The 57,286-nt window shown below is 64.4% G+C and carries 50 protein-coding genes (1 of these 50 cut by a window edge); 28 read left to right on the forward strand and 22 right to left on the reverse strand.

The window, feature by feature from the left end; genetic code table 11:
• Nucleotides 1-572 precede the first annotated feature (572 nt).
• From tgt to EPB08_RS15925, 6 genes are all read left to right on the forward strand, one after another.
• Nucleotides 573-1,700: a tRNA guanosine(34) transglycosylase Tgt gene (tgt, locus tag EPB08_RS15900; protein ID WP_130620108.1), complete on the forward strand. Its 1,128-nt coding sequence runs from the start codon at nt 573-575 to the stop codon at nt 1,698-1,700.
• A 398-nt stretch (nt 1,701-2,098) separates the two neighbouring features.
• Nucleotides 2,099-2,431, forward strand: a complete 333-nt coding sequence (gene yajC / locus EPB08_RS15905; protein ID WP_130620109.1) for a preprotein translocase subunit YajC — start codon at nt 2,099-2,101, stop codon at nt 2,429-2,431.
• Nucleotides 2,432-2,523: 92 nt separating this feature from the next.
• Nucleotides 2,524-4,395, forward strand: a complete 1,872-nt coding sequence (secD, locus tag EPB08_RS15910; protein WP_130620110.1) for a protein translocase subunit SecD — start codon at nt 2,524-2,526, stop codon at nt 4,393-4,395.
• A 16-nt stretch (nt 4,396-4,411) separates the two neighbouring features.
• Entirely contained in the window at nt 4,412-5,368 is a 957-nt protein-coding gene (secF, locus tag EPB08_RS15915) for a protein translocase subunit SecF (protein ID WP_130620111.1), read from the forward strand.
• Nucleotides 5,369-5,854: 486 nt separating this feature from the next.
• Nucleotides 5,855-8,893 carry a TonB-dependent receptor gene (locus EPB08_RS15920; RefSeq protein ID WP_165418541.1) on the forward strand — a complete coding sequence of 1,013 codons (3,039 nt, stop codon included), beginning with the start codon at nt 5,855-5,857 and terminating at the stop codon, nt 8,891-8,893.
• A 501-nt stretch (nt 8,894-9,394) separates the two neighbouring features.
• Nucleotides 9,395-12,424, forward strand: coding sequence for a TonB-dependent receptor (locus tag EPB08_RS15925; RefSeq protein WP_130620600.1), 3,030 nt, complete (start codon nt 9,395-9,397; stop codon nt 12,422-12,424).
• 322 nt (nt 12,425-12,746) lie between these two features.
• On the opposite strand, the gene motB is transcribed toward EPB08_RS15925, so the two are convergent.
• The 7 genes from motB to EPB08_RS15960 all read right to left on the reverse strand — a co-directional run bounded on the left by motB (nt 12,747) and on the right by EPB08_RS15960 (nt 19,897).
• Nucleotides 12,747-13,781 carry a flagellar motor protein MotB gene (gene motB / locus EPB08_RS15930; RefSeq protein WP_130620112.1) on the reverse strand — a complete coding sequence of 345 codons (1,035 nt, stop codon included), beginning with the start codon at nt 13,779-13,781 and terminating at the stop codon, nt 12,747-12,749.
• Nucleotides 13,778-14,647: a flagellar motor stator protein MotA gene (gene motA / locus EPB08_RS15935; protein WP_130620113.1), complete on the reverse strand. Its 870-nt coding sequence runs from the start codon at nt 14,645-14,647 to the stop codon at nt 13,778-13,780. The genes motB and motA overlap by 4 nt, the downstream gene beginning before the upstream one ends.
• A gap of 253 nt (nt 14,648-14,900) precedes the next feature.
• The gene (locus tag EPB08_RS15940; RefSeq protein WP_130620114.1) at nt 14,901-16,016 is read right to left on the reverse strand and encodes a sterol desaturase family protein; all 1,116 of its coding nucleotides are present in this window, start codon (nt 16,014-16,016) and stop codon (nt 14,901-14,903) included.
• 143 nt (nt 16,017-16,159) lie between these two features.
• Nucleotides 16,160-16,831 (reverse strand): N-acetylmuramate alpha-1-phosphate uridylyltransferase MurU, encoded by a 672-nt coding sequence (murU, locus tag EPB08_RS15945; protein ID WP_130620115.1) that lies wholly within the window; start codon nt 16,829-16,831, stop codon nt 16,160-16,162.
• A gap of 196 nt (nt 16,832-17,027) precedes the next feature.
• Nucleotides 17,028-18,041, reverse strand: coding sequence for an aminoglycoside phosphotransferase family protein (locus tag EPB08_RS15950; RefSeq protein ID WP_130620116.1), 1,014 nt, complete (start codon nt 18,039-18,041; stop codon nt 17,028-17,030).
• Between the two features lie 190 nt (nt 18,042-18,231).
• A complete protein-coding gene (locus EPB08_RS15955) occupies nt 18,232-19,569 on the reverse strand; it encodes an ammonium transporter (RefSeq protein WP_205746374.1) in 1,338 nt (445 codons plus the stop codon).
• Nucleotides 19,559-19,897 (reverse strand): P-II family nitrogen regulator, encoded by a 339-nt coding sequence (locus EPB08_RS15960; RefSeq protein ID WP_130620117.1) that lies wholly within the window; start codon nt 19,895-19,897, stop codon nt 19,559-19,561. Before EPB08_RS15960 ends, EPB08_RS15955 begins: the two co-directional genes overlap by 11 nt.
• Before the next feature lie 332 nt (nt 19,898-20,229).
• Between EPB08_RS15960 and EPB08_RS15965 the strand changes: the two genes are divergently transcribed.
• The 6 genes from EPB08_RS15965 to EPB08_RS15990 are packed head-to-tail and all read left to right on the forward strand — an operon-like array spanning nt 20,230 to nt 26,205.
• The gene (locus EPB08_RS15965) at nt 20,230-20,664 is read left to right on the forward strand and encodes an SUF system Fe-S cluster assembly regulator (RefSeq protein ID WP_130620118.1); all 435 of its coding nucleotides are present in this window, start codon (nt 20,230-20,232) and stop codon (nt 20,662-20,664) included.
• 44 nt (nt 20,665-20,708) lie between these two features.
• Nucleotides 20,709-22,187: a Fe-S cluster assembly protein SufB gene (gene sufB / locus EPB08_RS15970; RefSeq protein WP_130620119.1), complete on the forward strand. Its 1,479-nt coding sequence runs from the start codon at nt 20,709-20,711 to the stop codon at nt 22,185-22,187.
• Nucleotides 22,184-22,819 carry a class I SAM-dependent methyltransferase gene (locus EPB08_RS15975; RefSeq protein ID WP_205746375.1) on the forward strand — a complete coding sequence of 212 codons (636 nt, stop codon included), beginning with the start codon at nt 22,184-22,186 and terminating at the stop codon, nt 22,817-22,819. Before sufB ends, EPB08_RS15975 begins: the two co-directional genes overlap by 4 nt.
• Nucleotides 22,820-22,837: 18 nt before the next feature.
• The gene (sufC, locus tag EPB08_RS15980; RefSeq protein WP_130620120.1) at nt 22,838-23,608 is read left to right on the forward strand and encodes a Fe-S cluster assembly ATPase SufC; all 771 of its coding nucleotides are present in this window, start codon (nt 22,838-22,840) and stop codon (nt 23,606-23,608) included.
• Nucleotides 23,605-24,924, forward strand: coding sequence for a Fe-S cluster assembly protein SufD (gene sufD / locus EPB08_RS15985; RefSeq protein WP_130620121.1), 1,320 nt, complete (start codon nt 23,605-23,607; stop codon nt 24,922-24,924). Before sufC ends, sufD begins: the two co-directional genes overlap by 4 nt.
• A gap of 33 nt (nt 24,925-24,957) precedes the next feature.
• On the forward strand, nt 24,958-26,205 hold the full coding sequence (locus EPB08_RS15990; RefSeq protein ID WP_130620122.1) for a cysteine desulfurase: 1,248 nt from the start codon (nt 24,958-24,960) through the stop codon (nt 26,203-26,205).
• Between the two features lie 30 nt (nt 26,206-26,235).
• On the opposite strand, the gene EPB08_RS15995 is transcribed toward EPB08_RS15990, so the two are convergent.
• Both EPB08_RS15995 and EPB08_RS16000 read right to left on the reverse strand, forming a co-directional pair.
• Nucleotides 26,236-27,048: a tetratricopeptide repeat protein gene (locus EPB08_RS15995; RefSeq protein WP_130620123.1), complete on the reverse strand. Its 813-nt coding sequence runs from the start codon at nt 27,046-27,048 to the stop codon at nt 26,236-26,238.
• 119 nt (nt 27,049-27,167) lie between these two features.
• The gene (locus tag EPB08_RS16000) at nt 27,168-29,204 is read right to left on the reverse strand and encodes a M13 family metallopeptidase (RefSeq protein WP_130620124.1); all 2,037 of its coding nucleotides are present in this window, start codon (nt 29,202-29,204) and stop codon (nt 27,168-27,170) included.
• Between the two features lie 165 nt (nt 29,205-29,369).
• Between EPB08_RS16000 and EPB08_RS16005 the strand changes: the two genes are divergently transcribed.
• Nucleotides 29,370-29,918 (forward strand): GNAT family N-acetyltransferase, encoded by a 549-nt coding sequence (locus tag EPB08_RS16005; protein WP_130620125.1) that lies wholly within the window; start codon nt 29,370-29,372, stop codon nt 29,916-29,918.
• Nucleotides 29,915-30,235, forward strand: a complete 321-nt coding sequence (locus tag EPB08_RS16010) for a non-heme iron oxygenase ferredoxin subunit (RefSeq protein WP_130620126.1) — start codon at nt 29,915-29,917, stop codon at nt 30,233-30,235. Before EPB08_RS16005 ends, EPB08_RS16010 begins: the two co-directional genes overlap by 4 nt.
• A 79-nt stretch (nt 30,236-30,314) precedes the next feature.
• Here EPB08_RS16010 and EPB08_RS16015 read toward each other — a convergent pair whose 3' ends face one another.
• The 5 genes from EPB08_RS16015 to EPB08_RS16035 are packed head-to-tail and all read right to left on the reverse strand — an operon-like array spanning nt 30,315 to nt 35,355.
• Complete coding sequence (locus EPB08_RS16015) at nt 30,315-31,112, reverse strand: MipA/OmpV family protein (RefSeq protein ID WP_130620127.1); 798 nt, start codon at nt 31,110-31,112, stop codon at nt 30,315-30,317.
• A 10-nt stretch (nt 31,113-31,122) separates the two neighbouring features.
• A complete protein-coding gene (locus tag EPB08_RS16020; protein WP_130620128.1) occupies nt 31,123-32,070 on the reverse strand; it encodes an efflux RND transporter periplasmic adaptor subunit in 948 nt (315 codons plus the stop codon).
• The gene (locus EPB08_RS16025) at nt 32,067-32,801 is read right to left on the reverse strand and encodes an ABC transporter ATP-binding protein (protein WP_130620129.1); all 735 of its coding nucleotides are present in this window, start codon (nt 32,799-32,801) and stop codon (nt 32,067-32,069) included. The genes EPB08_RS16020 and EPB08_RS16025 overlap by 4 nt, the downstream gene beginning before the upstream one ends.
• Nucleotides 32,802-32,812: 11 nt before the next feature.
• Nucleotides 32,813-33,946 (reverse strand): ABC transporter permease, encoded by a 1,134-nt coding sequence (locus EPB08_RS16030; RefSeq protein ID WP_130620130.1) that lies wholly within the window; start codon nt 33,944-33,946, stop codon nt 32,813-32,815.
• Entirely contained in the window at nt 33,946-35,355 is a 1,410-nt protein-coding gene (locus tag EPB08_RS16035; RefSeq protein WP_130620131.1) for a TolC family protein, read from the reverse strand. The genes EPB08_RS16030 and EPB08_RS16035 overlap by 1 nt, the downstream gene beginning before the upstream one ends.
• Before the next feature lie 244 nt (nt 35,356-35,599).
• On the opposite strand from EPB08_RS16035, the gene EPB08_RS16040 reads away from it, so the two are divergent.
• Both EPB08_RS16040 and EPB08_RS16045 read left to right on the forward strand, forming a co-directional pair.
• Nucleotides 35,600-36,304 (forward strand): MtnX-like HAD-IB family phosphatase, encoded by a 705-nt coding sequence (locus tag EPB08_RS16040; RefSeq protein WP_130620132.1) that lies wholly within the window; start codon nt 35,600-35,602, stop codon nt 36,302-36,304.
• 36 nt (nt 36,305-36,340) lie between these two features.
• Nucleotides 36,341-37,747 carry an aspartate aminotransferase family protein gene (locus tag EPB08_RS16045; protein WP_130620133.1) on the forward strand — a complete coding sequence of 469 codons (1,407 nt, stop codon included), beginning with the start codon at nt 36,341-36,343 and terminating at the stop codon, nt 37,745-37,747.
• Nucleotides 37,748-37,990: 243 nt separating this feature from the next.
• Here EPB08_RS16045 and EPB08_RS16050 read toward each other — a convergent pair whose 3' ends face one another.
• Nucleotides 37,991-39,448, reverse strand: coding sequence for a sensor histidine kinase (locus EPB08_RS16050; protein ID WP_130620134.1), 1,458 nt, complete (start codon nt 39,446-39,448; stop codon nt 37,991-37,993).
• Entirely contained in the window at nt 39,445-40,134 is a 690-nt protein-coding gene (locus EPB08_RS16055; protein ID WP_130620135.1) for a response regulator, read from the reverse strand. Before EPB08_RS16055 ends, EPB08_RS16050 begins: the two co-directional genes overlap by 4 nt.
• 229 nt (nt 40,135-40,363) lie before the next feature.
• Here EPB08_RS16055 and EPB08_RS16060 point away from each other — a divergent pair, with 229 nt between their 5' ends.
• From EPB08_RS16060 to EPB08_RS16090, 7 genes are all read left to right on the forward strand, one after another.
• Nucleotides 40,364-41,005 carry a PepSY-associated TM helix domain-containing protein gene (locus EPB08_RS16060; protein WP_130620136.1) on the forward strand — a complete coding sequence of 214 codons (642 nt, stop codon included), beginning with the start codon at nt 40,364-40,366 and terminating at the stop codon, nt 41,003-41,005.
• 12 nt (nt 41,006-41,017) lie between these two features.
• A complete protein-coding gene (locus EPB08_RS16065) occupies nt 41,018-41,533 on the forward strand; it encodes a DUF2271 domain-containing protein (protein WP_130620137.1) in 516 nt (171 codons plus the stop codon).
• A gap of 18 nt (nt 41,534-41,551) precedes the next feature.
• A complete protein-coding gene (locus EPB08_RS16070; RefSeq protein ID WP_130620138.1) occupies nt 41,552-42,364 on the forward strand; it encodes a DUF4198 domain-containing protein in 813 nt (270 codons plus the stop codon).
• Between the two features lie 58 nt (nt 42,365-42,422).
• On the forward strand, nt 42,423-43,379 hold the full coding sequence (locus tag EPB08_RS16075) for an FAD:protein FMN transferase (protein ID WP_229238377.1): 957 nt from the start codon (nt 42,423-42,425) through the stop codon (nt 43,377-43,379).
• Nucleotides 43,376-45,010, forward strand: a complete 1,635-nt coding sequence (locus EPB08_RS16080; RefSeq protein WP_130620140.1) for a sulfite reductase subunit alpha — start codon at nt 43,376-43,378, stop codon at nt 45,008-45,010. Before EPB08_RS16075 ends, EPB08_RS16080 begins: the two co-directional genes overlap by 4 nt.
• 130 nt (nt 45,011-45,140) lie before the next feature.
• Nucleotides 45,141-47,357 carry a M1 family metallopeptidase gene (locus EPB08_RS16085; protein WP_229238378.1) on the forward strand — a complete coding sequence of 739 codons (2,217 nt, stop codon included), beginning with the start codon at nt 45,141-45,143 and terminating at the stop codon, nt 47,355-47,357.
• Nucleotides 47,357-48,262, forward strand: a complete 906-nt coding sequence (locus EPB08_RS16090; protein ID WP_324615316.1) for a hypothetical protein — start codon at nt 47,357-47,359, stop codon at nt 48,260-48,262. Before EPB08_RS16085 ends, EPB08_RS16090 begins: the two co-directional genes overlap by 1 nt.
• Before the next feature lie 34 nt (nt 48,263-48,296).
• Here EPB08_RS16090 and EPB08_RS16095 read toward each other — a convergent pair whose 3' ends face one another.
• The 4 genes from EPB08_RS16095 to EPB08_RS16110 form a co-directional block, all read right to left on the reverse strand.
• The gene (locus tag EPB08_RS16095) at nt 48,297-48,866 is read right to left on the reverse strand and encodes a HutD family protein (RefSeq protein WP_130620142.1); all 570 of its coding nucleotides are present in this window, start codon (nt 48,864-48,866) and stop codon (nt 48,297-48,299) included.
• Entirely contained in the window at nt 48,863-49,402 is a 540-nt protein-coding gene (locus EPB08_RS16100; RefSeq protein WP_130620143.1) for a GNAT family N-acetyltransferase, read from the reverse strand. Before EPB08_RS16100 ends, EPB08_RS16095 begins: the two co-directional genes overlap by 4 nt.
• A gap of 5 nt (nt 49,403-49,407) precedes the next feature.
• Nucleotides 49,408-49,887 (reverse strand): SET domain-containing protein-lysine N-methyltransferase, encoded by a 480-nt coding sequence (locus EPB08_RS16105; protein WP_130620144.1) that lies wholly within the window; start codon nt 49,885-49,887, stop codon nt 49,408-49,410.
• A 105-nt stretch (nt 49,888-49,992) separates the two neighbouring features.
• Complete coding sequence (locus EPB08_RS16110; protein ID WP_130620145.1) at nt 49,993-50,331, reverse strand: ComEA family DNA-binding protein; 339 nt, start codon at nt 50,329-50,331, stop codon at nt 49,993-49,995.
• Between the two features lie 213 nt (nt 50,332-50,544).
• Here EPB08_RS16110 and EPB08_RS16115 point away from each other — a divergent pair, with 213 nt between their 5' ends.
• The 3 genes from EPB08_RS16115 to EPB08_RS16125 all read left to right on the forward strand — a co-directional run bounded on the left by EPB08_RS16115 (nt 50,545) and on the right by EPB08_RS16125 (nt 53,745).
• A complete protein-coding gene (locus EPB08_RS16115; protein WP_130620146.1) occupies nt 50,545-51,969 on the forward strand; it encodes a M20 family metallopeptidase in 1,425 nt (474 codons plus the stop codon).
• A gap of 93 nt (nt 51,970-52,062) precedes the next feature.
• Entirely contained in the window at nt 52,063-52,779 is a 717-nt protein-coding gene (locus tag EPB08_RS16120) for a YggS family pyridoxal phosphate-dependent enzyme (protein WP_130620147.1), read from the forward strand.
• Nucleotides 52,780-53,028: 249 nt separating this feature from the next.
• On the forward strand, nt 53,029-53,745 hold the full coding sequence (locus EPB08_RS16125; RefSeq protein WP_130620148.1) for a C40 family peptidase: 717 nt from the start codon (nt 53,029-53,031) through the stop codon (nt 53,743-53,745).
• 63 nt (nt 53,746-53,808) lie between these two features.
• On the opposite strand, the gene EPB08_RS16130 is transcribed toward EPB08_RS16125, so the two are convergent.
• Both EPB08_RS16130 and EPB08_RS16135 read right to left on the reverse strand, forming a co-directional pair.
• Nucleotides 53,809-54,450, reverse strand: coding sequence for a Rossmann-fold NAD(P)-binding domain-containing protein (locus EPB08_RS16130; RefSeq protein ID WP_130620149.1), 642 nt, complete (start codon nt 54,448-54,450; stop codon nt 53,809-53,811).
• A gap of 49 nt (nt 54,451-54,499) precedes the next feature.
• On the reverse strand, nt 54,500-56,131 hold the full coding sequence (locus EPB08_RS16135) for a M28 family peptidase (protein ID WP_130620150.1): 1,632 nt from the start codon (nt 56,129-56,131) through the stop codon (nt 54,500-54,502).
• A gap of 457 nt (nt 56,132-56,588) precedes the next feature.
• Between EPB08_RS16135 and EPB08_RS16140 the strand changes: the two genes are divergently transcribed.
• Both EPB08_RS16140 and EPB08_RS16145 read left to right on the forward strand, forming a co-directional pair.
• On the forward strand, nt 56,589-57,239 hold the full coding sequence (locus tag EPB08_RS16140) for a rhomboid family intramembrane serine protease (protein ID WP_130620151.1): 651 nt from the start codon (nt 56,589-56,591) through the stop codon (nt 57,237-57,239).
• Nucleotides 57,240-57,267: 28 nt separating this feature from the next.
• Nucleotides 57,268-57,286, forward strand: the start of a protein-coding gene (locus EPB08_RS16145) for an amino acid permease (protein WP_130620152.1). The gene runs 1,349 nt beyond the window's last position; 19 of the gene's 1,368 nt are visible here — the first part of the coding sequence; it begins with the start codon at nt 57,268-57,270; its stop codon lies beyond the right edge, outside the window.

The raw sequence follows: 57,286 nt of genomic DNA on the forward strand, positions 1-57,286 counted from the left end.
AGGGGAGGACGATCAGGCCCCGCAGGGGTGCCCGACAAGGATGTCGGGCACTTTTCGTCCGGGCAGGAGCCCGGTCGAAAAGCCCGGTCGCCCCTCACGGACTGGCTGGGCGCAGCCCAGACAGCGCCACGCGGGGTGCTCTTTCTTTTGGTTACTTTTCTTGACTCCGGGCATCCTGCCCTCCGCCCTTCGGGCCGGCTTCGCCGTTCGCATGCGCTCCTGCGCATGCGTGAGCAAGCAAAGAAAAGTGACCCGGGCCGCGGCAGCGGTCCGGAAGCCCGCGGCAGGCGAGCAAGCTGGCGGGAAAGTTAGATCAGAAGCGACAGTCGCTGGATTCCTGCTTCCGCAGGAATGACGAGGAAAACTGAGGCGAACGGCGATCGCGCACTGGGTGCGCTCCTACAAGGAAACGGAGCGCAGCAATGGGTCGTGAGGCAAGATTGACCCCTCACCCCAACCCTCTCTCCCGCAGGGACTACCTTCGGGTCGCCCGAAGGGGAGAGGGAGCATAGGGAGCGCGCCCCGCGCAGCCTCCAAAAACATCAAACCCCAGAAAACGCGATAATCCCCCGATGACTTCCCTGACTTTCGAGCTCCAGGCCACCGACGGCGCGGCCCGTCGCGGCCGCCTCACGTTTGACCGTGGCACCGTGGAAACCCCGGCCTTCATGCCCGTGGGCACCTATGGCTCGGTCAAGGCGATGACCCCGCGTGACATTCGCGATATCGGCGCCGAGATCATCCTGGGCAACACCTTCCATCTGTTCCTGCGTCCCGGCCTGGAGGTCGTGGAGCAGTTCGGCGGACTGCACAAGTTCATCGGCTGGGACAAGCCGATCCTCACCGATTCGGGCGGCTTCCAGGTGTTCTCGCTGGCGCACAAGCGCAAGATCACCGAAGAAGGCGTGGCGTTCGCGTCGCCGGTGGATGGTTCCAAGGTGTTCCTGTCGCCGGAAGAGTCGATGCGCATCCAGAAGGTGCTCGACTCGGACATCGCGATGATCTTCGACGAGTGCACGCCGTACCCGGCCACCGAGAAGGTCGCCTCCACCTCGATGGAATTGAGCCTGCGCTGGGCCGAGCGCTCGCGTCGTGCGTTCGACGACCTGAAGAATCCCAACGCGCTGTTTGGCATCGTGCAGGGCAGCGTGTACGAGAACCTGCGCCGTCGTTCGGCGGAAGGCCTGATCAATATCGGCTTCGACGGCTATGCCGTGGGCGGCCTCGCCGTGGGCGAGCCGGAGGCGGAGCGCAATCACGCACTGGATTTCACCGTGCCGCTGCTGCCGCAGGACAAGCCGCGCTACCTGATGGGCGTGGGTCGTCCCGAGGACATCGTGGAAGCCGTGCGCCGCGGCATCGACATGTTCGACTGCGTGATGCCCACCCGCAACGCGCGCAACGGCTTCCTGTTCACGGCCGAGGGCACGCTGCGCATCCGCAATGCCAAGTACACCCTGGATACCCGTGTGATCGAGGAAGGCTGTGACTGCTATGCCTGCAGCAACGGCTTCAGTCGCGCCTACCTGCGCCACCTTGATCGCTGCAACGAGATCCTGGGCAGCCAGCTCGCCACCATGCACAACCTGCGGCACTACCAGCGCCTGATGGCCGGCCTGCGCGAGGCCATTGCCGCTGGCAAGCTGGACGACTTCGTGGCTGAGTTCTATGCCCGCCGGCAGGGTGGGATCGCGGCCTGAAGGTGCTTTGGCTGCCGGATAGGCCAGTTTTGCAACGTGCCACCCTCTCCCGGCCGCGACCCGAAGGTAGTCCCTGTGGGAGAGAGGGGTAGGGGAGAGGGTGCGGGGCTTGCGTAGCCTTTCACCTTTCGCTCTGCCCGCACCCTCATCCGCCTGCCGGCACCTTCTCCGGAGGGGAGAAGGATGGCTTTCATGGAGTCTGTCGGGCAGGTGAGCTCAGGAACCAACGCAATCCCGCGCCGGTCTTGCCCTTGGAATCCGCCCCGCCCGCCGCCAGAACCCACGACGGGCGGGCCTTGTGACGCATGCAGGGCCCGGGGGCGCGTGGCATAATCCACGATCTTTTATCAGGTTCCAGCGGAAATCCCTGTTGGAACCATAACTTGCGAGACAAGCTGATGACTTTTCCGACGTCCTTCGTGATCGCCCAGGCCGCTCCGGCCGCTGGCGCACCGAACCCGATCATGACGTTCCTGCCGCTGATCCTGCTGTTCGTGGTCTTCTATTTCCTGATGATCCGCCCGCAGATGAAGCGTCAGAAGGAACACCGCAACATGGTTTCCGCGCTGTCCAAGGGCGACGAAGTGGTCACCAACGGTGGCATCGCCGGCAAGGTGGATGAAGTGGGTGAGAGCTTCATCACGGTCGAGATCGCACCGAACGTGAAGATCAAGCTGCAGAAGGGCGCCGTGCAGCAGGTGCTGCCCAAGGGCACGCTGAAGTCGTCCTGATGACGACCTGCCGGAGTGGAGGGGCTCCGGCTTTAACGACGCATTGCTTGCCGCGGCCTGCCTCGCGCCGCGGCTTTTGACGGATTCAAGGCATGAGTGATTTTCCACGCTGGAAATATGCGCTGGTCGCCATCGTATTGGTGCTCGGCATTGTCTATGCGCTGCCCAATGCGTTCCTGCCGGTGCCTGCCGTGCAGATCACGGCAAACCGCAATAATACGGTCGACGACGCGCTTGAGCAGAAGGTGTCCGATGCCCTGAAGAAGGCGAACGTCGCCAGCACCGGCATCGAGATCAAGGGCGACCACCTGCTCGCCAGCTTCGCCAATGCCGACGTGCAGAAGAGCGCTTCGGACGCGATCAAGGCCGTGCTGGGCGACGACTACACGGTCGCGTTCAACCTCAAGTCCACCGTGCCGAACTGGCTCACCGCGATCGGCGCCAAGTCGATGCCGCTGGGCCTGGACCTGCAGGGCGGCGTGCACTTCCTGATGCAGGTCGATCAGAACGACGTGATCGACAAGCAGGAAACGCGCTATGCGGACGATATCCGCAGCCTGCTGCGCGAAAAGAACATCCGTTACGAGTCGGTGACGCGCAACAGCCAGCGCGGCCAGGGTGTGCTGGTGGTGCTGAAGTCCAATGAGGACCGTACCGCGGCGGCCACCATCATCGGCACCGAGTACCCCGATCTCATCGTGCAGGACGGCAGCGCCACGGGCGATCGCTATCCGCTCAATGCGGCCGTGCGTCCGGACAAGCTGCGTGAGCTTTCGCTCAACACCATTCGCCAGAACCTCGGCACGCTGCGCAACCGTATCAACGCGCTGGGTGTGTCCGAGCCGATCATCCAGCAGCAGGGTGACAGCCGCATCGTGGTCGAGCTGGCCGGCGTGCAGGACACCGCGGAAGCCAAGAAGCTGATCGGCGCCACCGCGACGCTGGAATACCGCGCGGGCTACGGCACGCCGCAGCAGGCCATCGATGCACAGCGTTCCGGCATCGTTCCGCCGGACGCACGCCTGTACAAGGGTCGCGAGGGCCAGCCGTACCTGCTGAGCAAGAACATCATCGTCACCGGCGACCAGCTGGTCGATGCTTCTTCCACCTTCGACCAGCAGAGCGGTTCGCCTGCCGTGTCGGTGACGCTCAACGCGGCCGGCGCGAAGAAGATGCTGGACTTCACCACCGGTAGCGTCGGCAAGCCGATGGGCGTGGTGTACGTGGAGCGCGTGGTCGAGACCAAGATCGTCGACGGCAAGGAAGTGCGCACGCCGAAGATCACCGAAGAGGTGATCAACTACGCCACCATCAACGGCGTGTTCGGCAAGAACTTCCAGACCACCGGCCTGCGCAGTCCGAAGGAAGCCTCCGAGCTGGCGCTGCTGCTGAAGGGCGGTTCGCTGGCTGCGCCGATCGACATCGTCGAAGAGCGCGTGATCGGTCCCAGCCTCGGCCAGGAAAACATCGAGAAGGGCCTGCGCGCCGTGATGATCGGCCTGGCGCTGGTGCTGCTCGCCGCGGCCCTCTACTACAAGCTCTTCGGCCTGGTGGCCGACGTGGCGCTGTTCTTCAACCTGGTGATCCTGGTGGCGGTGATGTCGGCTGTCGGCGTCACGCTGACCATGCCGGGCATCGCGGGTATCGTGCTGACGCTCGGTATGGCCATCGACGCCAACGTGCTCATCTGCGAACGCGTGCGTGAGGAATTGCGCAACGGCTCCACGCCGCTGGCGGCCATCCGTGCCGGTTACGACAAGGCATGGGCGACCATTCTCGACGCCAACGTCACCCACCTGATCGCCGCGCTGGCGCTGACCACGATGGGCTCGGGCCCGATCAAGGGCTTCGGTATCACGCTGCTGATCGGCATCCTCACCTCGATGTTCACCTCGGTCACCGTGACGCATGCGATCACCGCGCTGATTCACGGTCATCGCAAGCTCAAGACGCTGTCGGTCTGAAGAGGAACAGGCAACCATGGAAATCTTCAACCACAACGCAAACGTGAACTTCCTCGGCATGAGGAAGTTCAGTGTCGGCATCGCCATCCTGCTGATGGTGCTGTCCATCGGGATCATCGCCGTCAAAGGCCTGAACTATGGCCTGGACTTCACCGGCGGCGTGTCGCTGGTGGTGGACTACGAGAATCCGGTGACCACGGCCGAAGTGCAGGACGCGCTGGAGAAGGGCGGCATCGAGCATTCGCTGGTCGCCAGCCTCGGTGGCACCCGCGAAGTCTCGGTGCGCTTCCAGCCCACCGCCGGGATGAAGGACGAGGCGGGCAAGATCAATCTCGACAAGGTGTCCGCCGTGACGACCGGCGTGCTCAAGGCGAGCCGCCCGGACGTCAGCATCAAGAGCCGCGATTACGTGAGCTCGACCGTGGGTGACGAGCTGCGCAGTGACGGCATTCTCGCCGCACTGGTGGTGATGCTCGGCATCGGCCTGTACCTGGGCATCCGCTTCGAATGGCGTTTCGCCGTAGCGGCGATCGTCACCGAGCTGCACGACGCGCTGATCACCGTGGGTGTGTTCGCGCTGGTGCAGCGCGAGTTCGACATGACCGTGCTGGCCTCGGTGCTCGCCGTGATCGGTTACTCGATCAACGACAAGGTGGTGGTGTTCGACCGCGTGCGCGAGCTGTTCCGCCTGGCCCGCAAGGCCGAGCCGGAGGAGATCCTCAACCGCTCGATCAACAACACGCTGTCGCGAACCATCATCACCGCGCTGTTCACCGCGATCACCATGGCCGCGCTGTACTTCTTCGGTGGCCCGGTGGTGCACGGCTTCGCCATCACCATGCTGATCGGCATCCTGGTGGGTACGCTGTCCTCGATCTTCGTGGCGAGCCCCATCCTGCTGTGGCTGGGCGTGTCCAAGCAGGACCTGATGCCCAAGTCCAAGGAAAACCCGGAGCTGGCGCGCCGGCCCTGAGCACGGAACAGCCCCGATGGCACCTAATTACGGCCCGGCTATCCGGGCCGTAATTATTTGTGCTCGCCGCAGGGCAGAAAGACCCGGTAAAAGCGTTGTCCCTGCCTGTACCCAGCTGGCGTCCATCTCGCGCCCGGCACGACACGCTCTCCATATCCGTTTGTTTGGATTGGATATTCTTGTCTGCATAAACCCCTTCGTGACGTGAAAATGCAGCCTGCGAGCCATTCGCTTGCACAAGGCTGACGATGTGAATTTTTTGTTGACACGTCGTAAGAAATAACTCATGGTCGCAGTTACTTCCTGTTTCAATCGTGAAACACTGCGATGACAGGGAGCTGAGCCACGCGCTCGAGCGGGAAGGGGTCTGCTGGGGGAGCCTTCAGATTCAAGCCTGACGTCTTTGGTTGACCCGCCTGTCGCGGCGTCGGCCCGGTTTTCTTTTGCCCAAATTTTGGGCCGCTTGGGGAGATACATCCAATGAATTTGAGTTCGTTCAATCGCAGCATGGTGCTGCGCCGCTCGACGCTGGCGGTTGCCCTCACCATGGGTCTGGCTGGCGTCGCCCTGGCCCAGTCCACCACCGGTACCATCTTCGGCCAGGCGGAAGCCGGCGAGACGGTGACGGTTGCCGGCAGCACCGGTATCACCCGCTCGACCACCGTTGACCAGTCGGGCCGCTATCGCATCAGCAACCTGCCCCTGGGCAGCTATTCGGTCACGCTGCAGAAGGACGGCGCCGCCGTCGACACGCGCAAGGACGTCGCCATCACGGTGAACGCCGGTACCGAAGTGTCGTTCGTCTCGGCCGCCAATGCCCAGGCTCTTTCCTCGGTGACGGTGACGGCCAATGCGCTGCCCGCCATCGACGTGTCGTCGGTGGATTCGCGCACGGTGATCACTTCGCAGGACCTCGAGCGCCTGCCGCTCGGCCGTAGCGCCGAATCGATCGCGCTGCTCGCTCCGGGTGTGGTGCAGGGCAGCGGCTACTTCACCGGCCAGTCTGCCGGCTCGTCGACGGTGTCGTTCGGCGGTTCCTCGGTCAGCGAGAACGCCTATTACATCAACGGCTATAACACCACCGATCCGCTGAAGAACCTGGGCGGCATCGGCCTGCCTTATGGCGCGATCGACCAGCAGGAAGTCTATACCGGCGGCTATAGCGCCATGTACGGTCGCTCGGACGGCGGCGTGATCAGCCAGGTCGGCAAGCGCGGTACCAACGACTGGCACTTCGGTGGTCAGGTGCTGTGGTCGCCGAAGTTCCTGGCGGAAGATCCCAAGAGCGTCTATTACCCGAACAACACGCTTCCGAACGGCGACGGCTACGCCAACAAGAACCTGCCGGGTACGATCTACCGCACCCGTAAGGACAACGTGAAGTGGAACAACACCTATAGCGCCTATATCGGTGGTCCGCTGATCCAGGACAAGCTGTACCTGTTCGCATCTGCTGAAGCGGAGAAGCAGGAAGGCAAGTCGACGTCTTCCGCTGCCGCCTCGGTGCCGGCCAACACGTATTACACGTACAAGATCCCCAAGTACTACGTCAAACTCGACTGGAACATCAACGACAGCAACATCCTCGAGCTGACCGGTATCTCGAACAAGACCGAGTACAGCGGTGACCTGTACAAGTATAACTACGCCACCGGCGTCGAAGGTGCCTTTGCCGGTCACGATACGTCGACCAAGACGGGCTCGGACATCTACGTCGGCAAGTACACGAGCTATATCACCGACGACCTGACCTTCTCGGCGACGTACGGCCAGAACCGCGCCATCGACTACTCGAATACGCCCGGCCTGACCACCACGCAGTCTTACCTGAGTGGCGTGACCAACCAGGATCCCCTGATCACCGGGGGCACGCCGATCCGCAACACCAACACCACGCTGTATGTGAAGAACCCGAACGCAAACAACAAGACCCATGGTCTGCGTCTCGATCTCGAATACAAGCTGGGTAGCCACCTGTTGTCGGCCGGTATCGACAACATGCACTACCAGGCGACGGACGAAGGCCAGCAGGTGAGCGGCCCGGGTTACGCCTGGATCTTCTACAAGGCTGCTGCGGGCAAGGAAAACGTGCCAGTTCAGCCGGTCTTCGGCGTTGGCGCACCGGGCGGCCGCGGCTATTACACGGCTCGCTACATCCTGACCACGACCACCAGCATGGCTGTGGACCAGAAGGCGCAGTACATCGAGGACACCTGGCAGGTCAACGACCGCTGGATGGTGAAGCTGGGTCTGCGTGACGACCAGTTCACCAACTACAACAGCGCCGGCGAGGAGTATGTGAAGCAGCGTAACCAGTGGGCGCCGCGTTTGGGCTTCAGCTGGGACGTGCTGGGTGACTCCACCTTCAAGGTGTTCGGCAACCTCGGCCGCTACTACCTTGCGCTGCCGAACAGCGTGGCGATCCGCGGTGCCTCGGCATCGACCTTCACCTACGAGTACTTCACCTACAGCGGCATCGACGCCAACGGCAACCCGACGGGCCTCAAGCCCATGGGCCCGGGCCCGGTGTCCACCAATGGCGAGTACGGCCAGGCTCCGGATCCGAAGTCGGTCGCGGCATCGAACCTCAAGTCGCAGTATCAGGACGAAGCGATCCTGGGCTTCAACAAGATGCTCAACAGCGACTGGCTGTATGGCGCCAAGGTCACCCTGCGCCAGCTGCAGACCGCGATTGACGACGTCTGTGAGCCGGATGCAGTGGCTGCCAAGGTCAAGGCCCTGGGGATCGACCCGAAGAGCGTCACGCTGCCCGAGGGCTGCCTGATCTTCAATCCGGGCGAGACCAACGAGTTCATGTTGAAGAACGCGAACGGCAGCGGCTACACCAAGGTGAGCATGTCCACCAAGGATTGGGGCTTCAGCACCGGTGCCAAGCGTAAGTACTACGCGCTCGACCTGTTCCTGGAACATCCGTTCAACGGCACCTGGATGGGCCGAGTCGACTACACCTTCTCGCGTAGCTACGGCAACACGGAAGGTCAGGTCCTTTCCACCATCGGCCAGGACGACGTCTCCAAGACGCAGGACTGGGATACGCCGGCACTGATGGAAAACAGCAATGGCGTGCTGTCGAACGACCGCACCCATCAGCTGAAGGCCTATGGCGCGTATCAGATTGCGTCGGAGTGGATGGTTTCTGGCGCGCTGCGCGTGATGTCGGGTTCCCCGAAGGCTTGCCTTGGTTACTACGGCCCGAACGAAACCGATCCGTCGGGCTACAAGTCCAAGTACCGCTGGTGCGGTGGCGAACCGACCCCGCTGGGCAGCCTCGGCCGCCTGCCGTGGACCAAGATCCTGGATCTGGGCGTCAGCTACCGTCCGCAGTTCGCCGATCAGAAGCTGGCATTCAACTTCAACATCTTCAACGTGTTGAACGAGCGCAAGGCGACGGGTCTGGACGCGACGTACGAGACCGGCCGCTATACGGTGTCCAACACCTACGGCGCCATGCTCTACCAGACCACGCCGCGTTACGGTCGTTTCTCGGTCACGTACGACTTCTAAGGCAGTACCCAGCCTGGCCACGCGGTTGCCTCACCGCACCGCGTGGCGACCGAGACACAAGTAGTCACAACGAATGCTTCTTCCTGGGCCGCCAGCAACCGCTGGCGGCTTTTTTTTGCCTCGGTTTCGGAGGCCTCGACGTCCTTTACGCACTCGCCATTTCTTCCGTGGGAATAGATAGTTACGCGTGAAATCATGCTTCATGAAATTACGAAATAGGCAAGATTTCGTTAACGCTTACTTACAGGAAGTTGACATTCCGCAAGAAAACGCTCTACCTTCGGCTTTCAAGCTCTGTTGGCGACAGCTTTGCGACAGCTCGAATTGACAGTCGCAAACAATTACGTGTCGCGTCAGGGGGGAAGGGTGGTCTCTGCAGGGGGAGCCTGACAGGACCGCACCAGACGGCAACTCACACCGATCGTCCCAAGGACGACCGGCAGGCTTCTTTTTGCCCTTTTTCAGGGCTGTTACGGGGAGATCCACTAGATGAGCTTTCGTATGTTGAATCGCGCCGTGCTGCTGCGTCGGACGACGCTTGCCGCTGCGCTGACCATGGGCTTGACCGGCGTTGTCTTCGCCCAGTCGACCACCGGTACCATTTTTGGCCAGGCGGAAGCCGGCGAAACCGTCACGGTCACCGGCTCCACCGGCATCAGCCGTTCGGCGACCGTGGATGACTCAGGTCGTTACCGCATCAGCAACCTGCCGCTGGGCACCTATTCGGTGGTCCTGCAGAAGGGTGGCTCCACGGTCGACAGCCGCAAGGATGTCTCCATCACGGTGAACGCGGGTACCGAAGTGAGCTTTGTCGCCGCGGCAAACGCTCAGGCACTGGCCTCCGTTACGGTTACGGCGAATGCGCTGCCGGCTATCGACGTGTCGTCGGTGGATTCGCGCACCGTCATTACCTCGCAGGATCTCGATCGCTTGCCGCTCGGCCGCAGCGCCGAAGCCATCGCTTTGCTTGCGCCGGGCGTGGTCCAGGGCAGCAGCTACTTCGCAGGCCAGAAGGCCGGTTCGAGCGTCATTTCGTTCGGCGGTTCGTCGGTGACCGAGAACGCGTATTACATCAATGGTTACAACACCACTGATCCGCTTAGCAACCTGGGTGGTATCGGCCTGCCGTATGGCGCGATCGACCAGCAGGAAATCTATACCGGTGGCTACAGCGCCATGTACGGTCGCTCCGACGGTGGCGTGATCAGCCAGGTGGGCAAGCGCGGTACCAATGAATGGCACTTCGGTGGCCAGGTGCTGTGGTCGCCCAAGTTCCTCGCGGAAGATCCCCGCAGCATCCTCTACCCGAACAACCAGCTGCCGGACGGTTACGGCTATGCGAGCAAGACCCTGCCGGGCACGCCGTATCGCAACCGCAAGGACAACGTGAAGTGGAACACCACCTATGACTTGTATGCCGGTGGCCCGCTGATCAAGGACAAGCTGTTCTTCTTCATCGCAGCCGAGGCTGAAAAGGAAGAAGGCAAGAGCACCACGGCTTCCTCGTCGGGTCAGCCTACCAATACCTATTACAAGTACGACGTTCCCAAGTACTACGCCAAGCTCGACTGGAACATCAACGACAGCAATATCCTGGAGCTGACGGGGATCTCCAACAAGACCGAGTACAGCGGCACGCAGTACAAGTACGACTACAAGACCGCGACGGAAGGCGCGCTCAACGGCTACGACACGTCGACCAAGACGGGTTCCGATATCTATATCGGCAAGTTCACCAGCTACATCACGGATGACCTGACGTTCACGGCCACCTATGGCCAGAACCGCGCCATCGACTACTCGAACACCCCGGGCCTGAGTCCGGATCGCCCGTACCTGTACACGCCGGTCTACCAGGATCCGAGCATTACGGGCGGCACGCCGATCCGCAACGGCAATACCGTCCTGTACGTGAAGGATCCGGGTGCGAAGAACAAGACCCATGGTCTTCGCCTCGACCTGGAATACAAGCTCGGCGACCACACGTTGGCGGCCGGTATCGACAACATGCACTTCAACGCCACCAACGAAGGCCAGCAGATCAGCGGTCCGGGTTATGCGTGGATCTGGGGTGCCGTCGATGATCCGAATGAAGCTCTCTCGCCGGAGCAGGGCGTGGGCGCACCGGGTGGTGATGGCTACTACGTCGACAAGTACGTGTTCACCACGACCACCAGCATGTCGGTGAGTCAGAAGGCGCAGTACATCGAAGACCGCTGGCAGATCAACGACAAGTTCCTGCTGAGCCTGGGCCTGCGCAACGACCAGTTCACCAACTACAACGCCACCGGCCAAGCCTACGTCCACCAGACCAACCAGTGGGCGCCGCGCATTGGCTTCAGCTGGGACGTGTTCGGTGATTCCTCGTTCAAGGTGTTCGGCAACCTGGGTCGTTACTACCTCGCGCTGCCCAACAGCGTGGCGATTCGCGGCGCTTCGCCGTCGACCTTCACCGATGAATACTTCTCCTACACCGGCATCGACGCCAACGGCAATCCGACGGGCCTGACCCCGCTTGGACCTGGCCCGGTGTCCACCAACGGTGAGTACGGCGAAACGCCGGATCCGAAGACGGTGGCTGCCTCCAACCTCAAGTCGCAGTATCAGGACGAAGCCATCCTCGGCTTCTCCAAGATGCTGGGTAGCAGCTGGGTGTTCGGTGCCAAGGGCACGTTGCGCAAGCTGCAGACCGCGATCGACGACGTTTGCGACATGGACCCGCTGATCGCGAAGGCGGCCGCGCAGGGTATCGATCCTGACTCGGTCAACCTGCCGAACAGCTGCCTGATCTTCAATCCGGGCAAGACCAACACCTTCCTGCTCGCGAATGCCGACGGCAACGGCTATCAGAAGGTCAGCATGTCGACCAGCGACTGGGGCTTCACCTCGGGCGCCAAGCGCAAGTACTACGCCCTGGATCTGTTCCTGGAGCATCCGTTCGACGGCAAGTGGCAGGCTCGCGTGGACTACACGTTCTCGCGCAGCTATGGCAACACGGAAGGCCAGGTGCTTTCGACCGTGGGCCAGGATGACGTCTCCAAGACGCAGGACTGGGATGCCGCTTCGCTCATGGTCAACAGCAACGGCGTGCTTTCCAACGACCGTACGCACCAGCTGAAGGCCTATGGCTCCTACCAGATCGCTCCGGAATGGATGGTCTCCGGTGCGTTGCGTGTGATGTCGGGTGCACCCAAGGCTTGCCTTGGCTACTACGGAGAGGACAACACCGATCCGGCCGGTGGCTATCGCTCGGCCTATCGCTGGTGCGCAGGCAAGCCGTCGAACCTGGGTTCCATGGGTCATCTGCCGTGGCAGGAGATCTTCGATCTGGGCGTGACCTATCGTCCGGCGTTTGCAGACAACAAGCTGGCCTTCAGCTTCAATGTCTTCAACGTGTTCAACCAGCGTAAGCCGACCGTGCTCGATGCCACCTACGAGAAGGCTCCGTTCACGGTGTCCAACACCTACGGCATGACGCTGTACCAGACCACGCCGCGTTACGCCCGCTTCGGTGTGTCGTACGACTTCTGATCCGCTCGCGTCGGTCGCAAGACCGACCCACCACACGGTGCCACGCCCTCCCGGTGCCGTGTGGTGATTTCAAGGCAAAGGACGCTTCACCCTTATCTTTGCAGCCACCGGTCCCCGCCGGTGGCTTTTTTATGCGCGTGATTCTTCACGAAGCGTCGTGTAGCTCGTGGCTTGCGGTGCTATGGAGCCCATCGCCTGAGGATGTCGCGACGGCCGGCATCGGCCGCGTGAGGATGTGGCACGCGGCTGCACGAGTTCATCAGCCGCGCTCGCGCCCGCTGCGATGCTGGGTGTGTGGAATCGAGCGAAGCGGCGTAGCGCCTCAGGGGGAGCGAGGGCTGACCGACGCAGCATCGGTGCCCGGCTTGTCGCTGGCCGCTTGCGCCTTGGATACCTCGATGGCGGGCGGTGCGGCCGGAGCGATGGGCGCCACCGTGGGGAGCAGCGCAGCCGTCGCCTTGTCGTCGATGGGGCCGGTTTCCTGCGACAGCGAGGATGCCTCGGCCTGCTTGTTCATCACGATGATGCTGATGCGACGATTGATCGGATCGCCCGGGTTGGCGCGATCGAACGGCACCGACGCGGCCAGTCCCACGACGCGCGCAATCTTGTCTTCGGGCAGGCCGCCGGAGAGCAGGGCGCGTCGCGCGGCATTCGCGCGGTCGGCGGAAAGCTCCCAGTTGCTGTACTGGTGATCGGTGCTGTAGGGCGCATCGTCGGTGTGGCCGGAGAGGCTGATGCGATTGGGTACGCGGTCGATGAAGCCGGCTAGTTCCACGAGGATCTTCGTGGTGTACGGGCGCAACTGCGCGCTACCCGTGTCGAACATCGGTCGGTTCTGCTTGTCGACGATCTGGATGCGCAGGCCTTCGGGCGTGATGTCCAGCAGCAGCTGATCCTTGAACGGTTCGAGCGCCTGGCTGCTCTGGATGGCGGCCTTCAACTGCTGCATCAGTTCTTCGAGACGCGCGCGTTCCTGCTTGCGCGCTTCCTTCTCGATGTCCTTCGGATCGACGCTGGTGGCGGAAGCGTTCTGCTTGTCGTGGCCCGGACCATGCGGAAGATCCATCGCACCGCCCAGCTTGATCATGCTGGTGCTGGCACCGCCCGGGCCGTTCTGGCCCGAAGGCGCCATGGTCGCCGTGCCCTGCGTCATGCTCGGATTCTTGAAGTATTCCGAGATGGCTGCGCGCTGCTGCTTGGTGCCTGCACCGATCAGCCACATCACGAGGAAGAAGGCCATCATCGCGGTGACAAAGTCCGCGTACGCGACCTTCCAGGCACCGCCGTGGTGGCCGTGACCTTTTTTCTTTACGCGCCGAATGATGATGGGTGCGGGGGCGCCCTGTTCGCTCACGTCGCAGCCTTCGCGCGCGGCGCCTTGAGGTGTTCTTCAAGATCCTGGAAGCCAGGCCGCGCGTTGGCGGAAAGCGACTTGCGGGCGAATTCCACTGCCACCTTGGGGTTGTAGCCGCGCAGGTTCGCCAGCAGCGCGACCTTCACGCACTCGAAGGCTTTGCCGTCTTCCTGCACGCGGTTCTCCATCGCCGCACCCAGCGGGCCGAGGAAGCCGTAGCAGAGCAGGATGCCGAGGAAGGTGCCGACCAGCGCACCGGCGATGTGTTCGCCGATGGCAGAGGTGTCGCCGTCGAGCTGCCCCATGGTGGTGACGATGCCGAGTACCGCCGCCACGATGCCGAAGCCGGGCAGCGCGTCGGCCATCTTCGCCACGGCCAGCGCAGGCGCCACGGCTTCGTGATGATGCGTTTCCAGCTCCACTTCCAGCAGCTGCTCCAGCTCGTGCGGGTTCATGCTGCCACCCACCATCAGCCGCAGGCAGTCGGTGGTGAATTCGATCAGGTGATGTTCGCGCAACAGGCGCGGGTAGGCGGAGAACAGCGAGCTGGACTGCGGGTCTTCGATGTGTTCCTCCACGCCGAGCAGGCCTTCCTTGCGGATCAGGCTGAACAGGTCATAGAGCATCGACAGCAGGTCGACATAATCCTGCTTCTTGTACTTGGGTCCCTTGAGCAGGCCGGCGGCGTCACGCAACGCCCCCTTGACCACGTTGACCGGGTTGGCCGAGAGAAAGGCGCCCACGGCGCCGCCACCGATGATCAGCAGTTCATAGGGTTGCCACAGCGCAAGGATATGGCCGTGCGACAGCACGAAACCGCCGAACACGCACGCAAGGACCACCAGGGCGCCGACCAGGACCAACATATTCGCTCCGAGATACGGAGCCGATGTCTCCGTGCTCTGGCCTTATCGGCGCAGACGCAAGAAAGTTGAGAAAACGTTTAGGCGGTTGGCGTGGGATTTTTCGAGGTCGTTTGCGGCTGAGAAAACGGGCCGCTTCCGTCAGTTACAGGAAAGTAGGCCGTGCGGACACGAGGGCCTTGGATTCGGGCACGAGCGATAGCGCTTTGAGATTGCAGGCGCGTCGTTGCCCTCCGAAACCAGCCCAGGCGACGCGTTACGCCGTGGTGGCGCTTTCCGGTTCGACGGCATCCGGCAACGGCTGCGAGGCATGGGAAGAAGCGGGCTGCATGACGTGGTGTCCCAGCGCATGCAGATCCAGCTGGTCGACGGGAATGGGCTCGTAGTTGGACCCGAATGCCACTTCGCCGAACTTCCATCCGGCCGGCCGCCGCACCGCACCCCAGAAACGCTTGGCGGCGTTCCAGTGCAGGCCGACCAGGCCATGGTTGTTGTCGTCATCCACCATCGGATCGCCCACGCCGGTGGGGCGCAGCGGCTCGCCGTACAGCGCCGTGCCGAACACTACGTCCCAGATAGAGAGCACCTGGCCGAAATTGCAGTTGTGCAGGTTGGGCCGAGTGGGGTCCACCAGCATGTGATGCAGGCGATGGAACTTCGGCGCCACCAGCACGCGGTTGAACACCGGCCCGAAGCCGATACGTACGTTGGCGTGCGAGAAGTTCTGCACCAGTTCGCCGATCAGCACCAGCCAGGCGAACTGGTCGGGCTCCACGCCCATCACGATGCCGACGGTGGCCAGGATCATCGACTGGATGAAGCCGTCGATGAGGCTGCCGCGGTCGTTCGTCCAGCAGCTCATCTGGCGCGTGCTGTGATGCATGCTGTGCAGCGCCCACCACCACGGCAACGCATGCTGCAGGCGATGCATCCAGTAATAGGTGAAGTCGTAGACGAGGTAATAGCAGCCGAACAGTATCCACGGATGCTCTTTCAGCGCGGGAAACCAGTGCGTGATGGCCAGCGGTGATGCGCTCGCGTCGCTGGGACCCACGTCGGGGCCGCCGAAATAATTGGCGATCGGCGTGAGCACCAGGTAGCTGAAGATCGGGAAGATACCGACCAGCATCAACAGGGTGTACTGGAAGTCCACCTTGGTGAGCTTGCGATCGGTCCACTTCTCAGCGGGCACGATGCTTTCCAGCGGACGGAAGATGAAACCGATGATGCAAAGCTGCAGCGTGGCGATCAGCAGCGACTCGGCGATGTCATTCGGATCGCCCGCGAGGCCCTGCAAGTGCAGGAACTGCAGCAGCGGCTGCACGCCGTGGCTGCTGAACCAGTTGACCAGGTGGGACCACAGTTCGGACATCGTCGTTACCTTGCACAAAAGCAGAAGCAGTCCTGCAGGCGACGGGTCCAGGTATGGCGCGCTCTACAGAGCTGGGCGGTTTAGGATACTGCCGCATCCCGGCCGCATCCACCCGGCATGATTTTGCGCCGGCAAGCTTTCGCTCAGCTACCGCGCAGGTGTGCGTCCAGTTCATTCAGCTGAGCGGGGTTGCCCAGGTTGCGCCAGAAACCATCGTAGCGCTCGCCGCCGAGCTGCCTGGCGCGCATCGTCTGCTGGTACAGCGGCAACAGCTTGAAGCGGCCCGGTGCCTGACCTTGCATGAATTCGGGCCGATACACACCGATATTGCCGAAGGTGAGTCGCTGGCCTTCGCCGTCTTCACTCAGCTGACTGTCGTTCAGCACGAAATCGCCGGCGGCGTGCCAATCGGGATTGGGCACCATGACGAGATGCGCGAGACCTGCGGGCTGCAGTGGCAACGCGGCATAGTCGTAATCGCTGTAGATATCCGCGCTGACGGCAATGAAGGGCTCCGGTCCCAGCAGCGGCAGCGCATTCAACATGCCGCCGCCGGTTTCCAGCGGCGTGGGGCCTTCGTAGGCATAGCGGATGCGCAGCCCCCAGCGCGAACCATCGCCGAGTGCGTCGGGAAACTGATCGGCGAGGTGCGAGGTGTTGATGACCACGTAGCGCACATCGATGGCCGCGAGCTTTTCCAGATGCCACTCGATCAGCGGCTTGCCACCCACCGGAAGCAGCGGTTTGGGCGTGCGGTCGGTAAGCGGCCGCATGCGTTCGCCGAGGCCTGCTGCAAAGATCAGTGCGTGTCGCATGGGATTCCTGCAGTAGCCAATGTCCTCTTCGTCATCCCGGCAAAAGCCGGGATCCAGCGACTGAAGCTTCGAATGGGGGAAAGACACTGGATAACTCGCTTCGCTCGCCCCTTTGGGGCCGTCCTGCGGACGTTCTTCGCACTTCGCGCTCGTCCGGCTTTCGCCGGAATGACAGAGTCAGACCATGTTGTTCGCATCATGCAGCCGCTACCTGGCTGAGATCGCGGCCTTCCGCGTGACGCTCCAGCAGAGCGACGAAGTCGGCCAGTTCCGGATAGTTGCGCGCCACGGACACCACGTACTGATAGACCGTCGTCACGTTGGCGAGATAGCCGGGCTTTCCGTCGCGATACCACAGGCGATAGAACTGGCCGAGTACGCGCACGTGGCGATGCATGCCGGTGAGATCGACCCAGCGCAGGAAACGCGCTGGCGTCACGCTCTCATCGATCATGCCGGCGCCGAGCAGGCGCTGGCGATACGACTCGATCCAGCCTTCCACGCGTTCGCGTGGCCACACGATGTAGGCGTCGCGCAGCAGCGAAGCGAGGTCGTAGGTGATGGGGCCGGATAGTGCGCCCTGGAAATCGATGACGCCGGGATTGTTGTCGTCGACGACGAGCAGGTTGCGGCTGTGGTAATCGCGATGCACGAAGCAGCGTGGCTGTTCCTGCGCATGGCGGATGATCACGTCGAACGCAGCTTCCAGCATATCCCACTCACCGCAACTCGGCGTGTGGCCGAGATGGCGACCGAGGAACCATTCCGGCATCACTTCCAACCCCGTCACCAGCACCTGGTGACTGAACGGTGGCAGGTCGCGATGGTCCATGCGCGTCTGCATCAGCAGCAACGCATCCATGGCATCGCTGTACAGCGCATCCGCCGTCTGTTCGTTCAGCTCGGACAGATAGAGACGGTTGCCGAGATCCTCGATCAACAGGAAGCCTTGCTCCAGATCCTTCGCGTACACCGCAGGCACATGCAGGCCGGCGGTGGCCAGTCGTTCGCCCATGGCCAGCCACGGGCGCGGATCTTCCTTATCCGGCGGCGAATCCATCACGATCCAGCTGCGGCCGTCATGGTGCGTGCGCCAGTAGCTGCGAAAGCTGGCGTCGGACGAGGCGGATTCCAGGTTGAGCGTGGCGTCGCCGAGGGCAGAGCGGGTCCAGGCCAGGCGGGCGGCGGCGCGGTCGGGGGCGATGGTCATGGCGTGCTGCGTGGGGTGATGCATGCAGCTTAGCGGGTGAAGCCCTTCAACTGTAGGAGCGCACCCAGTGCGCGACCGCGGAGCATTGGTGTACCGCGATCGCGCACTGGGTGCGCTCCTACAATAAAAAGGAGTTATCGCAAGATTGGCCCCTCACCCCACCCTCTCCCCAAAGGGGAGAGGGCTTTAATCAAGACAGGTTGTAGGCCTTCTCTTCGTGCAGCGCGATGTCGAGGCCGATCATTTCCTGTTCGTCATCCACGCGCAGGCCCAGCGTCCAGTCGATCAGCTTCAGGATGACCAGGCTCAGCACGGCGCTCCAGATCACCGTGAAGCCCACACCCTTCGCCTGGATCCAGAGTTGTCCCCACAGCGATTCCACCGCGCCGAATCCGCCCAGCTTGGGTGAGGCCAGCGGACCAGTGAGCAGCGCGCCGACGATGCCCGCAATCGCATGCACGCCGAACACGTCGAGCGAATCGTCGTAGCCCAGTTTGTGCTTGAGTCGCGTGGCGCTGAAGAAGCAGACCACGCCGGCGATAAGGCCGAGCACCAATGCGCCGCCCGGACCGGCCGTGCCGGCAGCGGGCGTCACGGCGACGAGTCCGGCGACGGCACCGGAGACGATGCCGAGCACGCTCGGACGTCCATGCACGATCCACTCTGCGGCGAGCCAGCCCAGGGCGGCGGCAGCGGTGGCGATCTGTGTCACCAGCATGGCCATGCCGGCGCTGCCGTTGGCGGCCACGGCCGAGCCGGCGTTGAAACCGAACCAGCCCAGCCATAGCAGGCTCGCGCCCACCACCGTGTAGCCGAGGTTGTGCGGTGGCATGGGCACGTTGGGATAGCCGCGACGCTTGCCGATCACCAGGCAGGCGATAAGGCCGGCGATGCCCGCGTTGATGTGGACCACGGTGCCGCCGGCGAAATCGATCACGCCCAGGTCGCCGAGGAACGAGCCGGGGCCGCTCCACACCATATGCGCCACCGGCAGGTAGACGATGGTGAGCCACAGTCCGCTGAACCACAGGAGCGCGCTGAACTTCATGCGCTCGGCAAAGGCACCGATGATCAGCGCCGGCGTGATGATCGCGAAGGTCAGCTGGAACATCACGAAGACGCTTTCCGGCACCGTCTGATAGCGCGAGTCGGGTTTCAGGCCCGCGAGCAGCACGCGATCCAGTCCGCCGATGAAGGAGTGCAGGTTGGTCACGCCCGCGTGCATGCCCTCGGTGCTGAACGCCAGCGAGAAGCCGTAGAGCAGCCACAGCACGGTGACCAACGCGGTGATGGCGAAGCACTGCATCAGCACCGACAGCAGGTTCTTCGCGCGCACCATGCCGCCGTAGAACAGCGCCAGGCCAGGGAGGGTCATCAGCAGCACGAAGGCCGTGGCGGTCAGCATCCAGGCCGTGTCGCCACTATCTATATGCGTCGGCGCGGCGGCCGCCTGGGCCCAGCTGGGCGCGGTGGCGAGCAGTCCGACGAGTGCAAGCAGGGGGCGGGCGGCCTTTCGGTCAAAGCGCATCGACGTCGACCTCCTGCGTGCGGATGCGGATGGCCTGCTCCAGGTCGCTCACGAAGATCTTGCCGTCGCCGATCTTGCCCGTACGCGCCGAGCCGATGATGGCCTCGATGGCCTGGTCGACCTGCTCATCGGCCACCGCGACCTCCAGCTTCAGCTTGGGCAGGAAGTCGACGACGTACTCGGCCCCGCGATACAGCTCGGTATGCCCGTGCTGGCGGCCGAAACCCTTCACCTCCGTGACGGTCATGCCCGTCACGCCCACCTCGGTCAGCGCCTGCCGGACGTCGTCCAGCGTGAACGGCTTGATGATCGCCGTGATCCATTTCATCCCCAACGCTCCCCGTGACATGGATATGTCGCGGTGCAGCAGGATGCGTGCCATGGCGGTGGACGGGCCGACTCGGTTTCAACGCCGTCATTCCTGCGAATGCAGGAATCCAGTGACTTCAAGGGGTTGCGGAAGGCGCTGGATCCCCGCGTGCGCGGGGATGACGGTGAGGAGATGGGTGTGGCGCTCGATTCTTACGTGAAATTGCCCAGTCCAGGTGCGTATCGGAGAGGGCCAATCCCGCTTTTGGTGCACCGCCACGGTTTGACCCTTTGGGCATTAATCAGTACCATTTTGGTACCGATTCCCGCAGTCCCTTCCGGCCGCTCCCCATGCTCCGTGTCAGCCGCCTCACCGACTACGCCACGGTGGTGATGACCTGCATCGCCGCCCATCCCGACGACGTGCTCAGCACGGCGCAGATCGCCGATGAGACGCATCTGGAACTGCCCACCGTGAGCAAGCTGCTCAAGTCGCTGGGCCATGCGGGGCTGGTGGAGTCCTTCCGCGGCGTCAATGGCGGCTACCGCCTTGCACGACCGGCCGGGGAGATCACCCTGGCGCAGATCGTCGAAGCGCTGGAAGGCCCCATCGGCATGACCGAATGCAGCGTCGCCGTGGGCCAGTGTGATCGCGAGTCGCAATGCGGCGTGCGATCCAACTGGCAGCGCGTGAACAGCGTGGTGGATCACGCACTGCGCGCCGTCAGCCTCTCCGACATGCTCAAACCTCCCAGTCGCCGCATCGACGCGACCCTGATCGGCTGACCGATCCCGCAGCGACCGACCACGACGACGACACGAAGATCGATATGACTACCGAAACCACCGACCGCAGCGACACCCCCGCCACGCTTCGCGACAACGCCGAAGTGGCCGCCGCGCTGGGCCGTCGCTACGAAGCGGGCTTCGTCACGGACATCGAGACCGACTATCTGCCGGCGGGCCTGTCCGAGGACATCGTGCGCCAGCTCTCCGCGCTCAAGAAGGAGCCGGAGTGGATGACCGAGTGGCGCCTCAAGGCGTATCGCCACTGGCTCACCATGCCCATGCCGGACTGGGCCAAGCTCAAGCTGGCGCCGATCGACTACCAGTCGATCAGCTACTACGCCGCACCGAAGTCCGCTCCGAAATCGCTGGACGAGGTTGATCCGAAGCTGCTGGAAACCTACGACAAGCTCGGCGTTCCGTTGCACGAGCGCGCGAAGCTCGCCGGCGTCGCGGTAGATGCGGTATTCGACTCAGTGTCCGTGGGCACTACCTTCCGCAAGGAACTGGCCGAGGCTGGCGTGATCTTCTGCTCGATGAGCGAAGCGATCCGCGAGCATCCCGAGCTGGTGCAGAAATACCTCGGTAGCGTCGTGCCGACCGGCGACAACTTCTTCGCAGCGCTCAACTCGGCGGTATTTTCCGATGGGTCGTTTGTGTTCGTGCCCAAGGGCGTACGCTGCCCGATGGAGCTTTCCACCTACTTCCGCATCAATGCCATCAACACCGGACAGTTCGAGCGCACGCTGATCGTGTGCGAAGACGACGCTTATGTGTCTTACCTCGAAGGTTGCACCGCGCCGATGCGCGACGAGAACCAGCTGCATGCCGCGGTCGTTGAGCTGGTGGCGCTGGAGCGCGCGCAGATCAAGTATTCGACGGTGCAGAACTGGTATCCGGGCGACGAGAATGGCGTCGGCGGCATCTACAACTTCGTAACCAAGCGTGGCGATTGTCGCGGCAATGATTCGAAGATCTCGTGGACGCAGGTCGAGACCGGTTCGGCCATCACCTGGAAATATCCCAGCTGCGTGCTGCGCGGCGATCGCTCGGTGGGCGAGTTCTACTCGGTGGCGCTGACGCACCATCGCCAGCAGGCCGACACCGGCACCAAGATGATCCACATCGGCAAGGGCACCAAGTCCAAGATCGTGTCGAAGGGCATCAGTGCCGGTCGCAGCAACAACAGCTACCGTGGCCTGGTGAAGGTGGAGAAGGGCGCCGAGGGTGCGCGCAACTACACGCAGTGCGATTCGCTGCTGATCGGCAAGAAGTGCGGTGCGCACACCTTCCCGTACATGGAAGTGAAGAACCCGACCGCCATCGTCGAGCACGAGGCCACCACCTCGAAGATCTCCGATGACCAGATGTTCTATTGCCGCAGCCGCGGCATCGGCGAGGAAGACGCCGTGTCGATGATCGTCGACGGCTTCTGCAAGCAGGTGTTCCGCGAGCTGCCGATGGAGTTCGCGGTGGAAGCGAAGAAGCTGCTGGAAGTCTCGCTGGAAGGTGCGGTGGGATGAGTCCTTTGCGGACCACGCATTGGGATACCGTCTATGGCGGGAAAAGCGAGGCGCAGACCAGCTGGTTCCGCCCGCATCTCGATGAGTCGCTGCGCCTGATCGACGCGCTGGATGTGCCACGCGCGCAACCGGTGATCGATGTCGGCGGCGGCCGCTCCACCCTGGTCGACGACCTGCTGGCGCGCGATTTTGATGATGTCAGCGTGCTGGATCTTTCCGCCGTCTCCATGGCCGAGGCCCAGCAGCGCCTGGGCACGCAGACCCATGCCGTGCACTGGATCGTCGGCGATGTGACGCATGCCGAACTGCCGGCCGCGCATTTCGCGCTGTGGCACGACCGCGCGGTGTTCCACTTCCTCACCGACGCCGATGAGCGTGCGCGCTATGTCGCCGCCGCCGCGGGGGCCGTGAAGATCGGTGGTCACCTGGTCATCGGGACGTTTGCCGACGATGGCCCGGAGCATTGCAGCGGACTCCCCGTTGCGCGTTATGACGCCGAAACGCTCGCCACGCTTTTTGAACCCAACTTCACCCGCGTGACCGACAGCCGTGACGTGCACCGCACGCCGTCGGGCAGCGAACAAGCCTTTACCTATGTCGTGCTTCGTCGCGGCAGCGACGACAACACCTGATTCCACCGAGTAACCACCATGCTGAAGATCGAAAACCTGCACGCCCGCGTCGAGGGCAAGGACATCCTCAAGGGCCTCACGCTCACCGTGAACCCGGGCGAGGTGCACGCGATCATGGGGCCGAACGGCGCCGGCAAGTCCACGCTGGGCAATGTGCTGTCCGGTCGTGACGGTTACGAGGTGACCGAAGGCTCGGTGACCTTCAACGGTGTCGACCTGCTGGCGCTGGAACCGGAAGAGCGTGCTGCTGCCGGCGTGTTCCTGGCCTTCCAGTACCCGGTGGAAATTCCGGGCGTGAACAACACCTACTTCCTGCGTGCCGCGCTCAATGCGCAGCGCAAGCAGCGCGGCGAGAAGGAACTGGATTCCATGCAGTTCCTGAAGCTGGTGCGCGAGAAGCTGAAGATCATGCAGATCTCCGACGAGCTGCTGCACCGCGCCGTGAACGAAGGCTTCTCGGGCGGTGAGAAGAAGCGCAACGAGATCTTCCAGATGGCCGTGCTCGAGCCGAAGCTCGCGATCCTCGACGAGACCGACTCGGGCCTGGACATCGACGCGCTCAAGCAGGTGGCCCAAGGCGTCAACGCGCTGCGTTCGACCGAGCGCGGCTTCCTGGTGATCACGCACTACCAGCGCCTGCTCGACTACATCGAGCCGGACTTCGTGCACGTGCTGGCCGATGGCCGCATCGTGGAGAGCGGCGACAAGACGCTGGCGCTCAAGCTGGAAGAACACGGCTACGCCTGGGTGGCGGACAAGGATCCGGCGCTTACCGGAGCTTCGGCATGAGCGAAGCGCAACGCACGCCATTCGTCGAGTCGCTGCTGGAGGCTGCCGCGCAGGCGCAGCTGCCGGGCAGTGGGATCGGCTGGCTGGACGCGGCACGCCGCGAAAATCTCGAGGCCTTCGCCGCGGCCGGTTTGCCGGACACGCGCATGGAGGCCTGGAAGTACACCGCGCTGCGCGCACTGGGCCAGCGCCGTTTTGAACCGGGCGATGCCCAGGCTGCCACGCGTGCGGTGGATGACGCCACCTACGCGCTGCCGGGCGTGGACGGCCCGGCGCTCGTCTTCGTGAATGGCGTGTTTCGCGCCGACCTTTCCCGCATCGACAGCTTGCCGGCGGGGCTGAGCCTGTTGCCGCTGTCGCACGCGCTCAATGGCGACGCCGAACCGCTGCGGTTCGCCTTGTCCCGTCACTACCGCGAAGGCGGCGATGCGTTTGCACGCCTCAATGCCGCGCTGGCCGGCGATGGCGTGGTGCTGCGCGTGGCTGCCGGCGCAAAAGTGGCGCAGGCGGTGCATCTGGTCATGATCGGTGCTGCCGCAGAGAGCGACCTGGCCTGGCACGTTCGCCACATCGTCGAGTTGGGTGAGGACGCCGAGCTGTCGCTGGTGGAGCACCACGTGGCCAGTGGCGAGCAGCAACACCTGGGTACGCAGGTCGCCGACGTTGTGCTGCGCAAGGGCGCTCAGCTGCGCCATGTGACGCTGCAGAACAGTTCGGCTGGCGGCACGCTGGTGCGCCACAACAGCGTCCAGCTGGATGAGGACGCGCAAGCCTCGCTCTATGTACTGGAGCTGGGCGGTGCACTGGTGCGCCACGACCTGCATGCCACGCTGGCGGGCGACCGCGCACGCATGGAGACGCGCGGCGTGTTCGTGCTCAACGGTCGCCAGCATGTCGATACGCAGATGGCGCTGCGCCACCAGGCGCTCAACACCGCCTCCGATTCGATCTGGCGTGGCGTGGCCGACCAGCGTTCGCGCGGCGTGTTCCGCGGCGCCATCGTGGTTGCGCCGGGTGCGGATGGCAGCGATGCCAGCCTAAGCAGCAAGAACCTCCTGCTGTCGGGCCAGGCCGAAATCGACACCAAACCCGAGCTGGAAATCTACGCGGACGAAGTGAAGGCCGCCCACGGCGCCACGGTCGGCCAGCTGGACGAACGTTCGCTGTTCTACCTGCGCTCGCGTGGCATTCCGTTGACCGAAGCCAGGGCCATCCTGACGGCGGCTTTCTGCCGTGCCGTGTTCGAATCGCTGGACAACGACGCATTGCGCGAGCACCTCGACCAGCAGCTCATGGCGCACCTGCCTTCCGCGTGAAGGCAGTCCACCGGCTACAAGGCGAATGATCCGATGAACGCACAGACCAAACCGAGCCCCACCGTTTTCGACGTGCAGCGCATTCGCGCCGACTTCCCCTTGCTGTCGCGCACCGTGCACGACAAGCCGCTGATCTATTTCGACAACGCCAACACCAGCCAGAAGCCGGCAAGCGTGATCGAGGCGGTGGACAATCATTACCGCCGCCACAACGCCAATGTCTCGCGCGCCGTGCACCAGCTCGGCGAGGAGGCCACGGCTGCCTACGAAGGTGCGCGCAACAAGCTGGCCCGCTTCATCAACGCCACCTCGAGCAACGAGCTGGTGCTGACCTCAGGCACCACGCAATCGATCAACCTCGTTGCCTACAGCTACGCGTTGCCGCGCCTGAAGGCGGGCGACGCCATCCTCACTACGGTGATGGAGCACCACGCCAACATCGTGCCGTGGCAGCTGATGGCAGCGCGTACGGGCGCCACCGTGAAGGCCGCACCGATCGACGAGCGCGGTGAGCTGATCGTCGAGAAGTACATCGAGATGCTGACGCCGGACGTGAAACTGGCCTGCGTCACCCATGTTTCCAACGTGCTGGGCACGGTCAATCCCGTGAAGGAGATCGCCAGGGAGTGCCGCAAGCGCGGCATCCCGCTGCTGGTGGACGGCTCGCAGGCGGTGCCGCACCGTCCGGTCGACGTACAGGCGCTGGGCTGCGACTTCTATGCACTCACCGGCCACAAGATGCTGTCGCCGACGGGCACTGGCGCGCTGTGGGCGCGCAAGGAACACCTGGAAGCGATGCCGCCGTTCTTCGGTGGTGGCGAGATGATTCGCGAAGTGCGCTTCGATGGCACCTCTTTCGCCGAGCCGCCGCACAAGTTCGAGGCGGGCACGCCGAACATCGCTGGTTTCGTGGGCCTTGGTGCCGCCATCGACTACTACCATTCGGTGGGCTTCGACGCGATCCACTCGTGGGAGCAGCAACTGCTGGCCTACGCCACCGAACGGCTGCGCGAAGTACCGGGCCTGCGCCTGTTCGGCGAGGCGCGGGAGAAGGAACCGGTCATTTCGTTCCTGATCGAAGGAGCGCAGGCCACCGACCTCGCCACCCTGCTAGATCTGCAGGGCGTCGCCGTGCGCTCGGGCCACCACTGCGCCCATCCGCTGATGCACCACTTCAAGGTGCCCGCCACGCTGCGCGCGTCGCTCGCGTTCTACAACACGCGCGAGGAAATCGACGCTTTCATCACTGCGCTGCTCAAGGTTCGCAAACTGCTGATGTAAGCCGCTTGCGGGGCGGTTGGTGGCCGGCGTTCACTGCTTGCTGCGAATGCCCTTGATGTATTCCAGCTCCGCAAGGGACTTGGGTTCATCGTGGATGATGGCAAGGCAGCCCTTGTAGGCGGACTCGGCCTCGTCCAGCTTGTGAAGTTCGACGAGTGCGTAACCCTTGCCGCGCAGCGATACGCATTTGTAGCGATCCACCAGCTGCGGGGAGGACGCGAATGTCGCGTTCGCTTCGGCGGTGTCGTACAGCTCCAACGCCTTGACGAAGTCGCGTTTCTGTCCGTACGCGTAGCCAAGTTCGTTGTTGTACTGCGGGTCCATGGGCGCGAGCGCCAGCGCCTTGTCGAGCTCTTCGATCTCCTGGTCGAGTTGGTTCATTTCGCCGTAGATGTAGCCTCGCATCCAGTAGGCCATGGCCCAGGCGCGGCCGAATACGATGGTTTCCCTGGCCTTGCCGCTGACGTTGTTGAGCATGGCATAGACGAGTGCATCGCTTTCGCCGTGCGCGCTATAGACGGCTATATCGTCACGGCGGTAACGTGACTCGTAGTGCTCGATGACTTCATCGAGCGGCGCCATGGCGTCCTTGAGCTTGCCGTCCTGGAGCAACTTGAACGCGCCGTCGACCTTGTCGGCATCCGTGTCGACGCGCACCTTGCCTTCAGGCACGGTGTTGACCGTTATGTTGTTGCCCTTGGCCGAGATCAGCACGACGTCGGAGCCGGTGCTCAGGGAAGGCTGGCTGGCGGTTGTGCTGCTCGCGGACGGCGCTGCGAATGACACCTGCGCACCCGCACACAGCAGGGCGGCCAGGCCCATGGCCAGCATGGCTTTGAACATCGTCGTACCCCCGTTGGAATCCCCAATCCAGCCTAGTGGGTCTGCGCGCGAGTTTCCACGGACTAAAAAATGACGCCGCGGCAAGCCGCGGCGTCAGAGGGGCTACGGTAGTAAGTCGCTTACCAGATCTTCACCTGCTTCTCGCCGTCGCGAACCATCTTGTCACCCGACTTGCACTGGAACGCCTGGGCGAACGCGGGCATGTTGGACGGGGCGCCGATGGCGCGGAACTGCGCCGGGGCGTGCGGGTCGGTGTTGAGCAGGGTGAGTTGCGCTTCCGGACGGATGCTGCCGCGCCACACGCGACCCCAGTTGAGGAAGAAGCGCTGGTCCTGGGTGTAGCCACCGATCTTGCTGTTGGCTTCCTTCGGGTTCTTCGCCAGCGCCATCTGCAGCGCATCGTACGCGGCATTGAGGCCACCGAGGTCGCCGATGTTCTCGCCCATGGTCAGCTTGCCGTTGACGAACTTGCCAGGCAGCGCTTCGTAGTGGTTGAACTGGTCGGCGAGCTTGTCGGTGCGGGCCTCGAAGGCCTTGCGGTCTTCGTCGGTCCACCAGTTGGCGTTGTTGCCCTGGGCGTCGAACTTGCTGCCCTGGTCGTCGTAGCCGTGACCCATCTCGTGGCCGATCACGGCGCCGATGCCGCCGTAGTTGAGCGCGTCATCCGCCTTGGCGTCGAAGAACGGCGCCTGCAGGATCGCGGCCGGGAACACGATCTCGTTCTTCTGCGGGCTGTAGTAGGCGTTGACCGTCTGCGGGGTCATGCCCCACTCGGTGCGGTCGACCGGCTTGCCGATCTTGCCGACCATGTAGTCGTAGTTGAACTTGGTGGCCGACTCCACGTTGGAGAAGTAGTTGCCCTGGTGGACCTGCAGGCCCGTCCAGTCACGCCAGTTGTCCGGATAGCCGATCTTCGGCGTGAAGCTGGCCCATTTTTCGAGTGCCTTCTGCTTGGTGGCTTCGCTCATCCACGGCAGGTTTTCGATGCGGTTCTTGTAGGCCGCACGCAGGTTGGTCACCAGTTCCTGGGCGCGCGCCTTGGATTCGGGCGAGAAGGTCTGCGCCACGTACAGCTGGCCCAGCGCCATGCCCATACCGCCTTCGACGGCGTCGAGCGTGCGCTTCCAGCGGGACTTCATTTCCTTCTGGCCATTGAGTGTCTGCGCGTTGAAGGCGAAGTCTTCCTTCTGGAACGCCGTGGACAGGTACGGGGCCGCTTCATCGATAGCGTGGAAGCGCAGGTAGGCCTGCCAGTCGGACACCGGCACGTCGGCCAGCATCTTGTCGAATTCCGCGAAGAACTTCGGCTGCGACAGCGAGAAGCCTTCCTGTACGTCGGCGCCTTGTGCCTTGAAGAAGGTCGCCCAGTCGAAGTGCGGCGTCACCTTGTCGGCATCGGCGACGCTGACGTAGTGGTAGCGGTTTTCCGGCTGGCGCAGTTCAGTCGGCACCAGCGAGGCGGACGCCAGGCGGGTTTCAAAGGCCATCACGGCCTTGGCCTGCGTCTGCGCGTCGGCTTCGCTCACGCCCACCAGCTGCAGCGTGCGCGCGATGTGCGCCACGTAGGCGGTGCGGATCTTCTCGAAGTCCGGCTTGCTGTAGTAGTCGGCGGTGGGCAGTCCCAGGCCGCCCTGGCTCGCATAGGCGATCTGGTTACTGGAGTTCTTGAAGTCGGGGCTGCCATAGAAGCGGAAGCCCACCGGATTGCCGTGCGCGTAGCTGTCGGTGATGTAGGCGGCGATGTCGCTGCTGTTCTTCAGTGCGCCGATCCGGGCCAGCTCCGGCTTGATCGGATCGTAGCCAGCTTTCTCGATCGCAGCCTCGTCCATGCCCGAGGCGTAGAAGTAGCCGATCTTCTGTTCGATCGAACCCGGCTTGGCGTGAGCTGCGCCCTTGGCAGCCTTGTCGACGATGGCGTGCTGCACGTTGAGGCTGCCTTCGCGCAGGGCATCGAACGAGCCCCAGCGCGTGCGGTCGTCAGGAATCGGGTTGGCGGCAATCCACTTGGCATTGACGAAGCCGTTGAAGTCGTTGCACACGTCCTTGCTGGTGTCCAACTCCTTGATGTCGAACGCGCCGCCGGGGGCAGCCAGCGCGCCCGTGCACATGGCCAGACCGACGGCCAGTGCGAGCGGTTTCACAATGCGGTTTTTCATGGATTCTCCCTTGGTGGAATGCGTCAGGCGCACCCGGACTGCCGATAGTGCGTTGGCGGGCCAATGCGGCCCCGCCGCACAGGCTAGGCAGCGATCCCGAAAGGCGCACAGTGTCGAAGGTCATTGTGCAGTGCGGTCGGGAAGTCGCGGGCTTATCATGGGCGGATGCCTACTTCATTCCAGCCTGTTTATCGCGCGGCCACAGCCGCCGACGTCCCTGCCATCGTGGCGCTGGTCGAATCCGCCTATCGCGGTGAATCCGGCCAGCGTGGCTGGACCACCGAGACTCATCTGATCGATGGCCATCGCACCGACGTCGCGAACGTCGAAGAGCTGATCGCGCGCGCAGGGAGCCTGGTGCTGCTGGCCGAGCAAGATGGCGCCCTGGTGGCCTGCTGCCACGTTGAACAGCAGGGCAGCCTTGGCTATTTCGGCATGTTCGCGGTCACCCCCGGATTGCAGATGGCCGGCCTGGGTCGTGCGCTGCTGGCGGAGGCCGAACGCATCGCCCGCGACCAGTGGCAGTCGATAGCGATGCGCATGTCCGTGATCGAGCAACGTGCCGAGCTGATCGCCTGGTACGAACGGCGCGGCTATCGGCTCACCGGCGAGACGGGGCCGTTTCCCTACGGCCAGCCGAGGTTCGGTATTCCCCGCCGTGATGACCTGCGTTTCGTCTACATGAGTAAGCCGCTACAGGAGGTGGCCGCATGAACCTCGCCGACTGGATCTTCGTGGGCACCCGCAGCGAATTGCTGCCAGGCGAGTTCAAGGTCGCATGGGACGGCGACACGGCCATCGCCGTCTACAACATCGATGGCGACCTCTACGCCATCGAGGACGTGTGCAGCCACGACGGTGGTGAACTCGCCGGCGGTGACCTGCATGGATTCGAAGTGGAGTGCCCTCGCCATGGCGCGCGTTTCGACGTGCGCACGGGTGCCGTTACTTGTCCGCCGGCCTATGAGCCGATCGCCAGCTTTCCGGTGCACGAGGTGGACGGACAGATCTGGACGCGGGACGACCGCTGAAGCCAGCGGTGAGTGAAGCGCAGTGAGTGGTGGAGGTGAGCTTTTCTCTCGCTGCTCGCCTTCCTTCACTCCCTCACGCTCATAGCCTGTAGACGAATGCCAGCGTGGTGGTGAGCTGGTTGGGCGTGCCGAAGCTTTTCACCAAGGGGCTGTGGGCGGCATCGCCAAGCAGGCGAGCGTAATTGATGGCCAGTGCAAAGCCGGTGTGCAGACTGGTAGGCACATACGCATCGTATTCGAGGGAAACCTGCTGGCTTCCTGCTCCAGGCGACCACGGCATGACCCCCAGCTTGGCTGCTTGCTCCGGCGTGACGCCAAAGAAGCGCCGCATCGCCGGACCATTCATCCCCTGCCACTGCAGCTGCACGCTGTGCTCGACGTAGCCGAGGGCCGGCAGGTCGTAATCGGCGTACACGTTGAGATACGCGCCAGCGCCATCGGTGTCATGACTCAACGTGGTGCCCAGGTTGAGCTGCACCGTGGCCTGGTATTCGAGGTAGCCACCTGCGTTGAGGCGGGGCGACAGCGAGTCGATCACGCCGGCCAGCGGTGCGCCGAGTTCGTCGTGATCGCGGCCCCACTGGTAGTTGCCATAAAAGCCGCCGCGCCATTGCTTTCCATGGATCAGGTCGACCGTCAGGCCGTCGAGCGTGGACAGCGTGATGTGCCAGGGCAGCTCGGCCTGGATGTAAGGCACGGCCTGATTGCGATGATCACTCGAGCCTATCCACGCGGGCATGCGTTCGACGCCACCGCCCAGCAGGATGTTGGGGCCGTCAGTGACGTTGTCCGCCTTCGCAGGGAAAGCGGCCATGAGGCACCACAGTGCTGCAGCAGCGACCAGCGTGAGCGCGAACGGGGAACTACGCCGAGACATGCCGCGGATGTCAGGAGCCAGGCTTTGCCGGCGCACCGGCCTGCGTATGGGCGTTGGTGCCGAACTGCACGATGACGCGCTGGCCGATGCGCAGCGATGCCGGCGGTGGCTGATCGAATGCGAGCACGCACTCCACCGTGCGGGTGTTGGCGCGGATCATCGGGTCTTCTTCCAGCGCACTGGGTCCGAACACCGTACCAATGCGCTGCACATGGGCGCTGAGCGAAGGAGCACCGCTCCCGCTGTCGTCGATCACCGTGGCCTGCATACCGTCGTGCACCGTGCTCACGAACGATTCGTTGAGCTCGGCTCGCACGATGCGTGCACCTTCCGGCAGCAGCACGAAGGCCGGGCCGCCCTGCGGCGACACCGCGGCACCGGGCTGGATGTCGCGTTCCACGATCTGCGCATCGACCGGGGCAACGAGGCTGCGCTGGGCCAGCTCGTAGCGGGCGGCGTCCAGTTTCTGCACGGCCATGGCTTCGGCAGCGTGCGCATTGTCGAGCTCACCCTGCAACTGCTGGGCGGCGTCGCGAGCGTCGTCGGCGCTCTGCCCATCGCCGGCACCGGCCGCGGCAGCCTGGGCGAGGCGGCCGGCACGCTGCTGCGCCGCCTTCAGGCGAACATCGAGCAGCCAGCCTTGTGCCTGCGCCTGCTTCTGTTCGGCCTCGGCGGCGTTCACCGCGAGCTGGGCGGGCTTGGTGTCGAGCATGGCCAGCACCTGGCCCTTATGTACATGCTCGCCCTCATGCACCTTGATGTCGGCCACGACGCCTTCGCGCGGCATGCTCAGCTTGAGCAGGCCGCCTTCGACGTCCACGCGTCCACGCGCGACCGCCGTATAGGCGGTGGTCGCTGCCGCCGGTGCGCTGCCCTTGTCCGCGTCGTCGTGCGAGCAGGCGGCCAGCAGCGAGGTGACGAGAGCCAGGGAAAGCGGGAAGAGCGGGCGCAGGGTCATGCAGAAGGTTCCTCGAGGCCCGACGTCGGCGTCGATGTGGGGGACGGCACACGGTCGCTAAGGATACGTCCATCCTCCATGGCGAGCACGCGATCCGCATGGCCGACCAGGCGCGGGTCGTGGCTGACGCACAGCACGGTGGTGCCGTGGGTGCGGGCAATGCGATGCAGGATGTCGATGATGATCTGGCCATTGGCCGCATCCAGCGCGCTGGTGGGCTCGTCGGCGAACAGCAGGCCGGGTTCCTTGGCCAGCGCGCGGGCGATCGCCACACGCTGCTTCTCGCCGCCGGAAAGCTCGGAGGGGCGCAGGCCCATGCGGGGCCCAAGGCCCACTTCCTCCAGCGAGGCCATGGCGCGGCGCCGCGCTTCGCCGGGGGCAAGCCCCAGGTAGCTGAGCGGCAGCTCCACCTGTTCCAGGGCGTTGAGCGCGGGAAACAGGTTGAAGCCCTGGAACACGAAGCCGGTGTGCTGCAGGCGGAAGCGTTCCAGCGCGTGCGAGTTGAGCTCGCCCAGGTCCTGGCCCAGTGCGAATACCTGGCCGGCATCGGGTCGCTGCAGCCCGCTGAGGATGGCGAGCAAGGTGCTCTTGCCACAGCCGGACGGGCCGGAGATCAGCGTCAGCTCGCCCGCATGCATATCCAGCGTGAGGTTGTGCAGCACGGTGTTGTGGATGGGGCCGGACGTGAACGACTTGGTCACGTTGCGGGCCTGCAACGAAATGGAAGACATGGCGCTGGCCCTCACCTCAACAACGTTGCCGGATCGGCACGGCGCAGGCTGCGCATCGCCGCCAGCCCGGACACGATGGCCAGGCCCATGCACAGCGCGAGGCACGCCAGCGTGGTCCACGGCCCGAGTGCCACCGGCACGTTGCGGCTACGCGCCAGCACCAGGGCGAGCGCGCCCAGTACCGTGCTGCCGAGCAAGCCCAGTGCGCCTACCCAGAACGCCTGCTCCATGACCACTTTGCGCAAGGCGCCTACGCCGACGCCCAGCGCATTGAGCGTGGCGTACTCGCGCACCGAGCCGATCACCGCGGCGACCAGCGTCTGGCTGGTGATCACGGCGCCGACCAGGAATACGATGCCAGCCAGGAACAGCACGCCGGCGCCGGCGCCCGTGTCGAACATCCAGTAGAGCTGCGAGCGGCGGGCGAAGCTTTCGGCCGTCCATACGTCGTAGTTGCCGAATGCGCGATTGCCGCGCAGGCGTGCGGCGATTTCGTCGGCATCCGCGGGGTCGCGCAGCTTGGCCACGAAGTAGGTCATGCGATTGGCGTTGGTCGGATCGGTGTCCAGCTCGGACGCGGTGGCGAGCGAGGCGACCACGTTCACGCCGCCCAGGGCGCGCAAGCCGTTGCTCACGCCGACGACGCGCACGCGATGACCGTTGATCACCGCGCTGTCGCCGACGCCCACGCCCAGGCTGTCCAGGTCGGCGCGATCGACGATCACGGCGTCGGGTTCGTTGAGCCTGGCGCGCAGGGCAGGGGACAGCGCATGCGCGAACATCATGCCGTCGGGCCGTGCGTTGATGCCGGAAACGAAGACCGACACGCCGCCGGTGTCGTTGGGGCCGCGCCAGTCGGCATCCACCCAGTGGAACGGCTCGACTGCCGTGACGGCGGGATCCATGCGCAGGCGCATTTCCACGCCCGAGTCGATCGAACGGCCAAGGTTCACGCTCTGCGTACCCGGATAGCCGGCCCACAGGTCGGCCGACGAGCCGGTGATGTAGACGCTGGCGCTGCCGAAGATGCCCAGCACCAGCGCGGCCTGCAGCAGCTGCAGCAGGCCGGCGAAACCCACGGCGAGAATGGCGGGCAGGAAGCGGCGCCACTCATAAATGAGGGTCTTGCGTGCCAGCGCCACCATTACTTGGTGCTCCCCGGCGGCGCATTCGCCGGAACGGGCGCGCCGCCCAACGCCTTGTACAGCGATACGTAGGCCAGGTCGCGCGCGGCCACGGCGCTGATGACTTCGAGCTGCGCGCGGTGGTTCTCGATCAGCCCGTCCTGGACGTCCAGATGGCTGCTGAGGTTGAGCGACGCGCGCTTGTTCAGCGCATCCACCGTCGTCTGCACCGCCTGCGCGGCCTGCACGGTGGCCTCTTCGCGGCCACGCAGCTGTTCCAGGTCGCCCATGGCGATCTCCGCTTCGGCAACGCCCTGCAGCACGGCCTGGCGGTAGGCATACACGGCGGCCTTCAGTTCGTGGTCCTTCGCATGTGCCGCGGCGACGCGCTGGCCCCAGTCGAACAAAGGGATGTCGATCAGCGGGCCGTACGAAAAAATCGCTTCGCCGGTGTGCACGCGATGGTTGCTCGCGATGTTGGCGGACCACTGCAGCGACGCACCGAGCCCGATGTGCGGCCAGATGTCCGCGCGGCTCATGCCGAGCTCGCCTGCGGCGCGCAGCACGTCGGCCTCGGCGCTGGCGATTTCCGGTCGCGCACGCAGCATGTCCGCCGGGGCGGTGGTCAGCTGCCAGCTGCCCAGCTTCGGTTGCGGGCCGGGCTGCAGCCAGGTGGGATCGGGTTCGCTCTGTCCCAGCAGGACGGCCAGCTGCTGGGCGCTGCTGTTGATGGTCTGGCGAGGTTCGGCGAGAGCAGCCTCGGCACGTGCCAGGTCGGCCTGTGCCTTTGCCACCTCCAGCGGTGGCGCGAGCTTCAGTCCAGTGCGCACCTGCACCAGTCGTACCTTCTCCTGCAGCGCATCGCGGATGCCGGTGAGCATCAGCTCCTGCTGCTGGGCGGAGCGAAGTTCGACCCAGCGCCGCGTCACTTCCGCGACCAGCGTGACCTGCGCGCCGCGCAGGGCCGCATTGGCCCCGTTGAGCTGGCCCTGGGCTTCGCGTGCGCTGCTCTGCCATGCGCCGAACAGCGGCAGCTCCCACACCGCATCGAATCCGGCGACGAAGTACGAGGCCGTGGTATCCGGGTCGATCTGGTCGTTGGTACGGCCGTGCAGCGAGGGCAGGTAAGGATCGTGCGCGTGGCGGCTTAGCAGGCGCGCAGCGCGTACGCGCTCGGCGGCCTGGGCCACGTCGAGGTTGCCCTGCAATGCCTGTTCAACCAGCGCGTCGAGCGCCGGATCGCCCAGAGCCTGCCACCAGCCGTGCAGGTCGGCGGTGGGCGGGGCCACGCCGGCAGGCGCGTTGCGCCAGGCATCCGGCACCGGTGGCTTGAGTTCGGGCAGGGGCGCGACCGAGCAACCAGCCAGTGCCGCCAGTCCGCATCCCAGCAACAGGCTGGCGAGCAGGGGGCGACGGGGCCGAGCATCCATGACCGACAGACCCGGTTTGGTTCGACTCTGGAACACGAAAATCCTGAATGTTCAGGTGGGGAATGGTGTTTCGCTTGACCCGCGAGACGCCAATAGGTGCCCAAGCATACCGGAGGCGCCCTTCAACTAGCTTATACGGCCGTTCATGGAACGGGCGGGCAGCTGGCGTTTCGGCGCAAGAAAGGAGCCCGAAAGGGGCAGGAACCTAAGGTGTCACCATCACGCGATGTGGAGTTGTACCTAAGTGAGCGGCTGGACCATTCTCTGTGACTTCGACGGCACCATCTCCGTTGAAGACGTTATCGACTCTTTGCTTGACCGTTTTGGCCGCCCTGGCTGGGAAACGCTTGAGCAGGATTGGCGCGCCGGTCGCATCGGTTCGCGCGAGTGCATGACGGGCCAGGTCGGCCTGCTCGACATGAACCATGAGGAGCTGGACAAGCATCTTTCCTCGCTGTGGATCGACCACGCCTTCCCGGCGTTCGTGAAGCAGGTGCGCGCGTCCAACACGCCGATTCGCATCGTCAGCGACGGCCTGGACTACGCCATCAAGAAGATCCTGGCCCGCTATGGCCTGGATGATCTGCCGTTGGCCGCCAACCACCTCGCGCCGGCCACGCCGCCGCAGAAGTGGCAGCTGACCTCGCCGTTCCAGGCCGATGGCTGCCGCAGCGGCACCTGCAAGTGCGCCGTGGCCGCCCAGGCCAGCCGCAACGGTGCCAAGACCCTGCTCATCGGCGATGGCGCGTCCGATTTCTGCGCCGCCGATCGTGTCGACTTCGTATTTGCCAAGCACCGCCTGATCGAGCACTGCCGCGCCGCCGGCATTCCGTATGTGCCGATCACCGGTTTCGAAGACGCGCTGGAACTGCTCCCGCGTCTGCTCGACGGCAGCCTGCTCGCCGAGCATGAGAAGACCGCCATCCCCGCGGATCGGGTTGTTGCCTGATCGCTTTCCCCTTCTGAACGTTTCCGGATTTTCCTGATGAATGCTTACGAGAAGAACGCGGGCGTCGTGATTCCCGACGCCGAGCTGCTGGCCGATGAGGCCGAGTGGAGCTCGTTCGGTGACACCGTGCACTACGTCGACCCGCCGAAGATCTTCCGCCACGGCGAAGGCAGCTGGATGTACGACACGGCCGAAACGCCGTTCCTCGACCTGCAGATGTGGTATTCGGCGGTCAACTTCGGCTACGGCAACAAGCGCCTGAACGACACGCTGAAGCGCCAGATCGACGTGCTGCCGCAGGTGGCCAGCCAGTACCTGCACCAGACCCGCATCGAGCTGGCCAAGACCATCGCGGTCGACGCGCAGCAGAAGTTCGGCGTGAAGGGCCGCGTGCACTTCAACGTCGGCGGCGCGCAGGCAGTGGAAGACTCGCTGAAGCTCGTGCGCAACTTCAAGAACGGCAAGAGCCTGATGTTCGCGTTCGAAGGCGGCTACCACGGCCGTACGCTGGGCGCTTCGTCGATCACCTCGAGCTACCGCTACCGTCGTCGCTTCGGCCACTTTGGCGAGCGCGCGATGTTCGTGCCGTTCCCGTACCCGTTCCGTCGCCCGAAGGGCATGACGCCGGAAGAGTATTCGGATGCGTGCGTGCGCCAGTTCGCGCGTCTGTTCGAAACCGAATACAACGGCGTGTGGGATCCCAAGGTCAACCAGGCCGAATACGCCGCCTTCTACGTCGAGCCGATCCAGGGCACCGGTGGCTACGTCATTCCGCCGATGAACTTCTTCAAGGACCTGAAGAAGGTGCTGGACCAGTACGGCATCCTGATGGTCGTCGACGAAATCCAGATGGGTTTCTGGCGCACCGGCAAGCTGTGGTCGATCGAGCACTTTGGCGTGACGCCGGACATCATCGTGTTTGGCAAGGCGCTGACCAACGGCCTGAATCCGCTGTCCGGCCTGTGGGCGCGCGAAGAGATGATCAACCCGACCATCTTCCCGCCGGGCTCCACCCACTCGACCTTCAACTCCAACCCGCTGGGTACCTCGCTGGGTCTGGAAGTGATCAAGATGGGCTACGAGCTGGACTACGAGACCAACGTCGCAAAGAAGGGTGCGCACTTCCTCGACGGTCTCAAGGACCTGCAGAAGCGCCACAAGGAAATCGGCGACGTCGACGGCCTCGGCCTCGCGCTGCGCGCCGAAATCTGCACTGACGATGGCTTCACGCCGAACAAGGCACTGTTGGACAAGATGGTGGACATCGGTCTGGCAGGCGATCTCGAGCACAACGGCAAGAAGATCGGCCTCGTGCTCGATGTGGGCGGCTGGTACAAGAACGTGATCACGTTCGCGCCTTCGCTGGACATCACCCACGAGGAAATCGACTTGGCCATCGCGCTGCTCGACCAGTTGCTGACCAAGGCGAAGAAGGCCATGTAATGCGACGCCGCGGGAGTGCATCCCGCGGCGTTCTGCTAAAAGTTTGTCTCAAGTAGTTCCCATGCAGGGGATGTGTGACAGCGGCGACACGGGTGTGTCGCCGTTTTTTTTGCGCCAATCAAAACGTACCTCGCGTGTAGGAGCGCACCCAGTGCGCGAAAAGCCTACGAAGCGCAGACGCCGCCAGCGCGCTAGTCCGTCGAACAGCGGTAACCCCGAACACCAGGCGCACTGGGTGCGCTCCTACTGACGAGGCGCGGGTGCCTTCGAGGTACGGGCTGGCGGAAACACGATCTCCACCCGCAGTCCGCCGGTGCCGCCGTTGAGGTAGCGGACCACGGCGCGATGCCGCTCGACGATGCGTTGCACGATCGCCAGGCCCAGGCCCGTACCTTCTTCGACCACGCCGGGCACGCGGAAGAAGCGCTCGCCCAATCGTTCCAGGAAAGACGGAGGAACGCCGGGGCCATTGTCTTCCACGCTCAGGCAGGCGCCGTCAGGCATGACGGATACACCCACCGTGACGATGCTGTGGCGTCCGGCGTAGCGCAGGCTGTTGTCGATGAGGTTGTCGAGCATTTCCTGCAGCGAGATGCGATCACCATCGATCCACACGGGGCCGGCGGGCCCTTCGTAGCCAAGGTCCACGCCTGCCGCAATGGCATCGTGCACGCGCACGCTGAGCATTTCGGGCACGAGCTGTGCGAGGTCGAGCAGGCACAGCGGGCCGGTTTCAGTGGGGTCGGTTGATTGCACGCGGGTAAGGGCGAGCAACTGGCTGGAAGCGCGACTGGCGCGCTGGGTGAGACGCAGGATGTGTTGTAGCGCGTCGTGGACGGTTTCCTTGCTCGGGTCGGCCTGTGCGCGCTCCACGTGCACGCGCAGCCCAGCGAGCGGCGTCTTTAGCTGGTGCGCCGCATCGGCGATAAAGCGCTCCTGCAACGCGAGCATGCCACGCTGGCGCGCGAAGAGCCCGTCGATGGTGCGGGTGAGCGGCAGGATTTCCACGGGCACGTCCGCATCGCCGATGGGGGCGAGATCGTGTTCGCGCGATGCGAGCCGTGCAGTGAGCGGATCGAGCTGGCGCAGGCCTACGCGCACGCCGTAAAGCACGAGGACGAACACGCTGGCGATCAACAGCGCCTGCGCGGGAATGCTCAAGAGCAGGATCTCCCGCGCACGCTGGTGGCGGTCGCGAAGGGTCTCGGCCATGGTGACCGTGAGCTGGTCGCTGGGGTCGTGCAGGTTGGGGATACGCACCGTTGCCGCACGCAGCTCGCGGCGCCCGATCATGGTCGTGTAGAGCGTCGGCTCACCGTCCTGCGCGGCGGCCTTGAGCGGTGCGGGACGAAGCCCTGGTGCACCTGCGAGCAGCCCGTGATTGAGACTGCTGACGTTGAAGTAGTTGTGCCCTTCCGGCGCGTATTCGAGCAGGAAGCGGGCCTGCGGCGAAACTTTGCCGCCCAGGTCCTCCTGGCTCAGCATTTGCGCCAGCGTCATCGCGTCGTCGGCAAGGTCGCGGTCGTGCACGTGGTTGGAATAGATCAACGCGCCACCGTAGGTGACGAGGCTTTCCAACACCAACAGCAGCATCAGCGGCACCAGCAGCGACGAGAGCAGGTAGCGCCGCAGGCTGGGCCGGCCGTCCGGCTCGGTGAGCCGGTTCAGCCAGGAACGTTCCGGCCGCGGCGCCTCGCTCATGCGCTGGTTTCCTTGTCTTCCTTCAATTCCTCGAGCAGGTAGCCCAATCCGCGAATGGTGCGCACTTGCGTGCCGGAATCGGCGAGCTTGCGGCGCAGGCGATAGATGGCGATATCCAGGCCGTTGTCGGTGAGTTCCTCGTCCCAGCTGCACAGCGCTTCGACCAGTTGTGCGCGGCTGGTGACCCGGTCGGGTCGTGCGGCCAGTGCTTCGAGCAGGCCGAACTCGCGAGCGGTCAGTTCCAGCGGCGAGTCTCCGATCCATGCGCGGTGGCCGGGCAGGTCCAGGCGCAGCTTGCCCAGCGTCATTTCCGGCGCACCCTGCGAGGTGTAGCGGCGCAGCAGCGCACGCACGCGCGCCTCGAACTCGGCCAGCGCGAACGGCTTCACCAGATAGTCGTCGGCACCCAGATCGAGCACCCGCACCCGTTCGCGCAGGCCCTCGCGTGCCGTGATGACCAGAACCGGCAGACCGGTGCCGCGCTTGCGCAGGCGCTGCAGCACGTCGGCGCCATCGAGGTTGGGCAGGCCGAGGTCGAGAATGAGCAGGTCATAGGGCGTGTCGCGCAGCGCCGCATCGGCCTTGGCGCCGTCGGTCACGCAATCGACGGCATGCCCGCCTTGTCGCAGCGAGGCGCTGACGCCCGCGGCAATGGAAGGATCATCCTCGGCGATCAAGATGCGCATGTCGTGTTCCAGATAGGGTGGGCGGCTGGACGGTGCGGTGGGGTCTGCGCAAGCCGACTGAATTGCGAGTGATTCTCATTTGTGGCAAGATCCCGGCTCGTTGTCAGGGAAGGGCTGCCCGATGAAAGGAGCTTAGCGCCCTGGCGCCGCAATGAGACAGCTGACGCGCGACTCGGTTGCATGGCCCGTCATGTATGTGGGCGCGGAAACGACAGGCAAGAAGGCGGGCATGGAACCAGCGGCACGGCTGCACAACAAGGTTGGATCGAGCCGCGCGTTCTGGCTCAAGCAACTGCATCAATGGCACTGGATCAGCGCGGCGCTTTGCCTGGTCGGGATGCTGCTGTTCGCCTTTACCGGCTTCACGCTCAACCACGCGGGTCAGATCGAGGCGAAGGCGCAGACCGTGCATCGCCAGGCGCAATTGCCCGCACAGCTGCTCAAGGCCGTCGCCGGCGAAGACGAGCGCAAAGGCGTGGCCGTGCCCGCCGTGGTGGCCGACTGGGTGGCTGCCAACCTCGACATCGATGTAGCCGGGCGCACGGCCGACTGGACGTCCGACGAAATCTACATCTCGATGCCGCGTCCCGGCGGCGACGCCTGGGTGAGCATCGATCGCGAGAGCGGCAAGGTGGAAGCCGAACGCAGCTCGCGCGGCGCCGTCGCGTATCTCAACGACTTGCACAAGGGCCGCCACGCGGGAGCCGCGTGGGGCTGGTTCATCGATGTGTTCGCGCTGGCCTGCGTGATCTTTTCAGTCACCGGCCTGCTGCTTCTCAAAATGCACGCTGCGCAGCGCGGCGCGACTTGGCCGCTGGTGGCCTTTGGTCTGCTGCTGCCGTTGTTGCTTGCTCTGATCTTCATTCATTGACGGGGAATACCCATGCGTCGATTGCTGTTCTCCATGCCCGCCTTGCTGCTCGCCGCGCCTGCCGTGGCAGCCGATCTCAACGTCACCGTGCAGATCCCGCAGCTGGACGTGGCGGAGTATCACCGTCCGTACACGGCCGTGTGGGTCGAGCGCGAGGACCACACCGTGGCTGCGCAGCTGGCGGTCTGGTATGCGCAGAAGGAATCCAAGGAGGGCGCCGGTACCAAGTGGCTGCCCGAGCTGCGCCAGTGGTGGCGTCGCGGCGGTCGCGACCTGCAGATGCCGGTGGACGGCGTCTCCGGCGCCACGCGTCCGGCAGGCGACCAGAAGCTCAACTTCCACGAAGGCAAGGCGCCGCTCGGCCAGTTGCCGCCGGGCAAGTACGAACTGGTGGTGGAAGCGGCACGCGAAGTGGGCGGCCGCGAAGTCGTGCGCGTGCCTTTCACCTGGCCAGCCAGCGCCCCGCAGCAGTTGGCGGCGAAGGGCAGCAGCGAACTCGGCGCGGTCAAGCTCGACCTCGCTCCTTAATTCGAACGGAGACACCCGATGATGATGCGATCGTTGAAGTGGAGCGCGCTGGCGCTGGCGATGACCCTGCCGCTGGCCGCACACGCGCACAAGATGTGGATGGTGCCTTCGGCCACCAATGTCTCCGGTGCCGATCCGTGGGTAACGGTGGACGCCGCTGTGTCCAACGACCTGTTCTACGCCGACCACATGCCGGTGCAGACCGATCGCGTGGTGGTCACCGCGCCGGACGGCCAGACGGCCAACGTGGAGCATGCGTTTACCGGCCAGTACCGCAGCGTGTTCGACGTGCATCTGACCAAGCCGGGTACCTACAAGATCGCCGCGGTGAATGGCGGCCTGTTCGCCAGCTACGAGGTGGATGGACAGAAGCGCCGCTGGCGCGGCGAGCCGGCCAACTTCGCCAAGGAGATTCCCGTCGGCGCGAAGAACGTGGACGTGTCCGAATCGATCAGCCGCGTGGAAACCTTCGTCACCAACGGCAAGCCCAGCGATGCGGCACTCAAGCCCGGCGGCAAGGGTCTCGAACTGGTGCCGGTGACGGCGTTCACCGATCTGGTCACGGGCGAGCCCGCCACGTTCCAGCTGCTGCTCGACGGCAAGCCGGCCGCCGGCCTGAAGGTATCGGCGATTGCCGGCGAAACGCGCTATCGCAACGCGCAGGAAGAAATCGACGTCACCACGGGCAAGGACGGCAAGTTCAGCCTGAACTGGCCGCATGCCGGCATGTACTGGGTGAACGCGAGCACGCAGGACGACAAGACCAGCCTCAAGCAGGCCAAGCAGCGCCGCCTGTCGTACTCGGCCACGCTGGAAGTGCTGCCGCAGTGATGCACGCGCCGGCTCGCGACGACCGCCACGGAGTGCCACGCCGTTGATGGATCTCGTCGTGAAATCCACGCAGGGCCAGACCATGGGCACCACCTGGTCGGTGCGCGCCGTGCTGCCCATGGAACTGTCGCTGCGGGCGTGGCACGACGGCATCCAGGCGGCGCTCGACCTGGTCGATGGGCAGATGAGCACGTACAAGCCGCAATCCGCGCTGTCGCATTTCAACAGCGCGCCTGCGGGTACCTGGCACGTGCTGCCGACGGAATGCTTCCAGGTGGTGAAGCATGCGCTGTCGGTGGCGCGGGATAGCGATGGCGCCTACGACCCGACAGTGGGCCCGCTGGTGAACCTGTGGGGTTTCGGGCCGGAGGCGTCGCGCGGCGAACCGCCTTCGGACGAAGCCATTGCGGGCGCCAGTGAACGCATCGGCTGGTGGAAGATCAAGCTCGATGACGCCACGCACAGCCTCTACCAGCCCGGCGGCATCTATCTCGATCTCTCCTCGGTGGCCAAGGGTTACGGCGTCGATCTGGTGGGGCGCTATCTGGATGGGCTGGGTATCGGCGCGTGGTTGGTGGAAGTGGGTGGCGAGCTGAAGGGCAAGGGCACCAAGCCGGACCGCTCACCCTGGCGCATCGGTATCGAGCGCCCCGGCGCCGCTGCGGATGCCGTCGAGCATGTCGACCAATTGAGTCAGGTACTCACGCTGAGCGGTCGCGCCATCGCCACCTCCGGTGACTATCGTCGGACTTTCACGACGGGTGATGTGTCCTTCTCCCATCACATCGATCCCCGCAGTGGGCGACCCGTGCCGCACGCGGTCGCTTCGGTCAGCGTGCTCGCGCACGATGCCATGCAGGCCGATCCGATCGGCACGCTGATGACGGTGCTGGGTCCCGAGCAGGGCTTGCGGTGGGCGAATGAGCGTGGCCTGGCGGTGATGTTCATCCTGCACGGCGCCAACGGGCTGGAAGAGCGTCTGTCGCCTGCATTTGCCGCCGCACTGTCGTCATGACTACGCGTGCGGCCACATCCGCCGATCGGGCGACGTGGGGCAACGTCGCCCTGTGTGTGGTGCTGGGGATGTTGGCCGCGGGTCTGCTTCGGTTGCATGCAGCCGAGTGGGAGTGGAGCGATCCTGGCGTATGGCGCTGGCTGTATGCCGCAGCGGCGCTGCTGATCTGGTGTGGATTTACCGCCTGGTTGAGTGCACGCCGGCGTGCGATGCGGGTCGATCTGGTACAGGCGCACGTGGCGCAGGCCGGCGACACCCTGGTGGTATTCGCCAGCCAGACCGGCACCGCCGAGCAGCTCGCACGGCAGACGGCAGAGACCCTGCAACAGGCGGGAAAGCGCGCACGGTTGCTGGAACTCAGTGCATTCGGTGAGGACACGCTCGCTCATGCCAGTGACGTGCTGTTCGTCGTGAGTACCACCGGTGAAGGTGATGCGCCGGACAGTGCCGCGCGTTTCGTCACGCACCGGATGCGCGCGCCGATGGCGCTGCCGCATCTGCATTACGGATTGCTGGCGCTGGGTGACAGCGACTACGACGACTTCTGCGGTTTTGGCCGCGAGCTGCAGCGTTGGCTGCAGCGCAGTGGTGCGACGTCGCTATTCGATACGGTGGAAGTGGATAACGGCGATCCCGCCGCGTTGCGCCACTGGCAGCATCATCTGGCGTTGTATTCCGGCGCGGCCGAGTTGCCGGACTGGCAGCGTCCCGACTATCAGCGCTGGCAGCTGGTGGAACGCCGTCTGCTCAACCCGGGCAGTGTCGGTGGAGCGTGTTTTCATCTGGCATTTCGACGGTTGGATGGCGATTCGACGTGGCAGGCAGGTGACCTGGTGGAAATCGGGCCGCGCCATGCCGGCAGCGCGGTGCAGCAGTGGCTGCTGGAACAGGAGCGGGACGGCGATGCTGTCGTCGCCCTCGGCGATCGTCGGGCGACGCTGCGGGACTGGTTGGCCGGTAGCCATCTGCCGTCGCATGCCGACGTCCTCGGGCAAACGCCGGAGCAGATCGTCACCGACCTGCAGCCATTGCCGCATCGCGAATATTCCATTGCGTCATTGCCCTCCGACGGCAGCCTGCAGTTGCTGGTTCGGCAAATGCAGCGGGATGACGGCACGCCGGGTATCGGGTCGGGCTGGCTCACCGAGCACGCGGCTGTCGGCGAAGCGATTGCGTTGCGCATCCGGGCCAACCCCGGCTTCCATGCGCCGACGGATGACCGTCCGCTGATCCTCATCGGCAACGGTACTGGCCTTGCCGGGTTGCGTGCCTTGCTCAAGGCGCGCATCGAACGCGGCCATGTGCGCAACTGGTTGTTGTTCGGCGAACGTCAGGAAGCGCACGACTTCTATCATCGCGACGAGCTCGAGCCGTGGCGACGGCAGGGGATGGTCGAGCGCGTCAACTTCGCATGGTCGCGTGACGGCAGCCAGCGCGTGTACGTGCAGGACGTGTTGCGCGAGGCCACCGAGGCGTTGCGCCAGTGGATAGGCGAGGGCGCAGCCATCTACGTGTGCGGCAGCCTGGCTGGCATGGCGCCAGGCGTGGATGCGGTGCTGCGCGACACGCTGGGCGACGATGCCGTGGAAAGCCTCCGCGAGCAGGGGCGCTACCGCCGCGACGTGTACTGATCACGGCGCGGAGCGGCGCCGGACGCTTCTTTCATCCCTCCGCGTTCAAACGCGACAACCATGACGTTTGGCCTATAGGAGCCTCGCGCGCCGATGCCTCACGCTGGGCGTTCCTTCGGGGGAGGGCATTATGGTGAAGTTCAAGGGAAGCAGGCCTGGCCGTTGGCTGGCCATGGCGTGGTGTTTGACGTTGCCTTGGATGGCGTATGCGCAGCAGGAAACGCCTGCGCCGGTGCAGCCGCCACCGCCCCCTCCGTTGATTCCCTTGGTCAAGGCCCACGCTGCCGCGCCGCACGAAGCCAGCGCAGACGATGCCTGGGGTGGCGTCCGCGCCGGCAACGAGGCGACGCTGTCCGATCGCGTGGTGGGTTACCGCATCGACGCGGAACTGGATGCGGCCAGGCACAGCGTCACCGGCAACGAACAGCTCACCTGGCGCAACCGCAGCAGCCAGCCGGTCAACCGCATCTACCTGCATCTGTACCTCAACGCTTTCCAGAACGAAGGCAGCACGTTCTTCACCGAACGCAACGTGCTCACCGCGCATGGACATTCCCGTGGCGCGGCTGCGTTGAAGAAGGGCGAATGGGGCTGGATCGACCTCAAGAGCGTGCATCAGGGCGGCGCCGCGCTGAAGTGGGGCTTCGTGCATCCCGACGATGGCCCGGCGACGGACCAGACCGTGGCCTGCATCGACCTGGTCGAGGCTGTGCCCGCCGGCGGCACGCTCACGCTGGACATCGATTTCGTCAGCCAGCTGCCGCGCGTGGTGGAGCGCACGGGCTGGTGGGGCAATTTCAACCTTGTCGGTCAGTGGTTCCCCAAGATCGGCGTGCTGGAGCTGCCGGGTGAGCGCGGCGCCACGCAGGCGCAGTGGAACGTGCATGAGTTCCACTTCAACAGTGAGTTCTACGCGGACTTCGGCAACTTCGACGTCCGCCTCACCGTGCCTTCCGACTACACCGTGGGCGCCGTCGGCGCGCTGCAGGGACAGCCGGAACAGGCGGGTGACAAGACGACGTATCACTTCGTGCAGGGTGACGTGCACGACTTCGCCTGGGTGGCCGCCAAGGGTTACAAGACACTGGACACGACCTGGCAGGGACCGGGTAGCCCCAAGGTCGCCGTGCGTGTGATCTACCCGCCCGAATACGTCGCCAGTGCGCAGCCCGTGCTCAAGGCGACCACCGATTCGCTCACCTATTTCTCCGATACCCTGGGAGCGTATCCCTATCGCACGGTCACGGCCGTGGTGCCGCCGTACAACGCGCAGGAAGCGGGTGGCATGGAATACCCGACGTTCTTCACCGCGGAAGGCTACAAAGAGATCGACAGCCAGACCTCGGACCAATGGGACATCGACTTCGTCACCATCCACGAGTTCGGCCATGGTTACTTCTACGGCCTGCTCGCCTCGAACGAATTCGAGGAGCCGATGCTGGACGAAGGCATGAACGAGTACTGGGACAACCGCATGTTGCGTGAGCGCAACCAGCGCATCCTCACGCCCAGTTCGTGGCTGCGCCGCGTCGGCATCACGCCGTCGATGGATGTTTTCCAGGCCGAGCGCCTCTTCGCTGGCCTGTCCAGGCCCTACGATCCGCTCGGTGAAAACAGCTGGGATCGCTACTCCAGCACCAGCTACGGCACGGTCTATTCGCGTACCGCCACGGCGATGCATGACCTGGAAGAGCGCCTGGGCAAGAGCGTGATGGAGCGCGGTTTCAAGGAGTACTACCGGCGCTGGCATTTCCGTCATCCGTCCGTGGCGGACCTGCGCCAGACGTTGATCGATGTGTCGGGCAACGCGCGTGCGGTGAACGAGGTGTTCGACCAGTTCGTCTATGGCACGGCGCACATCGACGACCGCGTCGACGCCATCGACAACCAGGAAATAACGCCGCAAGCCGGCAGCTGGATGAAGCAGGGGCAGCGCAGCGAGCTGTCGAGCGACGATCGCGATGAACAGGTCGACAAGCAGCGCGACGCCTGGAAGAAGTCGCATCCGGATGCGAAGGAAGACGGCCCGGGGCCGTTCCTTTGGCGCGGCACGGTGACGGTCGTGCGTGAAGGTGCCCAGGTGCCGCAGATACTTCGCGTGACCTTCGCCGACGGCAGTCACGAGGACGTGCACTGGGACGACGACCGTCGCTGGGCACGGTTCGTGTTCACGCGCCCCACCAAGGTGGTGTCGGCCGAGCTGGATCGCGAGCAGAAGATCATGCTCGATGCGAACAAGCTCAACGACAGCCGTACGGTGAAATCCGACGCTTCCGCCTCGCAGCGTTGGACGGCCGATGTCGCCGCCCTGCTGCAGGCCTTCTACGCATTCCTGGTGACGCTGTGATGGCCTACAAGAGTTCGCGACGAGTCGATCTGGGCGACGTATTCGGCGCACTGATTTCCGCGCTGCAGTGGCGGCTGTTGTTGTTGTGGGTGCTGATCCTGCTGCTGCCGGTGCTCATGGCTGCGTTGCCCCTGATGCAGGCGCTCGGCGATCTGCTGAACCACTCGACGCACGCAAGGGCGTGGGCACAGCAGTTCGACGCGATGATGTTCGGCGACGTGATCCAGGCGCTGGGGCATCAGCACGCCACCTTGCATGGTGCGCTTGCGGCCAGCCTGCTGCTCACCCTGCTGTTGCTGCCCTGGCTCAATGGCATGGTGCTGGCGAGCGGCCGGGCCGGGCGTGCGCTGGGCTTCGGCCAGCTGTTGCAGGGCGGCCTCATGGAGTACGGACGGATGTTCCGCCTGCTGCTGTGGTCCGTACTGCCTTATGTCGTGGCCGGCTACCTGGCGCAGCTTGGCCTGGACAAGGCGGATGACATTGCTGATGCGGCGACGCTCGAGTCGCGGGCAATGACGGCGCAGCACCTCGCATGGTGGGGCGCCGGCGTGCTGGTCGTGATCGCGCAGGCGTGGGTGGAATCGGCACGCGCGGCCTTCGTTGCCGATGTGTCGTTGCGCTCGGCCTCCGTCGCGATGCTGCGTGGCCTGATGCAGCTGCTGCGACGCCCGTTCTCCACGCTGTTTGCCTACCTGCTGGTGACGTTGATCGGCTTTGCGCTGGCGTTCGCAGCCGGGTTGGCGCGCGTGCATGCGTTGTCAGTGAGTACGCAGGGATTGCTGTTGGGATGCCTGCTCAGCGCGCTGGTGGTGATCGCGCTCGGATGGACGCGCATCGCGCGCCTGTTCGCATTGGCGGAAGTTGCCCGTTCGCTGGGTGGGACGGCGCGGCGCTCCAGCTTCTGACGACGCGCAGTGCCCACGGGCACTGCGGGCGGGCTTAGACGATCGGCAGGCGGGCGAGCACGATCTCGCCACCGCCTTCGATCCGCACCGGGTGGCCGGGGATCGGGTCGATCCACAGCATGTCGTTCTGCACCAGGTCGTGCGTGCGATGGTCGGCGACCACCTTGGCCTGGCCCGACAGCAGCAGCACGAACCAGCGCCAGCCGGAAGGAGCCAGCAACACCATCGTACCGTTCAACGGTCGGGCGATCAGCTCACCCTGGGTGTCCTTGCGCAGCTTCAGGTTGAAGCTGCGGGTGGGCGCCTCGGGGCGGCAGCCTTCCGGGTCGTTCGCATGGTCGAAGTGCGCCATGTCAAACCGGTTCAGGTGCAGCGTGCGGCCGTCCGAGAAGCTGACGGATACCGATGCGTCCAGCGGCACAAACTGCCTGCGAATGTCGGTATGTGCCGGGAATTCAACGTCGTGACCGATATCGACCATGGTCATCTGCCACAGCCAGTCCGACTCCGACGAATTGCTCGCGACCTCGGTGATCATCACGCTGCCGTCGGAGCACGGGCGCGCTTCCAGCGTTTCGAAGGGGTGGCGGTTGAGCTGGCTCATGCCCAGGCGCGACGCTTTTCGGGAAGCGGCGGATAGTAGGCAAACACGTGGTTGTGGGCACCGAAGAAATCCATGTCTTCGATGTGCTCGCCACCGAGCCGTTCGGCCACGCGATCAGAAGCTTCGTTGCCGATCTTCACCAGGCTGATCACGCGCTGAGCGTTCAGGCTGTGCCAGGCGAACTCCAGGATGGCGTTGCCGGCTTCGGTGGCGTAGCCGTGGTGGCGAAACTGCGGCTTGAGCATCCAGCCCAGTTCGAGGTCGGGCCAGCCTTCCGGGCGCATCAGGCCGGCACGGCCGATGAATTCGTCGGTTTCCTTCAGTTCCAGTGCCCACATGCCAAAGCCGCGCAGCTGCCAGTGGCCGATCAGCATGGCGAGCGAGCGCCAGGCGTTGGTGCGGTCCAGCGGCTGGCCGTCGCCGATCCAGCGGGTGCTGGCCGGGTCCGCGAGCATGCAGGCGTAATCCTCGAAATGCCGCTCGGCGAGGGCGGTGAGGCGCAGGCGCGCCGTTTCGATGACGGGTATGTCGATCATGATTTTCAACAAGCAAGTCGGGTGCCATCCAGCAGGGCGGCGAGTGCACGCGTGCTGGTGGTCAGGCTTTCGATCCAGGGCAGGCCGACTATCCTGCGTCCGGTCGCGGTATCGACAAAGGCTTCTTCTTCGCCGGGCGGTAGCAGGTGGCGGTAATCCACCGTGATCTCGGTGCCCGCCGGCAGGTCGCGCGCGGCAAACACGAAGCCGAGATGCCACAGCCCCGTGGGTTCGAAGCTGTGGTTGAGGTAGCACTCGTCGGGCCAGTCGGGAGACACCGTGTAACAGTCCTCGAACCAGCGCGCGCTGGCGTACAGCTGCGCCGAAAGCTCCGGCGAGCCGACGAGTTCCTGATAGCGGTAAGTGCGGTCAATGGCGTCCGGCGCCGTGACGATCTGTCCCGCCGCTACGTCTTCTTCCAGGAATAGCCCCTGACCCGCCCCGGCGATTTCCGACGCGGCAATGCGGTAACGCGGAAGGATCATGTCACCCCTAACCTACATCAAGGCGGCCGAGTGTAGGCCCATCCGTCCGGGTATGCCAGACCCGGGCGGATGGTTTTTCTGTACGCAAGTGGCTGATAGGTTTGATTATTCGCCCGCTGCTTTGGCGGGTGCCTTGACCTTGGCGGGCGTCACCGGCTTGGTGGCCTTGCCGTTTCCGGGCGCGTCGTCGAGCAGGATCGCGCTGCGGTTGCGCTCCAGGGTGGCCGGGCCGATGCCCTTCACCTGGCCCAGCTCGTCCGCACTCTTGAAGGGGCCGTGTTCCTCGCGCCACGCCACGATGGCTTCGGCCTTGCTGTGCCCGATGCCGTCCAGTGATTTGACCAGCGTGGCGGCGTCGGCCTTGTTGATGTTCACGGGTGTGGCGGCAAAGGCCGGCAAGGCCATGGCCAGGCTGACGAGCACGGCGGCGATCTTGTTGCGCATGTGATTCTCCCTGTCAGTGAAGCGGTCTCCATCTGGACCGCGCCACGACTCTGCCCGGCAAGGCGCGCGACGACAGTAGGCCGATGGCGTCGGCTGAGTGGGAAATCGGTTGGCACCCGTGTGCGTGCCGGAGCGGGGCCGTTGTGGGTCACGGCGGGCTTCTCGACTGCGCTGATACAATGACGACTTTCCTTACGCTGCAGGAGTCGCCTCATGGATACCGCTCGCCTCAACCGTTTCATCAGCGGACTCTGGGATGACGAGATCGTGCCGCAGCTGGTCGAGTACATCCGCATTCCCAACAAGTCGCCGATGTTCGATCCCAAGTGGGTGGAACACGGTTACATGGATGCGGCAGTGAAGCTGATGGAGACCTGGGCGCGCAGCAAGCTGTCGTCGCTGCCCGGTGCCACGCTGGAAGTAGTGCGCCTGGAAGGCCGCACGCCGCTCATCTACATCGAAGTGCCGGGTACGGGCGATGACACCGTCGTGCTCTACGGCCATCTCGACAAGCAGCCGGAAATGACCGGCTGGGCCGAAGGCCTCGGCCCGTGGACGCCGGTGCTGAAGGGCGACAAGCTCTATGGCCGTGGCGGCGCCGACGACGGCTACGCCATCTTTGGCTCGCTCGCCGCGCTGCTGGCGCTGCACGAGCAGGGCATTCCGCACGCGCGCTGCGTGGTACTGATCGAAGCCTGCGAGGAATCGGGCAGCTACGACCTGCCGTACTACGTCGATCATCTGGCCGATCGCATCGGCAATCCCTCGCTGGTGGTTTGCCTGGATTCGGGTTGCGGCAACTACGACCAGCTGTGGCTCACCACCTCGCTGCGCGGCATGACCGGCGGCGAGCTCACCGTGCAGGTGCTGGAGGAGGGCGTGCATTCCGGCGATGCGTCCGGCGTGGTGCCGTCGAGCTTCCGTATCCTGCGCGATCTGCTGAGCCGCCTGGAAGATCCGCAGACCGGCACGATCAAGCCGAAGGAACTCTACGTCGACATCCCGGCGCAGCGCGTCGAGCAGGCGAAGAAGTCGGCCGAAGTGCTCGGCACGGCGGTGTACGACAAGTTCCCGTTCGTGCAGGGCATGCACCCGGTTACCGAAGACCTCACCGAGCTGGTGCTCAACCGCACCTGGCGCCCGCAGCTGGCCGTCACCGGCGTGGATGGCATGCCGCCGCTGGAGAGCGCCGGTAACGTACTGCGTCCGAAGACCTCGGTGAAGCTCAGCCTGCGCGTGCCGCCGACGCTGTCGGGCGCCCAGGCTGGCCAGTTCGTGAAGCAGCTGCTGGAGAAGGACCCGCCGTACGGCGCCAAGGTCAGCTTCAAGCTGGAGAAGGACGGCAGTGGCTGGAACGCGCCGCAGCTCTCGTCGTGGCTGGAAGATGCCGTGGCAAATGCCTCGCAGACCTACTTCGGTGCGCCGGCTGCCTATATGGGCGAGGGCGGCAGCATCCCGTTCATGGGCATGCTGGGCGAGAAGTTCCCGAAGGCGCAGTTCCTCATCACCGGCGTGCTCGGCCCGCATTCCAATGCGCACGGCCCCAATGAGTTCCTGCACATCCCGACCGGCAAGAAGGTGTCGATGGTGGTGGCCGACGTGGTGGCTCGCCACTACGCGCAGGGCGCCAAGGGCTGATCCCCTGTCGCGGCCCCGGCGCAGGCCGGGGCCAGGATTTCTCCGCCGCGTAGTCGCTGATGCCTGCGCGGCGACCTGCCGGACCATTCCGCGATGACGAATGCTTCCAGCGACTACGCGTACCTCGCTGCCAACTGGGCGAGCGTGCGCGAGCGCGTTGATGACGCCTGCCGTGTGGCCGGGCGCGATCCCTCCGAGGTGTCGATCCTGCCGGTGAGCAAGACTTTCGGGCCGGAGGTGGTGCGCGCCGCCATGGCGTTGGGTCTGACGCGCTTTGGTGAGAACAAGGTGCAGGAAGTCCGCAGCAAGGCCGAGGCGCTGGCGGACGAAGGCATTGCTTGGGTGGTGATCGGCCATCTGCAGACCAACAAGGCCAAGGACGTCGCACGCCTTGCCAGCGAAGTGCAGTCCCTTGATCGCATCGAACTGGCCGAGGCCCTGCACAAGCGCCTGCAGATCGAAGGTCGCGCGATCGATGTGCTGATCGAGGTGAAGACGTCACCGGAAGAGAGCAAGCACGGGCTGCCTCCGGCCGAGCTGCCCGCCTTCCTGGATGCCTTGCGCGCCTACGACACCCTCCGGGTGCGCGGCCTGATGACGCTGGCGGTGCAGTCCGATGATGCGGAAACGGTGCGTGCCTGCTTCCGGCAGCTGCGCCAGCTGCGTGATGCCGCGGAGAAGCAAGGCCATGAATTGCCTAGGCTTTCCATGGGCATGAGTGGGGACTTCCCGCTGGCGATCGCCGAGGGCGCCACCGAGGTGCGGGTTGGCACTGCGATCTTCGGCCGCCGGCATGTGACCCAGGTCTAAAACATACGGAACCGAATTGAATAATTAGTTCACTAATTGATCAAAAAGTCATCACATTTGACTTGATTATCTTTGTAAAACAATGAGTTGTGTCAAATGCATAGGCCGTGCCAAGTTTTGAAACGATAGAGTTCAGTTAACCTCGATCGAACATACGATCTATATCCCTTTGCTAAGTTCACATGGCCATCACGTCGGCGGCATCTGCCAACGACATAACTCCACGAACTGCAAAGGGATTTGTCCCACATGCCAACGAAGCGATTGTTTGCTGCCGCTGCGCTTGCTGGTGCACTGCTCACGTCCCTTCCGCTCTTCGCCGAGCCGCTTAACAGTCAGGCCAACGCCCCGACTGCCGTCCTTGCTCCGAATCTGATGGGCCAGCTGGCGGTGTTCGCGCCGGCGGCCAGCCTCACCCAGGCCGCGCTTCCGGCGCAGCCGACCGTCGCGCAGACCAAGGCCAAGCCCTCCGGCTGGGCCACGGAAGAAGACGATCTGGATGCCGATGGCATGCCCAGCGACGGCGTGGACAACGTGGCCTCGCTCGCCAACGACACCTCGGATCTGCGCAAGACCCTGATCAGCCTCGCCATGAAGCTGCGTGACATCCGTTACGTGCGCGGCGGTCGTGACCCTTCCACCGGTTTCGATTGCAGCGGCTTCGTCCGCTACGTGTTCGCCCACGCCGTGGGTCTGGATCTGCCCACCAATTCCGCTTCGCAGTTTCTCGCCGGCCTCAAGGTCAACCGCGACGACATGAAGCCGGGCGACCTGGTGTTCTTCCGTACGGCGGGCAAGCGTGGCCAGGGCCGCATCTCGCACGTGGGCATCTACATCGCCAACGGTCAGTTCATTCATTCGCCCTCGCGCGGCAAGACGGTGCGCGTGGACAGCCTCGACGAATCCTATTGGGCGAAGCACTTCGCCGGCGCCAAGCGCCCGGACGGCCTGGCCCGCAGCAGCTGATAGCAACGCACCTCCTTCAATCAAAGGCCGCCTCGCAGGGCGGCCTTTTTTTGTGGCGCGGGGTCAGCGACCGATCTCTTGCAGCTCGTCCGATTCGACGATGCGCAGGCCTTCGCCCGGCGTGTTGGCGAGTCGCCACATGGCGCGTGCCACCGTTGACGCCTCAATGCCTCTCCAGCGCCCGGGCAGGATGCGGGAGAACGGGGCGGCGAAGACCTCGCCCAGGCGCGGCTTGTGCCGCGCGCCAAGCAGCAGGGAAGGGCGAACGATGGTCAGGCGAGGCCAGTCCTGCTTCTGCAGGGCCACCTCCAGCTCGCCCTTCGTGCGGTTGTAGAACAACCGCGAAGCAGGGTCGGCCCCCAGGGCACTGATCACGACGTAGTGGCGGGCGCCGAGCGCGAGTGCGTGCCTGCCCAGCACCACGGGCAAGTCGTAGTCGACCATCCGAAAAGCCTCGCGCGAGCCCGCCTGGCGAATGGTGGTGCCGAGGCAACAGAACACGGTGTCGACCGGACCCTGGAGCTGAGCGATCAGGTGGCTGACCATGCCTACCTGGTTGTCGAGCTTGGGGTGTGCCGCCAACGGGTGGCGGGCCGGGGCGACCACGCGCTCGACACCCGGATCGTCCAGCGCGAGCGCAAGCAGCTGCTGGCCCGTAAGGCCGGTGGCACCTGCAATCTGCACCTGGCGTGGCAAATCGCTCATGGGGGCATTCTACGGTGCAGGAGGTTGTGCTGCCGTTGGGCGGGTTCGTTCAGAGTCCGCGCATGCTTTGCGGGCGCTGGTAGTCGCTGCCGGGCTTCCACTGCGGGTAGCTGTCTTCCATGGACAGGCGGCTGCCCACCATGAACAGCGCGCGGACATCGTCCACGGTACCCGTGAGGTTCCAGCGCGGATTGAATCGGTCCAGCGAGGAGGGCACGCCGTAGTCGGGCGCCTCGGCGTCGGCCAGGGTCGCCGCCGAGCGGACGTACAGCACGGGCACGCCGGCGCGGGCGAAGCTGAGCTGGTCGGAGCGGAAGAACAGCCCCTTCTCGGGTGCGACATCGGGCGTGACCGCGCGCCGCTGTGCGTGCGCCGCATCCGTCAGGTAGTCATCCAGTTGCGACTGGCCAAAGCCAATGACCGCCAAGGCGCTGGCGGGACCATCGGTGGGTAGCAGATCGAGATTGATGTCGGCCACCGTGTGCGACAACGGCACCAGTGGATGGCGGACGTAGTAGCGCGCGCCGATCAGTCCGGTTTCGTCGAGCGTCGTGGCAATGAAAAGCACGGAGCGATGGGGTTTGGGTGCGCGATGTGCGAATGCCTCGGCAATCTCCAGCAGGCCGGCGAGACCGGTCGCATTGTCCGTGGTGCCATGCGGCGCTTCGCCTGCGGGCGCGATGTGGTCCCAGTGCGCGGAGTACACCACGGCCTCGTCGGCGTGCTTGCTGCCATCGAGACGCGCAACGACGTTGTGCGACTCGCCATGGCCAATGGTGCTGTCGAAGGCCACGCTGAACGTGCTGTGCAGCGGCACGGCATGGAAGCCGCGCTCTGCCGCCTGCTTCTTCAATGCATCGAAATCCACACCGGCATGCGCGAAGACCTGGCGTGCCGCCTCGGTGGTGAGCCAGCCGGCCACCGGCAGGCGCCGCGAGCCTTCTTCGGACATGGGAAGGTCGAGGCGTGCGCTGGTCCACGCGTTTTGAACGACGGCCCAGGGATATCCCGCGCCATCGGCGTCATGCACGATGAATGCGGCGGCAGCGCCTTTTCGCGCCGCTTCCTCGAATTTGTAGGTCCAGCGGCCGAAATAGGTGAACTCGTGACCCCTGAACAGCTTCGGATCCTGGTTGGCCCAGCCGGGATCGTTGACGAGGATGATGACGGTCTTGCCCTTGAGGTCGACGCCTTCGTAGTCGTTCCATTGCTCCCCCTGCGCGTCGATGCCGTAGCCGGCAAAGACCAGTGGGGATGCATCGAGGGAGGCGTGCGGCTGCTCGGCGAGCGTGCCGACCACCATGTCCTTGCCGAATCCAAGTGCGTCGGAACCGTTCTGCCCGTCGACCGTGAGCGTCACCTGCTCGGGGTGCTGCAGCGTGGTGGCGACATAGGGCACGGTTTCCAGCCAGCTGCCGGCATTGCCCGGGGTCAGTCCGATGCGGGTGAACTGCTGCACCAGATACTGCGTGGTGCGTTTCTCGGCCTCGCCGCCCACGGTGCGACCCAGCAGCTCGTCCGAAGAGAGTGCCTTCATATGCTGAGCGACGTCCTCCACCACGATGCCCGGTGAAAAATGGACATCGGAAGACGGCGCATCAGCAGTGCCGTTGTTTGTCTGATGGTGCTGGCATGCGCAGAGCGCGATGCACAGCAGCGACATCATCCATGGGCGACGCATAAACGATCCTGTGTACACGGAGCCGACAATCTAGCGCGTCATCCGCCTGGGTAAAACGCCCCTGAAGGCACATGAGCTTCTTGCGCCATGTCGCAAGATGTTGCTGGAAAAGACGGGCCTTTCGAATGCCTGACAAAACCATCGTATGGCTTTGGAAGGCACGGCGCTTCCGACGTATCGTCGAGCGCGGTGCGGATGTTCGCCTCGACCAGGCGGGCTCGTGGCAGGAGGGCTGCCGGATATTCATATGGACGTCTATATGAATGCGTTTTGACGAACGGTGTCGCGTGTCTTGCCGCACGATCGCGCCGCATTCCTTTGGACCTGATGCGCGAGACGTACGCGTACCGTGGTGCTCGGGGCAGCGGGAAGGCAGGTCGCCGGAAGCCGCGAGCGTGGCGGTAACGTCCTGCTGCGGTTAGGCTTGGCGAGATAACCTCCGGAATCGACCCCCGATATGCCGTTCAACCTGCCCCCGGTCACCCGCAACCTCCTGATCGCCAATGTGGCGGTTTTCCTGTTGCAACAGGTGTTGGGCGATACCCTGATCCTGCATTTCGCCCTGTGGCCGTGGGGGCCGGACCGCGTGGCGCAGCTGCAGGAAGGCCTGGTTTCGATCGGCTTCCGTCCCTGGCAGCTGGTGTCCTACGCATTCATGCACGGCAGTACCTTGCACCTGTTTTCCAACATGCTTGCCCTGTACATGTTCGGCGGACAGATCGAGCGCGTGTTCGGGCCGCGCAACTTCATCGTGTACTACTTCGTGTGCCTGCTGATGGCGGCGCTCGCCCAGCTGGCGGTGGTGCAGTGGTTTACCGGTGGCTTCTATCCCACGCTGGGCGCTTCGGGAGCGATCTTCGGCATCCTGCTCGCCTTCGGCATGCTGTTTCCGCACGAGAAGATGATGCTGATCTTCCTGCCGATCCCGATTTCCGCCTGGTTGTTCGTCAGCCTGTATGCGCTGTTCGAGCTCGTGCTGGGCGTAACCGGGACACAATCGGGCATCGCGCATTTCGCCCATCTTGGCGGGATGCTGGGCGGCTTCCTGCTGATCCAGTATTGGCGCGGCAAGCTCCCCATCAAGCCAAAGCGCCAACTCTGGCGTTGATCGTTCTACGCATTCATTCGGCAGTCCCATGACGCAACATCTCCAGC

It is taken from the genome of Dyella amyloliquefaciens (assembly GCF_004296575.1).
Taxonomy (GTDB): domain Bacteria; phylum Pseudomonadota; class Gammaproteobacteria; order Xanthomonadales; family Rhodanobacteraceae; genus Dyella; species Dyella amyloliquefaciens.

Bases quoted from the DNA above. Each gene is read 5' to 3' on its own strand.
- EPB08_RS16060 (WP_130620136.1), top strand. From the start codon at position 40,364: ATGGAACCAGCGGCACGGCTGCACAACAAGGTTGGATCGAGCCGCGCG.
- EPB08_RS16000 (WP_130620124.1), bottom strand. From the start codon at position 29,204: ATGAAAAACCGCATTGTGAAACCGCTCGCACTGGCCGTCGGTCTGGCC.
- EPB08_RS15990 (WP_130620122.1), top strand. From the start codon at position 24,958: ATGAACGCACAGACCAAACCGAGCCCCACCGTTTTCGACGTGCAGCGC.
- EPB08_RS16080 (WP_130620140.1), top strand. From the start codon at position 43,376: ATGACTACGCGTGCGGCCACATCCGCCGATCGGGCGACGTGGGGCAAC.
- EPB08_RS16025 (WP_130620129.1), bottom strand. From the start codon at position 32,801: ATGTCTTCCATTTCGTTGCAGGCCCGCAACGTGACCAAGTCGTTCACG.
- EPB08_RS16120 (WP_130620147.1), top strand. From the start codon at position 52,063: ATGACGAATGCTTCCAGCGACTACGCGTACCTCGCTGCCAACTGGGCG.
- EPB08_RS16045 (WP_130620133.1), top strand. From the start codon at position 36,341: ATGAATGCTTACGAGAAGAACGCGGGCGTCGTGATTCCCGACGCCGAG.
- EPB08_RS16070 (WP_130620138.1), top strand. From the start codon at position 41,552: ATGATGATGCGATCGTTGAAGTGGAGCGCGCTGGCGCTGGCGATGACC.
- EPB08_RS16105 (WP_130620144.1), bottom strand. From the start codon at position 49,887: ATGATCCTTCCGCGTTACCGCATTGCCGCGTCGGAAATCGCCGGGGCG.
- EPB08_RS16005 (WP_130620125.1), top strand. From the start codon at position 29,370: ATGCCTACTTCATTCCAGCCTGTTTATCGCGCGGCCACAGCCGCCGAC.
- EPB08_RS16035 (WP_130620131.1), bottom strand. From the start codon at position 35,355: ATGGATGCTCGGCCCCGTCGCCCCCTGCTCGCCAGCCTGTTGCTGGGA.
- EPB08_RS16090 (WP_324615316.1), top strand. From the start codon at position 47,357: ATGGCCTACAAGAGTTCGCGACGAGTCGATCTGGGCGACGTATTCGGC.
- sufC (WP_130620120.1), top strand. From the start codon at position 22,838: ATGCTGAAGATCGAAAACCTGCACGCCCGCGTCGAGGGCAAGGACATC.
- secF (WP_130620111.1), top strand. From the start codon at position 4,412: ATGGAAATCTTCAACCACAACGCAAACGTGAACTTCCTCGGCATGAGG.
- tgt (WP_130620108.1), top strand. From the start codon at position 573: ATGACTTCCCTGACTTTCGAGCTCCAGGCCACCGACGGCGCGGCCCGT.
- EPB08_RS16110 (WP_130620145.1), bottom strand. From the start codon at position 50,331: ATGCGCAACAAGATCGCCGCCGTGCTCGTCAGCCTGGCCATGGCCTTG.
- EPB08_RS15975 (WP_205746375.1), top strand. From the start codon at position 22,184: ATGAGTCCTTTGCGGACCACGCATTGGGATACCGTCTATGGCGGGAAA.
- EPB08_RS15960 (WP_130620117.1), bottom strand. From the start codon at position 19,897: ATGAAATGGATCACGGCGATCATCAAGCCGTTCACGCTGGACGACGTC.
- EPB08_RS15965 (WP_130620118.1), top strand. From the start codon at position 20,230: ATGCTCCGTGTCAGCCGCCTCACCGACTACGCCACGGTGGTGATGACC.
- EPB08_RS16095 (WP_130620142.1), bottom strand. From the start codon at position 48,866: ATGAGCCAGCTCAACCGCCACCCCTTCGAAACGCTGGAAGCGCGCCCG.
- EPB08_RS16130 (WP_130620149.1), bottom strand. From the start codon at position 54,450: ATGAGCGATTTGCCACGCCAGGTGCAGATTGCAGGTGCCACCGGCCTT.
- EPB08_RS16125 (WP_130620148.1), top strand. From the start codon at position 53,029: ATGCCAACGAAGCGATTGTTTGCTGCCGCTGCGCTTGCTGGTGCACTG.
- EPB08_RS15950 (WP_130620116.1), bottom strand. From the start codon at position 18,041: ATGACCATCGCCCCCGACCGCGCCGCCGCCCGCCTGGCCTGGACCCGC.
- EPB08_RS16050 (WP_130620134.1), bottom strand. From the start codon at position 39,448: ATGAGCGAGGCGCCGCGGCCGGAACGTTCCTGGCTGAACCGGCTCACC.
- secD (WP_130620110.1), top strand. From the start codon at position 2,524: ATGAGTGATTTTCCACGCTGGAAATATGCGCTGGTCGCCATCGTATTG.
- sufD (WP_130620121.1), top strand. From the start codon at position 23,605: ATGAGCGAAGCGCAACGCACGCCATTCGTCGAGTCGCTGCTGGAGGCT.
- murU (WP_130620115.1), bottom strand. From the start codon at position 16,831: ATGCGACACGCACTGATCTTTGCAGCAGGCCTCGGCGAACGCATGCGG.
- EPB08_RS16085 (WP_229238378.1), top strand. From the start codon at position 45,141: ATGGTGAAGTTCAAGGGAAGCAGGCCTGGCCGTTGGCTGGCCATGGCG.
- EPB08_RS16100 (WP_130620143.1), bottom strand. From the start codon at position 49,402: ATGATCGACATACCCGTCATCGAAACGGCGCGCCTGCGCCTCACCGCC.
- EPB08_RS16020 (WP_130620128.1), bottom strand. From the start codon at position 32,070: ATGACCCTGCGCCCGCTCTTCCCGCTTTCCCTGGCTCTCGTCACCTCG.
- EPB08_RS16065 (WP_130620137.1), top strand. From the start codon at position 41,018: ATGCGTCGATTGCTGTTCTCCATGCCCGCCTTGCTGCTCGCCGCGCCT.
- EPB08_RS15995 (WP_130620123.1), bottom strand. From the start codon at position 27,048: ATGTTCAAAGCCATGCTGGCCATGGGCCTGGCCGCCCTGCTGTGTGCG.
- EPB08_RS15940 (WP_130620114.1), bottom strand. From the start codon at position 16,016: ATGTCCGAACTGTGGTCCCACCTGGTCAACTGGTTCAGCAGCCACGGC.
- EPB08_RS16140 (WP_130620151.1), top strand. From the start codon at position 56,589: ATGCCGTTCAACCTGCCCCCGGTCACCCGCAACCTCCTGATCGCCAAT.
- yajC (WP_130620109.1), top strand. From the start codon at position 2,099: ATGACTTTTCCGACGTCCTTCGTGATCGCCCAGGCCGCTCCGGCCGCT.
- sufB (WP_130620119.1), top strand. From the start codon at position 20,709: ATGACTACCGAAACCACCGACCGCAGCGACACCCCCGCCACGCTTCGC.
- EPB08_RS15925 (WP_130620600.1), top strand. From the start codon at position 9,395: ATGTTGAATCGCGCCGTGCTGCTGCGTCGGACGACGCTTGCCGCTGCG.
- EPB08_RS16115 (WP_130620146.1), top strand. From the start codon at position 50,545: ATGGATACCGCTCGCCTCAACCGTTTCATCAGCGGACTCTGGGATGAC.
- EPB08_RS16135 (WP_130620150.1), bottom strand. From the start codon at position 56,131: ATGCGTCGCCCATGGATGATGTCGCTGCTGTGCATCGCGCTCTGCGCA.
- EPB08_RS16055 (WP_130620135.1), bottom strand. From the start codon at position 40,134: ATGCGCATCTTGATCGCCGAGGATGATCCTTCCATTGCCGCGGGCGTC.
- EPB08_RS16015 (WP_130620127.1), bottom strand. From the start codon at position 31,112: ATGTCTCGGCGTAGTTCCCCGTTCGCGCTCACGCTGGTCGCTGCTGCA.
- EPB08_RS16030 (WP_130620130.1), bottom strand. From the start codon at position 33,946: ATGGTGGCGCTGGCACGCAAGACCCTCATTTATGAGTGGCGCCGCTTC.
- EPB08_RS16010 (WP_130620126.1), top strand. From the start codon at position 29,915: ATGAACCTCGCCGACTGGATCTTCGTGGGCACCCGCAGCGAATTGCTG.
- motA (WP_130620113.1), bottom strand. From the start codon at position 14,647: ATGTTGGTCCTGGTCGGCGCCCTGGTGGTCCTTGCGTGCGTGTTCGGC.
- EPB08_RS15955 (WP_205746374.1), bottom strand. From the start codon at position 19,569: ATGCGCTTTGACCGAAAGGCCGCCCGCCCCCTGCTTGCACTCGTCGGA.